The organism is Microbacterium deminutum (assembly GCF_039530205.1).
Lineage (GTDB): Bacteria > Actinomycetota > Actinomycetes > Actinomycetales > Microbacteriaceae > Microbacterium > Microbacterium deminutum.
The window spans coordinates 1-57671 of record NZ_BAAAOG010000012.1 but is presented as its reverse complement, the minus strand read 5'-3'; the positions used below and the strand labels follow the sequence as shown (position 1 = coordinate 57671).

Annotated in this window: 46 protein-coding genes and 1 pseudogene (1 of these 47 running past the window's edge); 32 read left to right on the top strand and 15 right to left on the bottom strand. The window is 69.5% G+C overall.

Annotation, left to right across the window (positions count from 1 at the left end):
- Positions 1 to 296: the 5' portion of a class Ib ribonucleoside-diphosphate reductase assembly flavoprotein NrdI gene (nrdI, locus tag ABD212_RS18150; protein ID WP_344097418.1), read on the bottom strand. Its footprint begins 157 nt before the window's first position; the window shows 296 of its 453 coding nt (coding positions 1–296); its start codon is at positions 294 to 296; the stop codon falls past the left edge of the window.
- 1 nt (position 297) lies between these two features.
- Positions 298 to 531, bottom strand: a complete 234-nt coding sequence (nrdH, locus tag ABD212_RS18145; RefSeq protein WP_179438714.1) for a glutaredoxin-like protein NrdH — start codon at positions 529 to 531, stop codon at positions 298 to 300.
- Positions 532 to 917: 386 nt separating this feature from the next.
- Between nrdH and ABD212_RS18140 the strand changes: the two genes are divergently transcribed.
- Positions 918 to 2123, top strand: a complete 1206-nt coding sequence (locus tag ABD212_RS18140) for an MFS transporter (protein WP_344097414.1) — start codon at positions 918 to 920, stop codon at positions 2121 to 2123.
- A 55-nt stretch (positions 2124 to 2178) separates the two neighbouring features.
- The gene (locus ABD212_RS18135) at positions 2179 to 3066 is read left to right on the top strand and encodes an intradiol ring-cleavage dioxygenase (RefSeq protein ID WP_344097412.1); all 888 of its coding nucleotides are present in this window, start codon (positions 2179 to 2181) and stop codon (positions 3064 to 3066) included.
- Positions 3067 to 3069: 3 nt separating this feature from the next.
- Here the strand turns inward: ABD212_RS18135 and ABD212_RS18130 are convergent, their stop codons facing one another.
- Complete coding sequence (locus ABD212_RS18130; RefSeq protein ID WP_344097410.1) at positions 3070 to 3492, bottom strand: pilus assembly protein CpaE; 423 nt, start codon at positions 3490 to 3492, stop codon at positions 3070 to 3072.
- A gap of 56 nt (positions 3493 to 3548) precedes the next feature.
- On the opposite strand from ABD212_RS18130, the gene ABD212_RS18125 reads away from it, so the two are divergent.
- Positions 3549 to 4310 (top strand): alpha/beta fold hydrolase, encoded by a 762-nt coding sequence (locus tag ABD212_RS18125; protein WP_344097408.1) that lies wholly within the window; start codon positions 3549 to 3551, stop codon positions 4308 to 4310.
- A 28-nt stretch (positions 4311 to 4338) separates the two neighbouring features.
- Here ABD212_RS18125 and ABD212_RS18120 read toward each other — a convergent pair whose 3' ends face one another.
- Positions 4339 to 5337, bottom strand: coding sequence for a TIGR00341 family protein (locus tag ABD212_RS18120; protein WP_344097405.1), 999 nt, complete (start codon positions 5335 to 5337; stop codon positions 4339 to 4341).
- Positions 5338 to 5418: 81 nt separating this feature from the next.
- Between ABD212_RS18120 and ABD212_RS18115 the strand changes: the two genes are divergently transcribed.
- From ABD212_RS18115 to ABD212_RS18095, 5 genes are all read left to right on the top strand, one after another.
- The gene (locus tag ABD212_RS18115) at positions 5419 to 6579 is read left to right on the top strand and encodes an acyl-CoA dehydrogenase family protein (RefSeq protein WP_344097403.1); all 1161 of its coding nucleotides are present in this window, start codon (positions 5419 to 5421) and stop codon (positions 6577 to 6579) included.
- A gap of 185 nt (positions 6580 to 6764) precedes the next feature.
- A complete protein-coding gene (locus ABD212_RS18110; protein ID WP_344097400.1) occupies positions 6765 to 8036 on the top strand; it encodes a DUF445 domain-containing protein in 1272 nt (423 codons plus the stop codon).
- Positions 8037 to 8089: 53 nt separating this feature from the next.
- Complete coding sequence (locus ABD212_RS18105) at positions 8090 to 8431, top strand: gamma-glutamylcyclotransferase family protein (RefSeq protein WP_344097398.1); 342 nt, start codon at positions 8090 to 8092, stop codon at positions 8429 to 8431.
- The gene (locus tag ABD212_RS18100) at positions 8431 to 9336 is read left to right on the top strand and encodes an arginase family protein (RefSeq protein WP_344097395.1); all 906 of its coding nucleotides are present in this window, start codon (positions 8431 to 8433) and stop codon (positions 9334 to 9336) included. The genes ABD212_RS18105 and ABD212_RS18100 overlap by 1 nt, the downstream gene beginning before the upstream one ends.
- The gene (locus ABD212_RS18095; RefSeq protein WP_344097392.1) at positions 9333 to 9803 is read left to right on the top strand and encodes a SixA phosphatase family protein; all 471 of its coding nucleotides are present in this window, start codon (positions 9333 to 9335) and stop codon (positions 9801 to 9803) included. Before ABD212_RS18100 ends, ABD212_RS18095 begins: the two co-directional genes overlap by 4 nt.
- A 39-nt stretch (positions 9804 to 9842) precedes the next feature.
- Here the strand turns inward: ABD212_RS18095 and hutI are convergent, their stop codons facing one another.
- From hutI to hutH, 3 genes are read right to left on the bottom strand one after another with little or no spacing between them, the layout of a single operon-like run.
- Positions 9843 to 11114, bottom strand: a complete 1272-nt coding sequence (gene hutI, locus ABD212_RS18090; protein ID WP_344097389.1) for an imidazolonepropionase — start codon at positions 11112 to 11114, stop codon at positions 9843 to 9845.
- Positions 11111 to 12790, bottom strand: coding sequence for a urocanate hydratase (gene hutU, locus ABD212_RS18085; protein ID WP_344097386.1), 1680 nt, complete (start codon positions 12788 to 12790; stop codon positions 11111 to 11113). Before hutU ends, hutI begins: the two co-directional genes overlap by 4 nt.
- Positions 12787 to 14352, bottom strand: a complete 1566-nt coding sequence (hutH, locus tag ABD212_RS18080; protein ID WP_344097456.1) for a histidine ammonia-lyase — start codon at positions 14350 to 14352, stop codon at positions 12787 to 12789. The genes hutU and hutH overlap by 4 nt, the downstream gene beginning before the upstream one ends.
- A 61-nt stretch (positions 14353 to 14413) precedes the next feature.
- On the opposite strand from hutH, the gene ABD212_RS18075 reads away from it, so the two are divergent.
- A complete protein-coding gene (locus tag ABD212_RS18075; protein WP_344097383.1) occupies positions 14414 to 15220 on the top strand; it encodes an IclR family transcriptional regulator in 807 nt (268 codons plus the stop codon).
- Positions 15221 to 15287: 67 nt separating this feature from the next.
- Here the strand turns inward: ABD212_RS18075 and ABD212_RS18070 are convergent, their stop codons facing one another.
- The gene (locus tag ABD212_RS18070; RefSeq protein ID WP_344097381.1) at positions 15288 to 16289 is read right to left on the bottom strand and encodes a LacI family DNA-binding transcriptional regulator; all 1002 of its coding nucleotides are present in this window, start codon (positions 16287 to 16289) and stop codon (positions 15288 to 15290) included.
- A gap of 198 nt (positions 16290 to 16487) precedes the next feature.
- On the opposite strand from ABD212_RS18070, the gene ABD212_RS18065 reads away from it, so the two are divergent.
- The 4 genes from ABD212_RS18065 to ABD212_RS18050 are packed head-to-tail and all read left to right on the top strand — an operon-like array spanning position 16488 to position 21715.
- Positions 16488 to 17753, top strand: a complete 1266-nt coding sequence (locus ABD212_RS18065) for a sugar ABC transporter substrate-binding protein (protein ID WP_344097379.1) — start codon at positions 16488 to 16490, stop codon at positions 17751 to 17753.
- A gap of 1 nt (position 17754) precedes the next feature.
- Positions 17755 to 18894 (top strand): carbohydrate ABC transporter permease, encoded by a 1140-nt coding sequence (locus tag ABD212_RS18060; protein WP_344097377.1) that lies wholly within the window; start codon positions 17755 to 17757, stop codon positions 18892 to 18894.
- Positions 18891 to 19799 carry a carbohydrate ABC transporter permease gene (locus ABD212_RS18055; protein WP_344097375.1) on the top strand — a complete coding sequence of 303 codons (909 nt, stop codon included), beginning with the start codon at positions 18891 to 18893 and terminating at the stop codon, positions 19797 to 19799. Before ABD212_RS18060 ends, ABD212_RS18055 begins: the two co-directional genes overlap by 4 nt.
- Positions 19796 to 21715: a glycogen debranching N-terminal domain-containing protein gene (locus ABD212_RS18050; protein WP_344097372.1), complete on the top strand. Its 1920-nt coding sequence runs from the start codon at positions 19796 to 19798 to the stop codon at positions 21713 to 21715. The genes ABD212_RS18055 and ABD212_RS18050 overlap by 4 nt, the downstream gene beginning before the upstream one ends.
- 35 nt (positions 21716 to 21750) lie before the next feature.
- Here the strand turns inward: ABD212_RS18050 and ABD212_RS18045 are convergent, their stop codons facing one another.
- Complete coding sequence (locus ABD212_RS18045; RefSeq protein WP_344097369.1) at positions 21751 to 22233, bottom strand: YbaK/EbsC family protein; 483 nt, start codon at positions 22231 to 22233, stop codon at positions 21751 to 21753.
- A 10-nt stretch (positions 22234 to 22243) separates the two neighbouring features.
- Entirely contained in the window at positions 22244 to 23044 is an 801-nt protein-coding gene (locus ABD212_RS18040) for a methyltransferase domain-containing protein (RefSeq protein WP_344097367.1), read from the bottom strand.
- A gap of 153 nt (positions 23045 to 23197) precedes the next feature.
- Between ABD212_RS18040 and ABD212_RS18035 the strand changes: the two genes are divergently transcribed.
- From ABD212_RS18035 to ABD212_RS18025, 3 genes are all read left to right on the top strand, one after another.
- Positions 23198 to 24271: a Glu/Leu/Phe/Val dehydrogenase family protein gene (locus ABD212_RS18035; RefSeq protein ID WP_344097365.1), complete on the top strand. Its 1074-nt coding sequence runs from the start codon at positions 23198 to 23200 to the stop codon at positions 24269 to 24271.
- 165 nt (positions 24272 to 24436) lie between these two features.
- Positions 24437 to 26029, top strand: a complete 1593-nt coding sequence (locus tag ABD212_RS18030) for an AMP-binding protein (protein ID WP_344097363.1) — start codon at positions 24437 to 24439, stop codon at positions 26027 to 26029.
- A 33-nt stretch (positions 26030 to 26062) separates the two neighbouring features.
- Positions 26063 to 27190, top strand: a complete 1128-nt coding sequence (locus tag ABD212_RS18025) for an epoxide hydrolase family protein (RefSeq protein WP_344097362.1) — start codon at positions 26063 to 26065, stop codon at positions 27188 to 27190.
- Between the two features lie 230 nt (positions 27191 to 27420).
- Here the strand turns inward: ABD212_RS18025 and ABD212_RS18020 are convergent, their stop codons facing one another.
- From ABD212_RS18020 to ABD212_RS18010, 3 genes are all read right to left on the bottom strand, one after another.
- Entirely contained in the window at positions 27421 to 29442 is a 2022-nt protein-coding gene (locus ABD212_RS18020) for a glycosyl hydrolase family 28-related protein (RefSeq protein WP_344097360.1), read from the bottom strand.
- Positions 29443 to 29715: 273 nt separating this feature from the next.
- Positions 29716 to 30549, bottom strand: a complete 834-nt coding sequence (locus tag ABD212_RS18015) for a MerR family transcriptional regulator (protein WP_344097357.1) — start codon at positions 30547 to 30549, stop codon at positions 29716 to 29718.
- A 25-nt stretch (positions 30550 to 30574) separates the two neighbouring features.
- Positions 30575 to 31843: a glutamyl-tRNA reductase gene (locus ABD212_RS18010; RefSeq protein WP_344097354.1), complete on the bottom strand. Its 1269-nt coding sequence runs from the start codon at positions 31841 to 31843 to the stop codon at positions 30575 to 30577.
- An 18-nt stretch (positions 31844 to 31861) separates the two neighbouring features.
- Between ABD212_RS18010 and hemE the strand changes: the two genes are divergently transcribed.
- From hemE to hemL, 5 genes are read left to right on the top strand one after another with little or no spacing between them, the layout of a single operon-like run.
- A complete protein-coding gene (gene hemE, locus ABD212_RS18005; protein WP_344097352.1) occupies positions 31862 to 32914 on the top strand; it encodes a uroporphyrinogen decarboxylase in 1053 nt (350 codons plus the stop codon).
- Positions 32915 to 32961: 47 nt separating this feature from the next.
- Complete coding sequence (hemQ, locus tag ABD212_RS18000; protein ID WP_344097350.1) at positions 32962 to 33645, top strand: hydrogen peroxide-dependent heme synthase; 684 nt, start codon at positions 32962 to 32964, stop codon at positions 33643 to 33645.
- Positions 33642 to 34553, top strand: coding sequence for a hydroxymethylbilane synthase (gene hemC, locus ABD212_RS17995; RefSeq protein WP_344097347.1), 912 nt, complete (start codon positions 33642 to 33644; stop codon positions 34551 to 34553). Before hemQ ends, hemC begins: the two co-directional genes overlap by 4 nt.
- Complete coding sequence (gene hemB / locus ABD212_RS17990; RefSeq protein ID WP_344097344.1) at positions 34550 to 35515, top strand: porphobilinogen synthase; 966 nt, start codon at positions 34550 to 34552, stop codon at positions 35513 to 35515. Before hemC ends, hemB begins: the two co-directional genes overlap by 4 nt.
- Positions 35503 to 36837 (top strand): glutamate-1-semialdehyde 2,1-aminomutase, encoded by a 1335-nt coding sequence (hemL, locus tag ABD212_RS17985; RefSeq protein ID WP_344097342.1) that lies wholly within the window; start codon positions 35503 to 35505, stop codon positions 36835 to 36837. Before hemB ends, hemL begins: the two co-directional genes overlap by 13 nt.
- Before the next feature lie 248 nt (positions 36838 to 37085).
- Here hemL and ABD212_RS17980 read toward each other — a convergent pair whose 3' ends face one another.
- The gene (locus ABD212_RS17980) at positions 37086 to 39509 is read right to left on the bottom strand and encodes a glycoside hydrolase family 2 TIM barrel-domain containing protein (protein WP_344097339.1); all 2424 of its coding nucleotides are present in this window, start codon (positions 39507 to 39509) and stop codon (positions 37086 to 37088) included.
- Positions 39510 to 39536: 27 nt separating this feature from the next.
- Entirely contained in the window at positions 39537 to 40160 is a 624-nt protein-coding gene (locus ABD212_RS17975; protein WP_344097336.1) for a TetR/AcrR family transcriptional regulator, read from the bottom strand.
- 280 nt (positions 40161 to 40440) lie between these two features.
- Here ABD212_RS17975 and ABD212_RS17970 point away from each other — a divergent pair, with 280 nt between their 5' ends.
- The 11 genes and pseudogenes from ABD212_RS17970 to ABD212_RS17920 form a co-directional block, all read left to right on the top strand.
- The gene (locus ABD212_RS17970; RefSeq protein WP_344097333.1) at positions 40441 to 41976 is read left to right on the top strand and encodes an ABC transporter substrate-binding protein; all 1536 of its coding nucleotides are present in this window, start codon (positions 40441 to 40443) and stop codon (positions 41974 to 41976) included.
- 75 nt (positions 41977 to 42051) lie between these two features.
- Positions 42052 to 42993, top strand: coding sequence for an ABC transporter permease (locus ABD212_RS17965; RefSeq protein WP_344097331.1), 942 nt, complete (start codon positions 42052 to 42054; stop codon positions 42991 to 42993).
- Positions 42990 to 44882: an ATP-binding cassette domain-containing protein gene (locus tag ABD212_RS17960; RefSeq protein ID WP_344097329.1), complete on the top strand. Its 1893-nt coding sequence runs from the start codon at positions 42990 to 42992 to the stop codon at positions 44880 to 44882. Before ABD212_RS17965 ends, ABD212_RS17960 begins: the two co-directional genes overlap by 4 nt.
- Positions 44879 to 45727 (top strand): ATP-binding cassette domain-containing protein, encoded by an 849-nt coding sequence (locus ABD212_RS17955; RefSeq protein ID WP_344097326.1) that lies wholly within the window; start codon positions 44879 to 44881, stop codon positions 45725 to 45727. Before ABD212_RS17960 ends, ABD212_RS17955 begins: the two co-directional genes overlap by 4 nt.
- Positions 45724 to 48156: a beta-glucosidase family protein gene (locus ABD212_RS17950; RefSeq protein WP_344097324.1), complete on the top strand. Its 2433-nt coding sequence runs from the start codon at positions 45724 to 45726 to the stop codon at positions 48154 to 48156. The genes ABD212_RS17955 and ABD212_RS17950 overlap by 4 nt, the downstream gene beginning before the upstream one ends.
- Positions 48153 to 49286, top strand: a complete 1134-nt coding sequence (locus ABD212_RS17945; protein WP_344097322.1) for a serine hydrolase domain-containing protein — start codon at positions 48153 to 48155, stop codon at positions 49284 to 49286. Before ABD212_RS17950 ends, ABD212_RS17945 begins: the two co-directional genes overlap by 4 nt.
- A gap of 16 nt (positions 49287 to 49302) precedes the next feature.
- A complete protein-coding gene (locus ABD212_RS17940; protein WP_344097320.1) occupies positions 49303 to 50820 on the top strand; it encodes a glycoside hydrolase family 43 protein in 1518 nt (505 codons plus the stop codon).
- Complete coding sequence (locus tag ABD212_RS17935; RefSeq protein ID WP_344097318.1) at positions 50817 to 53627, top strand: alpha-L-rhamnosidase; 2811 nt, start codon at positions 50817 to 50819, stop codon at positions 53625 to 53627. Before ABD212_RS17940 ends, ABD212_RS17935 begins: the two co-directional genes overlap by 4 nt.
- A gap of 17 nt (positions 53628 to 53644) precedes the next feature.
- A complete protein-coding gene (locus ABD212_RS17930; RefSeq protein ID WP_344097316.1) occupies positions 53645 to 55429 on the top strand; it encodes a DUF5605 domain-containing protein in 1785 nt (594 codons plus the stop codon).
- Between the two features lie 65 nt (positions 55430 to 55494).
- A complete protein-coding gene (locus tag ABD212_RS17925; RefSeq protein WP_344097314.1) occupies positions 55495 to 56868 on the top strand; it encodes an HNH endonuclease signature motif containing protein in 1374 nt (457 codons plus the stop codon).
- A gap of 31 nt (positions 56869 to 56899) precedes the next feature.
- Positions 56900 to 57388 (top strand): annotated as a pseudogene (locus ABD212_RS17920) (dihydrofolate reductase family protein); the annotation flags it as partial.
- Positions 57389 to 57671 lie beyond the last annotated feature (283 nt).

Genomic DNA, 57671 nt, shown 5'->3' with positions numbered 1-57671 from the left:
GCGGAGATCACTCCGCGGATCAGGCGCCGGTTTCGCTCATCGTTGAGGAATCGGATCACCTGCTTGGGAACGGCACCCTTCTCTTCGCCACGGCCTTGGCCTCCGCCGTACGTCGGGGTGACGAGCACGAACGGCTCATCGACGACGAGCGGGCCATCCGTCGAGCGGAGCGGGATCCGCGCCGCCCGCATTCCGAGCTTCTCGATGAAACGGGCGGTGTTGCCCGAGATGCTCGAGAAGTAGACGAGCAGTGGCGCGTCCGTCGCGACGCGCTGCGCCGTGACGACCGCGGACATGTCAGGCCAGACGAGAGGCGAGCTCGTCGATCTTGTCGGGACGGAACCCCGACCAGTGGTCCTCATCCGTGATGACGACCGGCGCCTGGAGGTACCCGAGCGCCTTGACCTGCTCGAGGGCCGCCGGGTCCTCGGAGAGGTCGTGCACCTCGTATTCGATGCCCTTCGAGTCCAGCGCGCGGTACGTCGCCGTGCACTGAACGCACGCGGGCTTTGTGTAGACAGTGATCGCCATGTGGATCCGTCTCTCCCCTCACATCCGAAGTTCTTGCCGGTAGACCCCCCACCGGGAGTCCAATACTACATATGGGTGCCGACATTGAATAGCACCACAAGGGATAGTAGTTACATCCGTGTAGTTTTCCACCGGTCTCCTCAGATACAACACAGGTTGTCCACCGTTTCATCCACAGGAGAGCGGCTTCTTCGGACCCTCGAAAAGGCCTGAAACACGCTCGAATCGGATGCCGCGGCCGCATCCATCCACAGGCGCAACGCTATGGCGGGGCTCCGACATCCGATCGCCCTGTGGATTGCGCGGCGGGCGTGTCGCGATGCGTCGCGCATGGCCACGGCGCACCCGCCGCGTGACGGTTCGGCGGCTCACGGTAGCGTGGAGGGGTGGCCGGTTACAGGGATGTTCTTCGCACTCCCGGCGTCGCACGGATCATCGCCGCACAGCTCACGGCCCGGTTCCCCAACGGCATGACCAGCCTTGCGATCCTGCTGCACATCCACCACGTCACCGGCTCCTACGGCTCGGCCGGACTCGTGCTGGCGGCGACCTCGATCGGCCAGGCGATCGCGGGTCCGGTCACCAGCCGCTGGATGGGCGTCTGGGGAATGCGGCGTGTGATCGCCACCACCCTCACGGTGTGTGCAGCGGCCATCACCACCCTTGCGCTGATCACGGTGCCGCTTCCGGTCTACATGGGGCTCGGCGTCCTGATCGGGCTCTCCACGCCGCCGATCCAGTCCGCCGCGCGGACGATCTACCCCAAGCTGGTGAGCGCGCGCCAGCTGACGCCGCTCTTCTCCCTCGACGCGTCGCTGCAGGAGATCATCTGGATCGTCGCCCCCGTCCTCATCACCTTCGTCGCGACGCAGGTCGGAACGGTGCCCGCGCTGCTGCTCATCGTCGTCATCCTGGTGGGCGGCGGCACCTGGTTCATCCTCTCCCCCGAGGTGGGTCGTGTGCGCATCCCGCGCAGCCGCCGAAGCTTCGGCAAGGTGCTGACCAAGCTGCCCGTCCTGCTGGCGACAGTGATCGGATTCCTGCTCATCGGCGCGTGCGCCGCCGTCGAGGCAGGGGTCGTCGCGACCTTCGGCCAGGGCGGACTCGAGGCCGGAATCGTCCTCGCGCTGTTCTCGGTCGGCAGCCTCGCAGGCGGCCTGTCGTTCGGCAAGATCCCGATCGGCCCGTGGGCGATGGCACGGCGGCTCGCCATCGTGACGGTCGGACTCGCCCTCACGATGTTCTCGCTCGAAGTCTGGTGGCTCGGCGGCACGCTCGTGCTGGCGGGCATCGGCATCGCGCCGGCGCTCGCCGTCCTGTTCGCGATGACCTCGGCGAGCGTCAAGTTCAGCGACACCGCCGAGGCGTTCGGCTGGGTGGGGACGGGACAGCTGATCGGTGCGGCGGCGGGGTCGGCGATCGCGGGCTTCCTCATCGACGGGATCGGCCCGCAGGGTGCGTACATCGCCGCGACGGGGTTCGCCGCGGCGGGCCTTCTCGTCGCCGTCGCCCTGGTGCGCGGATTCCCCGACCTTCGGACGCGGGGCGTGAGCCCGATTCCCGACACCGAGCCGCTGCAGACGGTGACCTGAGTGAGGCATATCAGTCCCATAGCGGACGCATAGCGGACGGCGCTTACCTGGACCGATGAGACACACCGACCCGCGCTGGCTCGATCGCAACGGCGAACCCATCGACGAGGACCACCGCGGCCTCGTCTACGACGTCCAGACACTGATCGACCGCCGCCGCGCGCTCGGCATCTTCGGCGGAGTCGCGCTGACGAGCCTGCTCGCGGCCTGCAGCGCACAGTCGACCGATGCCGCCACGACAGGCGGCGCGACCTCGAGCCCGACGGCGAGCGCCACGCCGACGGCGTCGCCGAGCACCTCGGCCGACGCGTCGGGACCCCTCGCCGAGGTGCCGGACGAGACCGGCGGACCGTATCCGGGCGACGGGTCGAACGGCGTCGACGTGCTGGACGACTCCGGAATCGTGCGGAGCGACATCCGATCCAGCTTCGGATCCTCCACGACGGTGGCGCAGGGCGTTCCGCTCACGATCGCATTGACCGTGCGCGATGCCTCGACCGGCTCCGCGCTCGCGGGCCGCGGCGTGTACGTCTGGCACTGCGACCGCGACGGGAAGTACTCGCTCTACGGCAGCGGGGTCGAGAACGAGAACTATCTGCGCGGCGTGCAGCAGACCGACGCCAACGGCACCGTTCGATTCACCTCGATCTATCCGGCGTGCTACTCGGGGCGCTGGCCGCACATCCACTTCGAGGTCTACCAGGACGTCGCCACCGCCGTGGCGTCGGGACCTATCGTCAAGACCTCCCAGATCGCACTGCCGGCCGAGGCGGACAGCGCGGTGTACGCGACCACCGGCTACGAGCAGAGCGTGCCGAATCTGGCCCAGGTGTCGCTGCAGACCGACAACGTGTTCCGCGACGATGGCGGCATCCACCAGATCGCGACGATGTCGGGATCCGCGACCGGCGGGTACATCGCCTCGCTCACGATCGGCCTCTGAGGCTCATCCGATCCGGCGCAGCAGTTCGAGCACCGCGAGGGCATACGCGTCGGCAGGCTCGGGATGCTCGAACCGCATCAGTTCGGGTGCGGCATCCGGCGCCTGCTTCAGCGAGATCTCGACCTCGTGCGTGTCCTCGAGTCGCCGCAGCGACCGGAACGATCCGCGCAGGAGCTCCCGCAGCTGGTGCTCGTGCGGGAGCCAGAGCGCGTCCTCCTGCGCCACCGAGTCCAGCGCCCACTCCGTCGTGCCGTTGAAGGCGAGGATCCGCCCCGTCGGATACTCGCGCGGCTCGATCGTCATCTCGCTCACGGTGAAGACATCCGCCTCGAACTCGGGCTCGTCGAGCTGGAACCGGTCGCCGGACCGCGGGTGCCACACCAGTCCCGCCTCCTTGAGTGCGACTGCCAGTTCCGTCGAGATCATGCCAACCATCTTGGCCCCCGATGGCGCGGCACAGGGTCGCTCATAGGCTGGGGCACATGCCTGCACCCGTCACCCTCCCCCGTCTCTCCTGGGGAGATCCCGCGTCAGCCCGCCGCGCTCTTCTCATCCACGGCCTCGGCTCGACCGGCGCACTGATGTGGCGGTTCGGTGTCGCCCTCGCCGACGCCGCATGGCGAGCAGATGCCGTCGACCTGCGCGGCCACGGCACGGCTCCTCGGGCGCTCGACTACCGCCTGTCGGCGTACGCGGCCGACGTCGAGGCGACCCGGCCCGAGCATGGCGGCCCCTGGGATCTCGTGGTCGGGCACTCGCTCGGTGGCGCGGCAGCCATCGCCGCGGCGGCGGAGCACCACGGCTGGACGAGAAGACTCGTGCTCGTCGATCCGGCGATCCGGCCGACCGCGAAGGACCTCGAGATCGTCCGCGCGAGTCAGGAGGGGTCGTTCGCCGACCCCAGCGAGGCCGCGGTGCGCACCGCGCATCCGCACTGGCACGAGCACGACATCGAGCTCAAGTCCCTCTCGGCCCGCCAAGCCAGTCGGTGGGCCGTCGAGCAGACCAGCGAGCAGAACACGCCGTGGGACGTGACGGATGCCGCGGCCCGCCTCGCGGTTCCGACCCACATCCTCGGCTCCGACCCGGACGTGTACAGCATCTTCTGGGGCGATCGCCTCGACCGGCTGCGCTCGGCGAACCCGGCGATCGGGTACTCCTTCGTCTCGGGTGCCGGGCACTCGCCGCACCGCGACGCGCCGGAGGCGACCATGACGGAGTTCCTGCGCATCCTCGCCGCGTGAGCGTGCCGCCGGCGCGACGACCGCGAGATCACTGCACGACGTGCTCCACACCCTGGCCGACATCCACGGTGACTCCCACGAAGCTCGGGATCGCGGTCGAGAGCGCCTCGCGGAGACCGTCGATGGGGGGCACGGATCCGTCATCCGTCGTGACGGCGAGCGTCGCCGAGAGCCCGCTCCAGTCGACGTTGTAGATCCGGGCCCCCGCGTCGCCGTGGAGCCAGTCGGCCGCCACCTGCTGGATCGTGACCGACCAGCGGGCGATCGCGACCGAGGCGACCGAGTTGGCGGCGAGCGGCACTGCGATGATGACGGCGAGCACGGTGACGACGGTGTAGGCACGGCGACGATTCGCGACCGGGGACGAGCTGGGGTCGCGGGCGTAGCCGCCCATCGTGAACACGATGGTTCCGGCGATCACGAGTGCGACGACGTTCGAGAGGAAGAGGATGAGGGCCCCGAATGCGTCGCCCCACAGCCCCTGACCCGCGCACACGCCGACGACGCCGAGGGGAGGGACGAGCGAGATCGCGATCGCGACACCGGGCAGCACCGCGCTCAGGTCCTTGCGGCACATCGCGAAACCGCCGGCGAACCCGGTCGCCAGGGCGGCGACCAGATCCATGAGGCTCGGTGACGTGCGCCCGACGACCTGCGAGTTGGTGGCAAGGCTCTCGGGAGTGGCCACGAAGACGGTGAAAACGAGGCCGAGCACGACCACGATGACCAGTCCGCTCAGCACCCAGAGGATCGAGCGGATCACGAGGCTCAGATGCCCCGTCACGATGCCGAGGGCGATGCCGAGGATCGGTGTGCCCAGCGGCGCGATGATCATGGCGCCGATGACCGTGGCCGTGGAATCGCTGAGCACACCGGCGATCGCGATCGTGCCGGCCAGGGTCAGCATGATGAGGAAGCCGGTGCGCTTGCTCACCCTGTCGCCGTAGCTGAGGTCGAGCGCGTCATCGAGCGCTTCGACCGGCTGACGCTGGGCGGGCGGGATGAGCGTCTGGGTGAGACGGGACATGACTCCTCCTCGCGGCTGGATGCGATCATCGTGGCACGCCGCGCCCGCTCCGGTCCGCCGAACCCGCGCCAGAATGGGTGCGTGACCGACTTCGACCCTGCCTCATACCTGCCTGATGACCTGCTCGAACGGTTCCGCACGCGGGCAGCGACGCACGATCGCGAGAACACCTTCCCCGATGCGGACCTCGCCGAACTGAAAGCCGCGGGCTATCTGGCCATCCTCGCGCCCGCCGATATGGGCGGCGGCGGGCTCGGCCTCGCCGAGGCATCCGTCCTGCAGCAGCGCCTCGCGGGAGCGGCGCCCGCGACGGCGCTCGCGGTGAACATGCACCTGGTCTGGACCGGAGTCGCGAAGGTCCTCGCCGACCGCGGGATCGACGCGCTGCGCTTCGTGCACGAGGGCGCGGTCGCCGGCGAAGTCTTCGCGTTCGGCATAAGCGAGGCCGGGAACGACCTCGTCCTGTTCGGCAGTGACACGGATGCCGCACCCCGGCCCGATGGCTCGTACGCGTTCACGGGAACGAAGATCTTCACGTCGCTTGCTCCGGTGTGGACCCAGCTCGGCATGCACGGCCTGGACACGACATCCGCGGACGCACCGAAGCTGGTCTACGGATTCGTCCCGCGCGGCGACGCGGTCGTGACCCGCGACGACTGGGACACGCTGGGGATGCGCGGCACGCAGTCCCGCACGACCGAGCTGCGCGGAGCGGTCGCCCCCGCGGACAGGGTCGTGCGGCGCGTCGATCCGGGCCCGAATCCCGATCCGATCGTCTTCGGGATCTTCAGTGTGTTCGAGCTGCTGCTCGCGTCGGTGTACACCGGCATCGCGCGACGCGCGCTGGACCTCGGGGTCGAGACGGCGGGCCGGCGGCGGTCGAAGAAGACCGGCAAGGCGTACAGCCAGGACCCCGACATCCGCTGGCGCATCGCGGAGATGGCGCTCGCCTACGACGCGCTGCCGCCCGAGCTCGCGGCGCTGAGCCGAGACGTCGACGGTCTCGTCAACCATGGCCCTCGCTGGTTCTCGCTGCTGGCGGGTGTCAAGCACCGGGCCGTGACGACGGCCAAGCGCGTGGTCGACGAGGCGATGCTCGTCGCGGGCGGGTCGTCCTACTTCTCGGCGAACGAGCTCTCCCGGCTGTATCGCGACGTGCTGGCGGGTCTGTTCCACCCGTCCGACCCCGAGTCGGCGCACTCGACGGTCGCCACCGCGTGGCTCGGGCCAGTCGAAGACTGACGGGCCCAGGCGGCGGCAGCATCCGCCGTGCGTCGGTGACGTCGAGATCAGGCGAAGTCGCCGCATCGGGACGGGTTTCGCGCCGAATCGTCCCGAAGACGGCGAATCGCCTGAACCGGCGCGCCACGCCGCGCCCCGCGGTCGCACCGGCCCGCCGCGCCACCGGGGCGTGCGAGGATGACGACATGGCGCGCACCCCCACGGCTCTGCTGAGCTCCGCCGATCAGGAGCGCCGCAGCGGTCTCCAGGTCATGAAGGGCATCGCGCTCGGCGCGCTGCTGCTCTCGGCCGCTGTGTTCGCGTTCGCGTTCGCGTTCCAGGACCAGATCTCCTGGCTCGTTTACGTGCGGGCCGCCGCGGAAGGCGCCATGGTGGGGGCGCTCGCGGACTGGTTCGCGGTCACGGCGCTGTTCCGGCATCCGCTCGGGATCCCGATCCCCCATACCGCGATCATCCCGAGACGCAAGGACGAGATCGGGCGCACGCTGGGCGAGTTCGTCGAGACCGAGTTCCTGCGGGGCGATGTCGTGCGGACGAAGCTCGAGGCCACGGCGATCGCCTCGAAGCTCGGCGACTGGCTGCGCGTGCCCGCCCACGCCCAGCGGGTCACGGCCGAGGGAGCCGTCATGGCGTCCGGAGTGCTCGAGGCGCTGAGCGACGATGACGTCCGAGACGTCATCGAGGACCTGGCCCGCGAGCATCTGATCGCCCCCGACTGGGGTCCGCCGCTCGGGGCCTGGCTCTCCCGGATCGTCGAGTCCGGCGCGCACCACGGCGCCGTCGACATGGGGATCGACAGCATCGCGTCGTGGCTCGAGGCCAACCACGGCGCCTTCCAGGGGCTCGTCTCGCGGCGGCTGCCGCCGTGGGTGCCGTCGATCGCCCACCGGTTCGTCGATGACACCGTGTACAACGAGGCGGTCAAGTTCATCGCCGCGGTGCAGGCCGAGCCGCGGCATCCGGCCCGCATCGCCGTCGACGGGTACCTCGACCGGCTCGCCGACAACCTGCAGCACGACCCCGCGACGATCGGCCGGCTCGAGGACGCCAAGGTCAAACTGTTCGACAGTCCCCGCGTGCGCGAACTCGCCGCCGAGGCGTGGAACACCGCCAAGACTGGGCTGCTGAGTTCGCTCGCCGACCCGCAGAGCGGCCTGCGGGTGCGCGCTGCGACGGCGATCGCCGAGATCGGCGAACGGATGACGACGGATGCGGCGCTGCAGCATCGCGTGGACACCTGGGTGACGGATGCCGCGGTCTTCCTCGTCGAGCGCTATCGCAGCGACATCGCGTCGATCATCACCGACACCGTGGAGCGCTGGGACCCGGCCGAGACGACCGAGAAGATCGAATTGCAGGTCGGGCGCGATCTGCAGTACATCCGCCTGAACGGCACGATCGTCGGCGCACTGGCGGGGCTTGCGATCTTCGCGATCGCCCACGCTCTGCTGGGATGACCCCGGGCGACATCCACCTCCAGGAGGCGACCGCCGAGAGGTAGCCTGAAGCCGTGGCCGCCGACCAGCTCCTCTTCAGCTACGGGACCCTTCAGAATCCCGAGATGCAGCTCGACACGTTCGGGCGCCTGGTCGAGACCGAGGACGACGTGCTGCCGGGGTACACCGTCGACTACGCCGAGATCGAGGATGCCCGCCTAAACGGTCTGTCGGGTCCAACGGTGCTTCCGATCGTGCGGCCCACGGGCAACCCGCTCGACAAGGTCGTCGGCAAGGTGCTCCGGGTGACCGAGGACGAGCTCGATGCGTCCGACGAGTACGAGGTGGGGCTGTACCGACGCGCGTCGGTCGTGCTCGCCACCGGGCGCACGGCCTGGGTCTACGTGGCGAACTGATGGCTCTCGCGCACGATCCGCTGTGGCCCCGCGCGGGCGGATGGCCGGCATTCGACGACGTCGACGGCCGTATGGATGCCGTCATCCTCGGCGTTCCGACATGGCGCACGTCGCTCTCGCCGACGGGTGCGCATGCGACGCCGGGCGCCGTGCGCGAGGCGCTCGCCCGCTACAGTGCGACGCTGATCGGGCGGCCGTCGATCGACCTCGGCGAGGCACTGCGGATCGCCGACGCCGGAGACGTCGCCGAGCCCGATGGCCCGGAGGGTGAGGCATCCGTCCGCGAACGTGTGCGCGTCCTCGCCGCGCGCGCCGACCTCCTGGTCGCGCTCGGCGGAGACAACTCGGCGACGTACCCCGTCGCCCAGGGGGCCGGGGCGGGCGCCCTCATCACGATCGATGCCCACTACGATCTGCGCGACGGCGTGTCCAACGGGTCGCCGGTGCGACGGCTGGTCGAAGACGGACTGGAACCCCGCAGGATCGTGCAGCTCGGCATCGCCGACTTCGCGAATTCGGCCGCCTACGCGCGACGCGCGGCGGAATGGGGCATCACGGTCGTGACCATCGACGAGCTCCGCCGGCGCGGCGCGGCGGATGTCGCAGCGCAAGCGCTCGAAGTCGCCGGCGCCGGCGCGGGCGCCGGCGGCCGCGCAATACACCTCGACATCGATGTCGACGTGTGCGACCGATCGGTCGCGCCTGGCTGCCCCGCATCCGTGCCCGGAGGTCTCGCGGCGTGGGAGCTGCGCGCTCTCGTGCGAGCACTCGCCCGCGACGTGCGTCTGGCGAGCGCGGACATCGTCGAGGTCGACGCCACCGCCGATGCCCCTGATGCCCGGACGGTGCGCCTGGCGGCGCTGTGCGTCCTCGAGCTGCTCGCAGGAAAGGCCCTCCGTCCATGATCCGTCTCGCACTCATCCGTCACGCCAAGTCCGCCTGGGGTGACGAGACGCTCGACGACCACGACCGTCCGCTCGGCGATCGCGGCATGCGCGACGCCCCGCGCATGGCGAGGCGGCTCGCCGAGTCGGGCTTCCGCCCCGACGTCATCATCTCGAGCACCGCGGTGCGCGCACGCACGACGGCCGAGGCGTTCGCCGCCGAGCTGAAGATGGCCGTGACACTCGACCCCGAACTGTACGGGGCGTCCGCGAACACCCTTATCGCGACGGCTGCCGAGAGTGGGGCGCCCTCGGTCGCGCTTGTCGCCCACGATCCCGGAATGAGCGTCCTCGCCGCCCGGCTGTCAGGCGACCGTATCGAGCACATGCCGACCTGCGCGGTCGCGACGTTCGCCTGGAACGAGGACGACTGGGACGTCGTCGACGCGGTCGAGCCCACGGAGTGGACCTTCGACACGCCGCACTGACTCGGCGCAGGCAGCTCAGGTCGGGAGTCCTCCCGGCGCTCAGCCGGGCAAGCCGTCCTTCCACACCCGGGCGATGAGCGGAACGCCCGGCCGGTAGGCGAGGTGCGTGCGGGTCGGGGCATCCAGCAGCACGAGATCGGCACGATTTCCAGGGGCGATCACGCCGACGTCGCGGCGTCGCAGCGCCTGCGCACCCCCGGCGGTCGCCGCCCACACCGCCTCGGGGGTCGTCATCCCCATCTCGCGCACCGCGAGTGCGATCATGAGCGGCATCGAGCTGGTGAAGCTCGAGCCCGGGTTGCAGTCGCTCGCGAGCGCGACGGTGACGCCGGCGTCGATGAGCCGGCGGGCGTCGGGATACGGCTGCCGCGTCGAGAACTCGACGCCAGGCAGCAGGGTCGCGACCGTGCCGGATCCGGCGAGGGCCGCGACATCCGCTTCCTCGAGGTACGTGCAGTGGTCGACGGATGCCGCGCCCAGCGCGACTGCCAGGCGCACGCCTTCTCCTGGGCCGAGCTGGTTGCCGTGGACGCGGGCCTCCAGTCCGTGCGCGATCCCGGCCGCGAGCACGCGCTCGCTTTCATCGCGGTCGAAGGCGCCCCGCTCGCAGAACACGTCGATCCATCGCGCGTGCGGCGCGCAGGCGTGGAGCATCTCGCCGCAGACGAGGTCGATGTACTCCTCCCGACGTTCCGCGTAGTCCGCCGGCACGACGTGTGCACCGAGGAAGGTGACTTCGGGTGTGACCTCCGCGGCGAGACGCGCGAGACGGGCCTCGTCGTGAACGGTCAGCCCGTAGCCGGTCTTGATCTCGAACGTCGTGGTTCCCTGAGCCCGCAGCTCGGCCACGAAGCCGGCCAGCCGCGTCCGGAGCTCGTCGTCGGTCGCCGCGCGGGTCGCGAGGACCGTCCGCCGTATTCCGCCGGCGGCATACGGCGTGCCCGCCATACGAGCCTCGAACTCGTCGGCGCGGTCTCCGCCGAACACGAGGTGGGTGTGGCTGTCGACGAACCCCGGGATGACGGCACGACCTCCGGCATCCACGACGCTCACGTCGGTTCGGCGCGTCTCGTCTCGGCGCTGCGCGCCTCGCGCAACGACCGAAGGCGCTCCCTCACCGGGCGAGGACTGGTCGGTGGTCGAGCGGGCGAAGCGAGACGACACGTGCTTCGCATCGGCGGCGGCTCCGACCCACGCGATCCGGTCTCCCTCGATCAGGACCGCGGCGTCGATGCGAGTGCCGCATGCGTCACCGTCGAGCGCGACGTTCGTCGTCAGCTCGCCGATGTTCGTGATGAGCGTCCCGCTCACAGCATCGGCACCTTCAGGCCGCGCTCGCGCGCGACCTCCTTCGCGCGGTCGTAGCCCGCATCGACGTGCCGCATGACCCCGGTTCCCGGGTCGTTGGTGAGCACGCGCTCCAGCTTCTCGGCCGCGAGCGCGGTGCCGTCGGCGACCGTGACCTGTCCGGCATGTATGCTGCGCCCGATGCCGACGCCGCCGCCATGATGGATCGAGACCCACGAGGCGCCGCTCGAGGTGTTGAGGAGTGCGTTCAGCAGCGGCCAGTCGGCGATGGCGTCCGACCCATCGGCCATGGCCTCGGTCTCACGGTAGGGCGAGGCCACCGAGCCGGAGTCGAGGTGATCGCGACCGATCACGATCGGGGCGGACAGCTCGCCCGACGCGACCATCTCGTTGAACTTCAGTCCAGCGAGGTGGCGCTCCTTGTAGCCCAGCCAGCAGATCCGTGCGGGCAGCCCCTCGAAATGCACGGCCTCGCCGGCCTTGTCGAGCCAGCGGACCAGCCCCGCGTCGTCGGGGAAGAGCGCCTTCACGGCCTCGTCGGTCTTGCGGATGTCCTCCGGGTCTCCCGACAGGGCCACCCAGCGGAAGGGCCCACGGCCTTCGGCGAACTGCGGGCGGATGTACGCCGGGACGAACCCGGGGAACTCGAACGCCCGCTCGAAGCCGCCGAGCTGCGCCTCGCGGCGGATCGAGTTGCCGTAGTCGAAGACCTCGGCTCCGCCGTCCTGGAACCCGACCATCGCGGCGACGTGCTTCGCCATGCTGCCGCGTGCTCGGGCCGTGAAGCCCTCGGGGTCGGCCTCGGCCTCGCGCTTCCAGTCCTCGAACGCGATGCCTACCGGCAGGTAGGCGAGCGGATCGTGGGCGCTGGTCTGGTCCGTCACGATGTCGATCGGGATGCCGCGCAGCAGCAGATCGCCGAAGACCTCGGCGGCGTTGCCGACCACGCCCACGGACAGCGCCTCCCCGGCGTTCTTCGCAGCGACGACGCGCTCGATGGCGGCGTCGAGGTCGGTCGTGTACTCATCGAGGTAGCCGTGCTCGACGCGACGCGCAAGACGCGACTCGTCGACGTCGACGATGAGCACAGCGCCGCCGTTCAGGGTCACGGCGAGCGGCTGCGCGCCGCCCATGCCGCCGCATCCGGCCGTCAAGGTCAGTGTGCCGGCCAGCGACTCGCGGCCGAGCGACCGAGCGACCGCGGCGAACGTCTCGTAGGTGCCCTGCAGGATGCCCTGCGTGCCGATGTAGATCCACGATCCGGCGGTCATCTGGCCGTACATCGTGAGCCCGAGCTCCTCGAGCCGGCGGAATTCGGGCCACGTCGCCCAGTCACCCACGAGGTTCGAGTTGGCGATCAGCACGCGCGGCGCCCATTCGTGAGTGCGGAAGACGCCGACCGGCTTGCCCGATTGGACGAGCAGCGTCTCATCGGGCTCGAGCTCGTCGAGCGTGCGGACGATGGCGTCATAGGCCTCCCACGTGCGCGCCGCCTTGCCGGTGCCGCCGTAGACGACCAGGTCCTCGGGGTGCTCCGCCACCTCGGGGTCGAGGTTGTTCATGAGCATGCGCTTGGCGGCCTCGGCGCCCCAGCTCTTCGCGGTGCGCTCTGCACCGCGCGCGGCGCGGACGACGCGGCCGCCGGTCGAAACGGTGGCCGATCCTGTCGAAACGGTCATGACTGTGCTCCTTCGTGTGCGGCCCGGGCGACCTGGCCGGAGAGGACCAGCTCGGTCACCGCCTCCATGTCGGGTGAGAGATGCCGGTCGGCTCCGGGCCCTTCGGCCACGGTGCGGACCAGGTCGCGAACAGCCCCCGTTGCCGGACCGGATTCGAGGGGTGCCCGCAGGTCGAGAGCCCGGGCGCTGGTGAGCACCTCGATCGCGAGGACGCGGGCGAGTCCGTCGATGCCGCGCCGCAGCTTGCGGGCGGCGGCCCAGCCCATCGAGACGTGGTCCTCCTGCATCGCCGAGGACGGGATCGAGTCGACGGATGCCGGCACTGCGAGCCGCTTCAGCTCGGACACGATCCCGGCCGCGGCGTACTGCGCGATCATGAGCCCGGAGTCGACGCCGACCTCGTGCGCGAGGAACGGCGGCAGCCCGTGGCTGCGCGCCGGGTCGAGGGCGCGGTCGGTGCGGCGCTCCGAGATCGAGGCGACATCCGCGACGGCGATCGCGAGGAAGTCGAGGACGTACGCGACGGGGGCACCGTGGAAGTTGCCATTGGACTCCACCCGGCCGTCGTCGGTGATGACCGGGTTGTCGACGGCCGACGCCAGCTCGCGGGACCCGACCGTGCGTGCGTACTCCACGGTGTCGCGGGCGGCGCCGTGCACCTGCGGCGAGCAGCGCAGCGAGTACGCGTCCTGCACACGGGTGCAGACCGCAGGGTCCCGGTGCGAGGCCATGATCGGCGAGTCCGCGAGGAAGGCTCGCAGATTCGCAGCGGATGCCCCCTGCCCGATCTGCGGCCGCAGTGCCATGAGGTCGGCCGCGAACACGGCATCCGTCCCCAGCTGACTCTCGATCGACATCGCGGCGGCCGCATCGGCGGTGTCGAGCAGCACCGAGAGATCGTGCAGGGCCAGCAGCAGCATCCCGAGCATGCCGTCCGTGCCGTTGATGAGGGCCAGTCCCTCCTTCTCGCGCAGTTCGAGCGGGGTGATGGATGCCGCAGCCAGCGCCTCGCCCGCATCCATGAGCCGGCCCTCGGCGTCGCGGACCTGCCCCTCGCCCATGGCGGCGAGCGCGACGTGCGACAGCGGGGCGAGATCGCCCGAGCAGCCGAGCGATCCGTACTCGCGGACGATCGGCGTGATGCCCGAGTTCAGCATCGCGGCGTACGTCTCGACGACGACGGGGCGCACGCCGGTGTGGGCGGTCGCCAGCGTCTGCAGCCGCAGCAGCTGCAGCGCCCGCACGACCTCCCGCTCCACCTCGGGTCCGGTGCCGGCGGCGTGCGAGCGGATGAGACTCGCCTGCAGCTGCAGCCGGCGCTCGGGGGCGATGAACGTCGTCGCGAGCGCTCCGAACCCGGTGGAGATGCCGTAGTGCGGCTCGGGGTCGTCCGCGAGCCCCTCGACGAGCGCGCGGGATGCCGCGACCCGCGCCATCGCGCCGGCGTCGAGCTCGACGCGCGCATCGTGGCGAGCGACGGCGACGACGTCTTCGCCGCGCAGCGGGGCCGCGCCGACGACGATGGTGTCCAGGGCGCCCATGGTTTCGGTGACGGTGGTCATGCGTCGATTCCACACCGTCCCCGTCGCGCTGGACAGGCCGGCGTGACATCCTGTGTCTGTCATGCCAGACATCCTTCCGAATCCCCTCGCACCCGCGAGACCGCAGGTTCCCGCCGCCGAGCAGACGCTGCGGATCCTCGCGTTCCTCGCGCGCCAGCGCGGTCCGGTGGCGGCGGCGACCCTCGCGACGCAGCTCGGAATCCCGCGCTCGAGCGTCTACCACCTGCTTGCGACTCTGGAGCAGCACGGGTTCGTGGTCCACGTCGCCTCGGAGCGCCGCTGGGGCCTCGGCACCGCCGCGTTCGAACTCGCCGGCGGCTACGCGCGTCAGCAGCCGCTCGCCCGGCTCGGCCGGCCGCTCGTCGCGGGGCTCGCGGATCGCACCGGGGAGAGCGCGCATCTGGCCGTCATGACCGGCAGCGACGTCCTCTACATCGTCGAGGAACGCGCCCCGCGCCGCCCGGCGCTCGTCACCGACGTCGGGGTTCGCCTGCCCGCGCACCTCACCGCGACCGGGCGGGCGATGCTCGCCGCCCTGCCTCGCGAGCAGGTGCGGGCGCTGTATCCGGATGCCGCGTCCTTCGCCGACCGCACCGGCCGCGGTCCGCGCGGGCCGGGCGAGCTGCGCGAAGTGCTGCGCCAGGTTCGCGCAGCCGGTCATGCGACCGAGGACGGGGAAGTCACGCTGGGCCTGCGCTCCGTCGCCGCCTCCGTGCACGATCACACCGGGTGGCCCGTCGCCGCGATGGCGGTCACCTGGCCGGACGACGGCGTCCATGACGCCGAGCGATTCGCCGCACTCGTGACGGATGCCGCGGCCGAACTCGGCCGGCGGCTCTACGGATCCGGCGTCGGGGGCGGGCGGTAGATTCCGACCAGGAGGACCCGATGTCCAGCGTCTACAGCGCGGCCCGCCTCCGCGTGACCGGGGCCGTTCAGCGCACGACGAGCCTGGGAGTGACGAGCACGTGCGCGAGGCCCGAGGGGTGCGGCGCGACGACGTTGCCGGTAGGCCCCATCAGCAGCTCGAGGGTTCCCGCTGCGACCCGCTCAGGCAGCTGCTCGACACTGCTGATGCCCAGCGCCTCGACGGCGGGCGTGTTGTCGAAGCCGACGACGGGAAGCCGCGGGATGCCGGCGTCGACCGCCGCGAGATGAACGCCGATCGCGAGCGAGTCGCTCGCGCAGACGACCGCGTCGGCCTGCCGGCCCCCGAGCGCCTCGGTGACGGCATCGCGGGCGACAGCGACATCGTCCACTGCGGTCCAGCGAGGCCCGGAGGTGCGCGCCGCGGCCATCGCCTCGCTCCAGCCGCGCTCCCGGTCATCGCCGGTGCCTGACCCGGACGGCCAGCCGAGGAACGCCACGCGGGGCCCGGCGATCGACAGCGCGTGCTCGGTCGCGGCGCGTGTGCCGGCCGCACCGTCGACGTCCACCCACGGGTGGGACGGCTGCCCGACGTCGTCGTCGCCCCACGGCCGGCCGAACGAGACGAACGGCAGGCCGCGCCGGTGCAGCCAGCCTGTCCGCGGATCGCCGTAGAACGTGCCGGTGATCACGACGGCGTCGACCTCGGCACGGTCGGCGAGCTCGGCGAGCCGCGCGAGCTCCTCTTCGGGCGTCCGTGCCGCGTACACCAGCATTCGCATGCCGCGATCGCCGGCGTGCTCGGTGAGCGCGTGGACGAACCGGTCCAGCACCACCCCCGACACTCCCCCGGCGTAGGGATCGAGATGGATGCCGATGGTCGAGCTACGTCGGGTGCGCAGCATCCGCGCCGCGGCGTGCGGACGGTAGCCGAGGTCGGCGATCGCGGATTCGACGCGCTGCCGGGTGGAGTCCTTCACGATCGACGGCGTGTTGAGGACGTTCGAAACCGTCTGGCGGCTCACGCCTGCGACGCGCGCCACGTCGTCGACGGTGGGCGACTTCGCCATCCGGACCTCCTCGTCCCCAGCGATTCATGAACGTTCAAATCGTTATCCTATGGCGCAGTCAATCGGGTTGACAGCCCCTGAACCGCGGTCGTAGCGTGATCGATGGCGGCGGACTTTGATCGTTCCAATTCTTGCTTGGAAGGATCCAGAGGCAGCTCAGGGTCGGTCGTCGAGCCTGACTCATCAAAGGAGAGAGACATGACACGGCACACGATGCGCGCCGCCCTCGGAGCCGGCGCGCTCCTCATCACGGGAGCACTCGCGCTTTCGGGCTGCGGCGGCTCCGGCTTCAACAAACCGGCCGACACCGGAACCAGCGGGGCGAGCGCGCTGACATCGTCGAACGACCCGCTCACGCTCTTGATCGGCTCGAGCGGCGAGGCCGAGACCACAGCAGTCGAGAACGCGGTCGCGGCGTGGTCGAAGGATTCGGGCGTCAAGGCGACTGTCCAGGTGGCGAACGACCTGAACCAGCAGCTCGCACAGGGCTTCGCGGCGGGCTCCCCGCCGGACCTGTTCTATCTGTCGCCCGACTTCATCGCCGGCTACGTGAAAAACGGCTCGCTCAAGGCGTACGGCGACCTGCTGAAGAACAAGGACGACTTCTATCCTTCGCTTGTCAAGAACTTCACCGTGAACGGCGACTTCTACTGCGCCCCGAAAGACTTCTCGACGCTCGCACTGATCATCAACAACGACCTGTGGTCGAAGGCGGGGCTGACGGCTGCCGACATCCCGAAAACGTGGGATGACCTCACGACGGTCAGCAAGAAGCTCACGGCAAATGGCGTCGTCGGACTCGCCTTCGGTGGTGAGTATGCGCGCATCGGCACGTTCATGGCCCAAGCGAGCGGCGGCGGACTCGTGGTCGACGGCAAGGCCGTGGCCAACAGCCAGCAGAACGTCGATGCTCTGAACTACGTGAAAGAAGGCCTCAACGCCGGCAACTTCGCCTACGCCAAGGACGTCGGCGCAGGCTGGGGCGGCGAGGCCTTCGGCAAGCAGTCGGCCGCGATGGTGATCGAGGGCAACTGGATCGGCGGTGCGATGACAGCCGACTACCCGAACATCAAATATACGGTCGCCGAGCTCCCTGCCGGTGCGGCCGGGCAGGGCACCCTGCAGTTCACCAACTGCTGGGGCATGGCAGCCGACAGCCCGAACCAGAAGGCCGCGCTCAACCTCGTCGAGTACCTGACGTCGAAGGATCAGCAGCTGGCGTTCTCGAAGGCCTTCGGTCCGATGCCGTCGATCCAATCGGCAGCTGAGCAGTGGAGCAGCGAGAACCCCGACCTGACGGCGTTCCTCAAGGGCGCGGACTACGCGCAGTATCTGCCGAACGAGGCCGGTGCGAACGAGGTCATCGCCGACTTCAACGCGCAGCTTGAAGGCCTGAAGACCGGTGACCCGAAGGCGATACTCGACTCGGTGCAGACGAACCTCGAGGCCGTGGTCGGCGGCTGACATGACCGACCGGGTCAAGACCCCTCGCCGCGCCGGATCCTCCGGGATCCGGCGTGGCGAGGGCCTCGCCGGGTGGATCTTCACGGCCCCAGTGATCATCATCCTCGGCCTCTTCCTCTTCATCCCGGTGCTCATGGCGCTGTGGGTGAGCTTCTCGGACTGGAATGGCCGTGGCAGCCCCCTGTCTCCCGGTGTCAGCTTCGTCGGACTGGCGAACTACGCCGATGTCACGACCGGCGGCGGCCTCACCGAGCGCAACTTCGGCCTGTCGCTGCGCAACAATGCTTGGTACGTGGCGCTCGTCGTGCCGCTGCAGACGGCTTTGTCTCTCTTCCTAGCGGTCCTCGTCAGTCGCGCGGTCCTCCGCGGGCGCGGCTTCTTCCGAACTTCCTTCTTCTTCCCGTCCGTGACGAGTTCCGTCGCGATCACGATCCTGTGGCTCTTCCTCTTCGCGAAGTTCGGCGTCGTGAACGCCGTCCTGGCGCGGATCGGAATCAACGGACCGAACTGGTTCCACGAACCACGCGGAATCATCCACCTCGCTTTGGGAAGGGGGCCGCTCGACGGCCCCCAATGGCTGCTGACGAACAAGTTCCTCGGCGTCACGTGGTGGGAGTGGCTCGCGGGGCCGTCAGTCGCGATGACCGCCTTCATCCTGATGGGCATCTTCACGACGAGCGGCACATTCATGCTCCTTTTCGTCGCGGCACTTCAGAACGTCGGAGTCGAGCTCGGCGAAGCCGCGATGATGGATGGCGCGAACGGGTGGCAGCGATTCTGGCGCATCACGCTTCCCCAGCTTCGACCCACGATCTTCACAGTGCTGACCCTGGGTCTGATCGGCTGCTGGCAGGTGTTCGATCAGATCTACACCGGCACCCAGGGCGGACCGGCGAAGACCACTCTGACTCCGGCTTACCTCTCCTACCAAGCGGCGTTCGAGAATCAGAAATGGGGACAGGGTTCCGCCATCGCGTTCATCCTGTTCCTCATCATCATCGTGTTCACCCTCTTCCAGCGCTGGGTGCTCCGTGAGCGTCCCGTGTCGAAGCGTCGGGCGCGCAAGTATCAGGTGAAGGGTCAGCCGCCGGTCCCGCCGTCTCGCACCCCGGAACTCGTGAAGGGATCGACGCCATCATGACCATCACACCCGTTGCCGTCGCCGACACGGCCGTCGTCACGTCGCCGCGCCCGCGCGCTCGGCGCCCGCGGCTGACCGTGAGGTCGGTCGGCGGTCAGGTGCTGCTCTATGCGACCCTGATCGTTCTCGCGATCATCTACATCTATCCGTTCCTCGTGCAGGTGGCGACGTCCTTCAAGACGGATGCGGAGGCCACGGCGGACCCGATCTCGCTGATTCCGTCGGTCTGGTCGTTCGCGGCGTACGAGCTGCTGTTCTCACGGAGCGACTTCCCCCTGTGGTTCGCCAACTCCGCGATCGTCACCATCTTCGTCACGCTGGGACGCGTCTTCTTCGTGTCACTGGCGGGTTACGCGTTGGCGCGGCTTCATTTCCGTGGCCGGGCCGTGATCTTCGCCGCGGTCGTCGGGGTCATGGCCGTTCCCGGCGTCGTTCTGCTCATCCCGAAGTTCCTGGTCCTGAACCAGATCGGAATCTACGACTCCTACGCGGGCATGATCCTGCCGCTGCTGGTGGACGCGGCGGGCATCTTCATCATGAAGAACTTCTTCGAATCGATCCCGGTGTCGGTCGAGGAGCAGGCCCGGATCGACGGCGCGGGGGCCTTCCGGGTCTTCTGGTCGGTCGTCCTGCCGATGGCACGGCCCGCACTCATAGCGATCATCATCCTCTCGTTCCAAGGGTCGTGGAACGAGCTGAACCACTTCATCGTGTCGACGCAGTCCCCGGCGCTCACCACCCTGACGAAAGGCGTCGCGTCCCTCGCCTCCGGTCAGCTCAGCCAGGGCAACCAGTTCCCCATCAAGCTGGCAGCTGCCGCGATCATGACCATCCCCGTGGCTGTGATGTTCTTCATCTTCCAGAAGCGGATCATGAACACGAGCGAGGGGGCTGAGAAGGGATGACGGACCCGCCCCTTCACGGTTCGCCGCTGCAGCCGCTCCTGAGCGACGCGGTCATCACGCTGCGAGCACCGACTCAGGTGTGGTCGGCGGCTTCCGGCGATCTCGGCTCGGCGGCGATCCACGGCGTCTACCACGGTGACGTCCGGCACGTGCGCGCGGCGGTGCTCACCTGCGACGGAGACCCGCCGGAGTGGATCTCGGTGTCGCCGGACGGCCCATCGCGCGTCGTCTTCGGCGGTCTCCTGCGCGCTCTCGACGACCCGTCTGCGGACCCGAAGGTGCGGCTGCTGCGGGAGCGTGTCGTCGCGGACGGCGCCGTCGGCGAGACGGTTACCATCGTGTCGCGGCTCACGCGCGCGCTCGAGACGACGCTCCGGCTGCGGGTGGTGCCCGACTTCGCCCCCATGCAGGAGATCAAGGCGGGCATCGCGACGGCACGACCCTGGGACGCGACGGGCGCGATCGGCGTGGACGCTCCCTTCAGGGTGACCTCCGGCATCCAGTCGTTCACGATCGCCGCGCCCGGCGCTGACCTGCAGACCGACGAGGGAGCACTGGTCCTCACGTGGGATCTGCGCGTGGGTCCCGCCGCGACTGCGGCGGTCTCGTGGTCTTTGACGCTCGAAGACCCCTCCCTCGTCGTGCAGGGGGCGGGCGGCGCGACCGATGTCGCCGCGCTGCGGGACGACAGTCCGCGGGACTCCCGCATCACGCGATGGCAGGATGCCGCCCTCGGCGACCTCGACGCGCTGCGGCTGGCGCTGCCCGACCATCCGGAGGACGAGTTCTACGCCGCAGGGGCGCCATGGTTCTTCACTCTCTTCGGGCGCGACTCGCTCTGGGCGGCACGCCTCGCGCTGCCGGTCGACGCCGGGATCGCGGCATCCACCCTGCGCGTGCTCGCCCGCCTGCAGGGCGAGCGCGTCGACACTTCGACGGCGGAGCAGCCCGGAAAGATCCCGCACGAGCTGCGCAGCGCCCCGCTGGCGCTGCCGAGCGAAGAGGTGCTGCTGCCGCCGCTGTACTACGGAACGGTCGATGCGACCCTGCTCTGGGTGTGCCTGCTCGCTGAGGCCTTCGATGCCGGGATGCCGCGCGACGAGGTCATCGCGCTGCTGCCCGCGCTGCGCGCCGCCCTCGCCTGGATGACCGACTACGGCGACGGGTCGGGCCACGGCTTCATCGACTACATCGACCAGACGGGGCACGGTCTCGCCAACCAGGGCTGGAAGGACTCGGGCGACTCGATCCAGTGGCGCGACGGATCGCTCGCCCAGGGACCGATCGCGCTGTGCGAAGTGCAGGGCTACGCGTATGAAGCGGCGCGGCGCGGCGCGGACGCCCTCGATGCGCTCGCCGAGCCGGGCGGCGACGCCCTGCGCGACTGGGCCGCCGCCCTGCGCGAGCGCTTCCGCCGGGTGTTCTGGGTCGAGACGCCCGAGGGCCGTTATCCCGGCATCGCGCTCGACGCCGATCAGCGACCGGTCGACACGCTCACCAGCAACATCGGCCACCTGATCGGAACGGGAATCCTCGATCCCGACGAGGAATCGCACATCGCCTCGCTCCTGCTCGGCCCATCGATGTCGTCGGGGTTCGGCATCCGCACGATGTCGACCGCTGCGGCCGGCTACTGGCCGCTGAGCTACCACGGCGGCAGCGTCTGGGCGCACGACACCGCCATAGCGGTGCACGGGATGTCGCGCGCCGGGCTTCGCGACGAGGCTCTGCAGGTCGTCGACGGACTGCTCGCGGCGGCGGAGGGTTTCGGCTTCCGCGTGCCGGAACTGTATTCCGGCGACCCCGCGTCCGAGACCCGTGCCCCCACGCCCTATCCCGCCGCGTGTCGGCCGCAGGCGTGGTCGGCGGCGGCCGCCATCGCGTGCGCGGCGGCTGTCCGCGTCGTGCGCATCTAACCCGCGCCGCCCGGGCCAGCCGGCGTCGCGCGCGGTTAGCCCGCGTCGACCTTCGACACGGTGCCGCCGGTCAGCCGCAGGAGTTCATCGAAGGTGAGCGGGAAAACCGTGTGCGGCGTCCCCGCCGCCGCCCAGATCTGCGGGTACGCGGCGAGGTGCTCGTCCACGATCGTCGTGAGCGGCCGCGGATGCCCCGTCGGGGCCACGCCGCCGATCGCCTGACCGGTCGCCTCCCGCACCTGCTCGGGCGTGGCCCGCTGGATCCTCGTGCGGCCGATCCGCTCCGCCAGTGCGGTCGTGTCCACGCGGTGCGCGCCGCTCGTCATGACCAGCAGCGGCTCGTCGTCGGACCAGAACACCAGGCTGTTGGCGATCGCGCCGACGTCGATCCCGAGCGCCGCCGCGGCCAGGGGCGCGGTGGACGCGGCATCCGGCAGCACGACGATCCGCCCTTCGATGCCTGCAGCGCGGAGCGAGTCGTGGACGAGGCGGCTTCGGGCGGGGAGGTGCTCGGTCACGCGAGCCAGCCTAGCCGCGGGCGAGCGCCTCGCCGTGCGGCAGCAGCAGCCAGCCGTCCTCGGCGGCGGCCCACTCGCGCCAGCCCGCCGAGATCCGCTCGAGTCCGGCGCGATCGGTGATGCCGTGGCTCTGCGCATGGTCGGCGAACGAGGACTGCACGGCCCGGTCGGCCCACATCCCGCCCCACCAGGCGCGGTCCGCAGGCGCCTCGAACAGCCACACCGATGCGGAGGCGGCGACCTCGGCGAATCCGGCTTCGCGCGTCCAGGACTTGAGCAGGCGCCCGGCCGCCGGCTCGCCCGTGACCGCGCGGTGTGTCCGCAGGTATACATCCAGCCACTCGTCGAGTCCGGGCAGCCGCGGATGCCAGATCACACCCTCATAATCGACATCCCTCACCGCGACCACCCCGTCGGGCGAGAGCACCCGGCGGAACTCGCGCAGCGCATCGACCGGGCGCGCCAGATGCTGCAGCACCTGGTGAGCGTGGACCACGTCGTAGCCGCCCTCGGGACGCTCCAGCGCGTAGGCGTCCCCGACGATGAACTCGACGCTGCGGACACCCTCGGCCACCGCGAGCGCCGCTGCCTGTGCGACCACGTCGGCCGCGGCATCCACCCCCGTCACCGCGCCGGGCGACACCAGCCGCGCGATATCCAGCGTGATGGTGCCCGGCCCGGCGCCGACGTCGAGCACCGTGAGCCCCCGTCGAAGGTGCGGCAGCAGGTAGGCGGCGGAGTTCTCCGCCGTGCGCCAGGCGTGCGACCGCAGCACGCTCTCGTGGTGTCCGTGGGTGTACTGCTCCGCCATGCACCGAGATTAGCCTCCCTGACTGCGCATTATGCGCAATCCACGGCGAGGTGGTTGAACACTCCGTCAGCCAGTGGTGCAATAGACGGTGGATGCCGCAAAGCCGCGGCACCGCGACACGGCGCCCACAAGGCCAGCCGGAAGGAACATGCGATGACGCACACCCTGCCTCTTCCCGACTTCACCCACGAACGTGTGGAGGTGATCACCGGACGACGCAGCGGCCTGTTCATCACCGTCGCCCTGCACTCGTCCGTGCTCGGCTCGGCGCTCGGCGGCGCGCGGCTGTGGACGTACCCGCACTGGAGCGACGCTCTCGGCGACGCCCTGCGACTCTCGGCGGCCATGACCCTGAAGAACGCCGCGGCGGGCCTGGATGCCGGTGGCGGCAAGTCCGTCATCGCCCTCGGTCCGGGCGAGACCCTCGACCACGAGCGCCGCCGCGCCGCCTTCCTCGACCTCGGCGACGCCGTCGAGTCGCTGCACGGGCTATACCGGACCGCCGAAGACGTCGGATCGACGACGGAGGACATGCTGGTGGTCAGCGAGCGCACCGAGCACGTCGTGGGACTCCCCGACGCGGTCGGCGGCTCGGGCGAGCCCGCCGGGCCCACGAGCCTCGGCGTCTACGAGTCGCTGCGTGCCACCCTCGAGCGCGTCGCCGGCAGCGGGGGTGTCGCCGGCCGTCGCATCACGATCTCGGGACTCGGCCAGGTCGGCGGCCGGCTGGCGGTCCGGCTCGCCGCGGAGGGCGCGGCGCTCACCATCACCGACGTCAACCCGGCCAAGCGCGATCTCGCCCTCGATCTCGGCGCCGCGTGGGCTGTGCCGGGCGAGGAGCACCTTGTTCCCGCCGACGTCTTCGTACCGGCCGGGATCGGCGGTCTGCTCACCGACGACGTGATCGACGCGCTGGACGCGAAGGCCGTGTGCGGCCCGGCGAACAACCCTCTCGCCGATCGCAGCGGCGCCGCGCGGCTCGCCGGTCGCGGCATCCTGTATGCGCCCGACTTCGTGGTCAACGCGGGCGGTGTCATCTACCTCGACCTCGAGGCGAAGCACCTCGGCAGCCGCGGCGAGATCATGGAGCGTGTCGCGGCGATCGGCGACACCGTCCGCCGCATCTTCGACGAAGCGGAAGCCCGAGGTGTGACCCCGCTCGAAGCCGCCGAGGGACTCGCGGCGGAGCGGCTCGGCCGCGGAGCGCGCGAGCACTCGCTGGCCTGATCGATCGGGGATCTCGACGAAGGACTCGAACAGGGCATCCGATGTAGCAACCGGCCGTACTGAGTGCCTCGACCGCTGGTACCGGGTCGCACGAGTGGCATGATGTAGGGGTCCCGGCACGGGATGCCGCAACGACGCGGCGCACGATCGTCAAAGGAGAGTTTCGTGTTCACCAGTTCGTTTCCCGATGTCGAGATCCCCGAAGTCTCGGTCTACGACTTCCTCTTCGCATCGCTCAGCGACGAGGAGGCCGCGACGATCGCGCTGATCGATGCCGCGTCGGGCGCCGAGACGACGTACGGAGCGCTACGCGCCCAGGTGAACGCCTTCGCCGGAGCACTGGCCGCGCGCGGTGTCGACACCGAGACAGTGCTCGGACTCCTGTGCCCGAACGTGCCGGCGTTCGCGACGGTGTTCCACGGCATCCTCCGCGCCGGCGCCACCGTCACCACGATCAACTCCCTCTACACCGCGGGCGAGATCCAGAAGCAGCTGACGGATGCCGGTGCCACCTGGCTCATCACGGTTTCGCCGCTGCTCCCCCAGGCGAGCGCAGCCGCCGAAGCCGCCGGCATCCCGCACGAGCGTGTCATCGTGCTGGACGGCGCGGCCGGTCACCCGAACCTGCGGGAGCTCCTGATGGAGCAGCAGGCGGCCCCCGACGTGAGCTTCGATCCCTCGACGCACATCGCCGTGCTGCCGTATTCGTCGGGCACGACCGGCGTCCCCAAGGGTGTCATGCTCACGCACCGCAACCTCGTCGCGAACGTGCAGCAGTGCCGGTCCAACATCGACCTGCGCGAGACCGATCGGGTGCTCGCGGTCCTGCCTTTCTTCCACATCTACGGCATGACCGTGCTGCTGAACCTCGCTCTCCGGCAGCGGGCGAGCCTCGTGACGATGCCGAAGTTCGATCTCGTCGAGTTCCTGACCAACATCCAGAAGTACGGATGCACCTACCTCTACATCGCGCCCCCGATCGCGGTCGCCCTCGCCAAGCACCCCATCGTCGACCAGTTCGACATCTCGACGGTTCACACCGTGTTCTCCGGGGCCGCGCCTCTGGACGGCGAGACCGCTGAGGTCGCAGGCCGCCGCATCGGCGCGCGGATGATGCAGGGCTACGGCATGAGCGAGCTCAGCCCGGTCTCGCACGCGATGCCCGCGAGCCGCCACGACATCCCGGTGAGCTCGGTCGGCACGATGCTGCCTAACCAGGTCTGCAAGCTCATCGACACCGAGACCGGTGAGGAGATCACCGAGCTCGGGGCAGACGGCGTCACCAAGCCGGGCGAGCTGTGGGTCAAGGGTCCGAACGTCATGTCCGGCTACCTCAATCAGCCCGAGGCGACCGCGGAGACACTCGACGCCGACGGGTTCCTCCACACCGGCGACATCGCGGTGTACCACGAGGGCGACTACTTCTCGATCGTCGATCGCGTCAAGGAGCTCATCAAGTACAAGGGCTACCAGATCGCCCCGGCAGAGCTCGAGGCTCTACTGCTTTCCCACCCGAAGATCATGGATGCCGCGGTCATCGGCGTGCTCGATGACGAGAGGCAGGAGATCCCCAAGGCGTTCGTCGTGGCGGCTCCCGACTCCGGCCTCAGCGAAGAGGAGGTCATGTCGTTCGTGGCGGAGCACGTCGCGCCGCACAAGAAGGTCCGCCGGGTCGAGTTCATCGACGCGATCCCGAAGTCGACCGCGGGCAAGATCCTCCGCAAAGACCTCCGGGCACGCGAGGCCGCGCGGGTCTGACGACCGCGCGCGCCGGCGGCGGATAATCGGCGTATGACGACGACGCCGCTGAGACCGGCTCCGATCCACGTCGACGACGATGTGCTCGACGAGCTTCGCGCTCGGCTGCGCGCGACACGGTGGCCGCCGCCGCTGCCACGAACTCGATGGCGCGCAGGTGTCGACCTTCACGCTGCCCAGGAATTCTGCCGCGTGTGGGCCGATGAGTATGACTGGCGCCGACACGAGGCATGGCTGAACGCGTTCGAGCCTCACTTCGCGCGCGTCGACGGACTCGACCTGCACGTCTGGCGCGTCGGCTCGCCGACCGGCCCTGGACTCCCCCTGCTTCTGCTGCACGGCTGGCCGGGCAGCGTCGTGGAATTCCGGCATGTGATCGAGCCGCTCACCACCGGGTCCCCGTCGTTCGAGCTCGTCATCCCCTCGCTTCCGGGTTTCGGGTTCGGCGGCCAACCCGCCGAGCCCGGGTGGGGGGTCACGAGGTCGGCCGAGGCGTTCCACTCGCTCATGACGGACGTGCTCGGCCATGAGCGCTATGGCGTGCAGGGGGGTGATTGGGGTGCGATCATCGGATCCCGGCTCGCACAGCTGCATCCCGAGGCCGTCATCGGACTGCACACGAACTACCCGCTGAGCATCGGTGATATCGACCCGACCTGGTCGAGCGATGCCACCCCGGATGAGCGGCGGCACCTCGACGATCTCGCTATCTACTCAGCGACCGAGCGCGGTTACAGCGCGATCCAGGGCACGAAGCCCCAGACCCTGGCCGTCGCGCAGACCGACTCCCCCGCCGGGCTCGCCGCGTGGATTCTCGAGAAGTTCCAGACCTGGAGCGACCGCGGCCTCTCGGGGTTCTCGGTCGACGACATCCTGACGAACCTCATGTTCTACTGGGCGCCGAATTCCGTCGCCTCGTCGGCGGCGATCTACTTCGAGTCACGCCTCGACCCCGAAGGTCGGAACCACCCGATGCCCGAGGTGCCGGTCGGAGTCGCGAACTTCCCCCATGAGATCACCGGAACGTCGCGCCGATGGGCAGAGACGAAGTACCCGATAGCGCGCTGGACCGACATGCCGCGCGGCGGCCACTTCGCGGCGCTCGAAGAGCCGCTGCTGCTCAGCGACGATGTGCGGGCGTTCTTCGCATCACTCGGATGAGCGGATAGGGCTGTAGCGTGCCACTGAGCGGCATCCGGCCAGCCGCAAGCTCCGGTTGAGAAACCACATTCCGTTCCGGAAACCACTTTTCGACTGGGACCTCACCAGCCGCGTGATGTCTCGGCAGACACCTGGTTTCTCGCGATGTCGCTGCGGCCCGCGCCCGCGGCACGACGGGTGCCCCGACCACCCTGGCCGGGGCATCCGTCGTTCACCTCACGCGATGCGCATCACCACGCCGAGGGTGCGGGGGGCACCACGACCGGCGGGCGGTCGTCGCAGGTGATGGTGTTCGGCAGCTCCCACGACGCCATCCATGGGCCCGTCGTGCCGCCGCCGTCGTTGCCGCCGAGGTCGGTCACCGCGAACTCCGAACCCGACGGGGTGAAGTGGAACGACCCGCAGTTGTTGATGCCCACCGCGCCGACGTTGCGCGCATCGACGTTCTGGAATGAGGCGCCTCCCGCGACGCGGCCACTCAGCACCGACGTGCCGGTGCCGTCGACCTGCACGTCCTTGAACGCAACGTCCGAGATCGTGTAGAGATCCTTTACCGGGAAGTCCGCGACCATGAGGATCGCGTTGTAGGTCGAGTCCAGATAGCGGTCACCGGTGACGCGGATGCCGGAGATCGAGCCCTCGAGAGCGTAGATCCAGAGCGACCCGAGGCCGATCCGCCAGTTCAGCTCGAAGGTTCCGGCACGGACGGTCGTGTTGTCCTGAAAGGTCAGCGTCCCGCCGAACGGATGCGCTCCGAACCGCGACCCGGCGTGCAGCGCGCTGCCCTCCCGGATCGTGTCGGCCACGAGGTTGTTCGAGACCGTGTTGTCGGTGCCGCCGTAGATCGCGATGCCGTTCGCGAGGGTGGGCGTCTGGACGGTGTTGTGGTCGAACACGTTGCGCGCATTCGTCGGCGTCGTGCCGCCGCGGGACTCCGCCCACATCGCCAATCCGTCATCCCCGCTGTTGCGGACGAAATTGTTCCGCGCGACCGAGTCCGTCACCCCGATGTGGAAGTTCAGGCCGTCGGCGATCTGGTCCACGATGATGTTGTCGGCGACGGTGACGTTCGACATCGGTCCGTCGAACCACATCCCGACCTTGGTGTGCTGGATGTAGAGGCCGGTGAAGGACGAGTCGTGGAACGCCCCGCCGATGCCGTTCACCTGGTCGGTGTCGATCCGCTCGCGCACATCGCCCTGGATCGCGAACCCGGACAGATGCACGTTCGAGCTGCCACCGGCCGCGGCATCCTTTCCGTAGAAGCCGACGCCGGTGTGCACCGAGCCGTCCGCCGCCGGCGTGGCGAGCGCGACCTGCGCGCCCTTGATCGTCGTGTACCAGCTGCCGGCACCCTGGATCGTGACGCCGTCGACGACGATGTGCCTGTCGACCCGATAGGTCCCCGGCGGGATGTAGACGGTGAGCCGGTTCTTCTTCGCGAACGCGATCGCCTTCTCGATCGCCGGCGCGGAGTCCATGCGACCCGTGGGGTCAGCGCCGAAGAGCAGCACGTTCGACGCCACGAGCTTCACATACGGGAGCCCGACCTTCTCGGTGTCGATGAGATCGATGACCGTCCAGGCCACGCCGGCCGGCGCGGTAAGGCGGATCTTCTCCCCCGCCTGGTGGGTCCTGCCGAGCGGCAAACGCTCCTCGTCGTAGAACTTCATCGGCCGGAACGGCTTCGCGATCTCGGGAACGGGCGTCGTGAACTGCGGAACGCACTGACATTCCGTGATCCACCAGTCGGTGTGCAGCAGGTCCGCCTGCGGATCGTTCGAGAACGGGTACTGGTTGTACAGGTACGCGTACTGCGACGTCATCGTCAGAGTCGCCTTCTGCGATCCGGCCCTGACCGCGAGCGGAGCGGTGAGGCCGCCGCCGGTCGGCGAGTCCGGGATGCTGTAGCGCACCGTGATCGCGTTGGCGGCCGCGGGCAGCGTGAACTCGACATACTGGCCCGGCAGCAGCTTCACGGCCTTGCGGCCCGATGCCTCCGCCTCGATCGTGTACGCGTCGCGGCCACCGCCGATCACGGTGCCGTCCGTGACCGCGTTCTCGGCCTCCTGCTCGAGGAACGCGACGTCTGCGCCACGACCTGCGACGAGCGCCGGCGCGAGCGCGGCACGGGTGACGACGGACGACGCAGCCGGGGGCGGCGCCGCGACCGCCGCCGATCCGGTGGCGAGGACGCCGATGGTGAGGGATGCCGCGGCAGCAGCCGCGACAAGGGTTCTGGGTCGTGTCATCGTCGACTCGATTCATCCGGGGGCGCGGGCGACGGTGCCCGTTCGGCGCCAATCTAGGGCCGGATGGAAGCGAGATCAAGAGATAGTCGTGAATTGCCGTTCATCTGTTTGATTCTTGCGTGAATCTGCGGCGGTGACGCAAGACTTGCAGGTCTTGCAGGGAGCGGAGCGTGGACGCGTTTCGTCTCGGTCGCTGCGCTCCCTCGCTCAACGACCGGGGCGCGACGACAACCCCGGTCGTTGAGCGAGCGAAGCGAGACGAAGCGTCGCTGGTCAGACCTTCTCGACGGGCGCGACGAGGTCGGTCACCCACGTCGACTGATCCTCGGAGCCCGCCTCGACGTAGATCTCGCGCGTCGGTCCGCTGATGCGGTAGCCGTCGGCGACGATCTGCTCCATGAGCGCCATCCAGGATCGGCCGATGCTCGGCATGTCGCCGTAGTGCGTCAGCACAGCGGCCGTCCCGATCGGCGGAAGCTCGACGACCTCGTAGCCGTCGGCCTCCCGGGGGTCGGCATCCGCGGTGAATGAGACGTGCACCGCGAGTTCCTCGGAATCCGGCACGGCTTCGTACCAGAAGACTCCGGGCTCGTTCAGGGCGCCGCCCGAGGCCTCGATCGCGCGGATGAGGCCCGGCAGGATCTGATCGACGACGGGGGTGACGTTCTCCGGGCCCATGCCCGGCGCCCTCCCCTCGACGGCGTAGACCGTGACGGCATCCATCGGGCGGTAATCGACGGAGATTGACATGGTTCCTGCTCCTTCCATTGCGCGGAGTCGTTCGTCGATGCGATCGAGCCGTTCGGTGTCGGCCGCGAGGCCCGCCTCGAGCTCGACGCGGCGACGCACCAGTGCATCCCGCAGCGCGGTCTGCTGATCGGATGCCGCGAGCACGGCTCCGATCTCATCCAGCCCGCACCCGAGGTCGCGCAGCTCGACGATGCGCAGCAGCGCGCCGAGCTGGCGATCCGCGTAGTAGCGGTAGCCGGTGCGTTCGTCCACGTGCTCGGGCGGCAGGATGCCGATCGCGTCGTAGTGACGCAGCATCCGCACACTCACGCGCCCGATCGCGGCGAACTCTCCGATGGTGTACATGATGCTGACCACGCTCGACCCTGACACAGTGCGAGGGTCAAGCGGAACGTTCGGGCATCATTTCCTGCGCGGTCTCGGACCAGGGCGACGCGGTCGGCGGCTCGTCGACCTCGAGGCCGTGCAGGGTCTCGAGCGCCGTGTGCACCTCGTCGATGCGGCCTTCGACCGCGAGTTCGCGGATGCGCAACGACGGGCGGTGCAGCAGCACTCCGGCGAGGTGCCGCAGCGCCGCCTCGACGTCGTCGCCGGCGCCTCGGGCACGCGCCCGGGAGATCTCGTCCTCGACCGTCTTCAGCACCTCCTGCCGCAGCGCGGTGATCGCCGGTCCGGCGGTGCGGTCTGCCGCGAACTCGGCCGCCGCGTCTCCGACCAGCGCGCGCGCGTCGGCGTGGGCGCCGAACCCCTCGAGCGGGGCGTGCAGGCGGATGGTCTCGAGGTCGAGCAGCTCGACGCCGGCGACGCTCCCGACGGCGGGATCGACGTTTCGCGGAAGTCCGAGGTCGATGACCAGCACCCGGCGACCCGGGGCGAAGGCGTCGGCGTGGACGACGGCATCCGCGGTGCAGGTGATGACGACGTCGGCGGTGCCTGCGGCATCCGCGAAAGAGGAATCGGCGATCAAGCCGTGCTTCGCGGCGAATGCGGCCGCCCGGCCCGACGGCGAGAAGACGTGCAGGTCGAGCGCGCCGCGTGCCCGGAGAGCGTCCGCGGTGGTCGCGGCGTAGCGGCCGGTGCCGACGATCAGCACGCGCATGGCCGACCAGTCGGCGACCCGGCTCGACGCGAGTTCGAGCGCGAGTCTGACCAGCGACCGGTGGGTTCCTCGCAGGCTGGTGCGGCTGCGGACCCCGCGGCTCGTCTGCGCCGCCTTCTGGAACAGTCGCTCGAGTTCGCTGCTCGTCGTCCCTTCAACGCGCGCGGCGTCGAGCGCGCGACGAACCTGACCCGAGATCTCGTCTTCGCCGACGACGACGGATTCGAGACCGCTCGTCACGGCGAACAGGTGGGCTGCGGCATCCGACCCTTCATGCACCGACACCGAGCCGCGCAGCACATCGGGCGGGATGTCGCTCGCGGAGGCCATCGCCTCGACGGCCGACTCCACGGCGACCGCACGGCCTCCGGTCAGCGGCTCGTCGATGTCGAGGTAGGCCTCGAAGCGGTTGCATGTGGCGAGTACGACCGCGCCCGAGACGAACAGTTCATCGTCGACGAGGGCGCGGGTGGCGGCTGGTGCGCCCACCGACAGACGCTCCAGGATGTCCAGGCTCGCGTTCCGATGGTTCGCGGTGAGACACAGAAGCACGAGCCTAATGTTAACGGTGTGTCCCTGAATCCTCCGCATCCCCCCGTCGTTCACGGAAACACCTCGCTGATCCGCGCGTACCGGGGGGAGCGTCCGCCGACGACGCCGGTGTGGTTCATGCGGCAGGCCGGGCGTTCGCTGCCGGAGTACCGGGAGCTGCGCGTGGGCACCGACATGCTCGAGACGTGCCTGACCCCCGAGCTCGCGAGCGAGATCACGCTGCAGCCGGTGCGTCGGCACGGCGTCGATGCCGCGATCTTCTTCAGCGACATCGTGATCCCCGTGAAGCTCGCCGGCGTGGACGTCCGCATCGTGGCCGGCCGCGGTCCGGTGCTGGAGAAGCCGGTGCGGACCGCGGCGGATGTCGCGGCCCTTCCACCGCTCGACCCCGAGGCGCTCGAGCCCATCCGCGAGGCGGTCGCCGCGACGGTGGCCCGGCTGGGTGAGACCCCGCTCATCGGGTTCGCGGGCGCCCCTTACACCCTCGCGTCGTACCTTGTCGAGGGCGGCCCGTCGAAGGAGCAGCTGCGCACGCGCGCCATGATGCACTCCGATCCCGCGACCTGGTCGGCGCTGCTGTCGTGGTGCGCAGCCGTGACGGGAGCCTTCCTCGCCGCGCAGATCGAGGCCGGCGCCTCGGCCGGGCAGCTCTTCGACTCGTGGGCGGGCTCGCTGAGCCGCGCCGACTACACCGGCTCGGTCGCGCGGCACTCCGCGGCCGCGCTGGAGCCGGTGCGCGCCCTGGACGTGCCGATCGTGCACTTCGGCGTGGGCACCGGCGAACTCCTCGCCGCGATGCGGGATGTCGGAGCCGACGTCATCGGAGTCGACTGGCGGATCCCGCTCGACGAGGCGTCGCGCCGACTGGGCGGTGCGACGCCGCTGCAGGGGAACATCGATCCCGCTCTCCTCGCGGCGCCGTGGCCCGTGCTCGAGGCTCATGTCCGGGACGTGCTCGAGCGGGGCCGCGCCGCGCCGTCGCACGTCCTCAATCTGGGCCACGGCGTGCCGCCGGACACCGACCCCGGCGTGCTGACCCGGATCGTGGAGTTCGTGCACGACCAGTCCTGACGCGGACGGGATTCGCGTCTGCCCGGGAGACGGGCGAGGATGGAACCATGAGCGATCCCTCGGCCGAAGCCCTTCCCGAGAGCGACGCGCTCGGCTGCACGCTGTGGGCCGTGTTCCGTCGCGATCCCGCACACCCCGCCCAGGGAGGCGACCTCACCCCGGTCGTCCGGGCCATCGAGGGCGGTGGGGTCAAGGTGCGCGGGTTCTACGACGTCTCGGGGCTCCGCGCCGACGCCGACCTCATGGTGTGGCTGCACGGAGCGGCCCCCGAGACGCTGCAGTCGGCGCTGCGCGAACTGCGACGCGCGGAGCCGCTCGCATCGCTGCTGCCGGTGTGGAACGCCATGGGCGTCCACCGGCCGGCCGAGTTCACAGCCAGCCACATGCCGGCCTTCATGCGCGGCAAGGAGCCCGAGGCATGGCTCACCGTCTACCCGTTCGTGCGCTCGTACGAGTGGTACCTGCTGCCCGACGACGAGCGCCGCCAGATGCTCGCCGATCACGGGCGGAAGGGCTCGGAGTTCCGACAGGTGCTCAGCAACACGGTCGCGTCGTTCGCTCTCGGCGACTACGAGTGGATCCTCGCCCTCGAGGCGCCCGAGCTCGTCGACCTCGTCGACCTCATGCGCCACCTCCGCCAGACCGATGCGCGGCGACACGTGCGCGAGGAGATCCCCTTCTACACCGGGCGCCGGATCCGCCTGGACGAGATCGCCGAGGTGCTGGCGTGACCGCGCTGCGGATCGGCACCCGCGGGAGCGCGCTCGCGCTGACCCAGACGGGATCGGTCGCCGACGATCTCGCGACCGAGACCGGGGTCGCCACCGAGCTCGTCACGATCACCACGGCGGGCGACCGCTCGACCGAGCCGCTCTCGCAGGCGGGCGGCACCGGACTGTTCACGAGCGCACTGCGTGACGCGCTGGTCGCGGGCGAATGCGATGTGATCGTGCACTCGCTCAAGGACCTTCCCACCGCGCCGCATCCCGACCTGACGATCGCGGCCATCCCGGTGCGCGAAGACGCGCGCGACGCGCTGTGCGCGCGCGACGGACTCACGCTCCTGAAGCTCCCCACAGGCGCGCGCGTCGGCACCGGCTCGCCTCGCCGTGCCGCGCAGCTGCGCCGGCAACGGCAGGATCTGCAGATCGTCGACATCCGCGGCAACGTCGACACCCGGCTCGGTCGCGTGGCCGACGGCGACCTGGATGGCGTGCTGCTGGCCGCAGCAGGACTGCGGCGGCTGCGCCGCACCGACGCGATCACCGAGCTGCTCGACCTCGACCACTGGCCGACGGCACCCGGGCAGGGAGCACTCGCCGTCGAGGTGCGGCGCGGCGACGAGCACCTCGTCGAGTCGCTCGATCATGCCGAATCCCGGGCCGCCGCGGAAGCCGAGCGACATGTGCTGGCCATCCTCGAGGCCGGCTGCTCGGCGCCCCTCGGCGCGCACGCCGTCGTCGATGCCGGTCTCCTCCTGCTCTCGGCGAGCGTGTACAGCCTCGACGGCACGATCGCGCTGACGGCATCCCATGCCGCCGTCTGGCCCGACGACGCCGCACCACTGGATGTCGCGGCATCCGCCGCCCGCGAGCTGCTGGACGCCGGAGCCGCCGATCTGACAGGATCCGCCCGATGATCGAGCGTCCACGCCGCCTGCGGGCGACCCCCGCCATGCGACGCCTCGTCGCCGAGAACCGGGTGCATGCCGCCGAGCTGATCCTGCCGGTCTTCGTCCGCGAAGGCGCGTCCGAGCCGGTCCCGATCTCGTCGATGCCCGGAGTCGTGCAGCACACCCTCGACTCGCTCCGCCGCGCCGTCGCCGAAGCCGCGGATGCCGGCATCGGCGGCATCATGCTGTTCGGCGTCCCCGAGCACAAGGATGCGATCGGCTCGGGCGCGACGGATCCGGACGGCATCCTCAATGTCGCGACCCGCATCGCCGTGGCCGAGGCGCGCGACGCGCTCGTGGTCCAGACCGACCTGTGCCTGGACGAGTTCACCGACCACGGACACTGCGGGGTGCTCGATGAGCGGGGTCGCGTCGACAACGACGCGTCGCTCGAGCGCTACCGCGAGATGGCCGTCGTCCAGGCCGAGGCGGGGTCGCAGCTGGTGGGTCTGTCCGGAATGATGGACGGCCAGGTCGCCGCGGTGCGGGACGCGCTCGACGACGCCGGTCACATCGACATCCCGATCCTCGGCTACGCGGCCAAGTACGCGTCGGCGTTCTACGGCCCGTTCCGTGAAGCCGTGCAGTCCTCGCTCGAAGGCGACCGTCGCACGTATCAGCTCGATCCCGCGAACCGCCGGGAGGGCTCCCGCGAGATCGACCTCGACGTCGCCGAGGGCGCCGACATCGTCATGGTGAAGCCCGCGATGTCGTACCTGGATGTGCTGGCGGATGCCGCCGCATCCAGTCCGGTGCCCGTGTGGGCGTACCAGGTGTCGGGCGAGTACGCCATGATCGAGGCCGCCGGCGCGAACGGCTGGATCGACCGTCGCCGCGCGATCGAGGAGTCGGTGCTCGGCATCCGTCGTGCCGGTGCGGATGCCGTGCTGACGTACTGGGCCGTCGAACTGGCCGCGTGGCTGCGGTGACCACCACCAACGACGCCGAGTTCGCGCGCGCCCGAGCGGCGATGCCGGGCGGCGTCAACTCGCCGGTGCGCGCCTTCGGGTCGGTCGGAGCGACGCCGCGCTTCCTCGTGTCGGCGTCGGGCGCACGCGTGACCGACGTCGAGGGCCGCGAGTACGTCGACCTCGTGGGCTCGTGGGGTCCCGCCATCCTGGGCCACGCCCACCCCGCGGTCGTGAAGGCGGTACAGGATGCCGCCTCCCGCGGGCTGGGGTTCGGGGCGTCCACCCCCGGCGAGACCGAGCTGGCCGAACTCGTCGAGGCCCGCATCGCGAGACCCGCGTCGGAGCCCGCACGGCCCATCGAGAGGCTGCGGCTCGTCTCGACCGGCACCGAGGCGACCATGACCGCGATCCGGCTCGCGCGCGGCGCGACCAGGCGCGACCTCATCGTGAAGTTCGCCGGGCACTACCACGGCCACTCCGACGGACTGCTCGCCGAAGCCGGTTCGGGGGTTGCGACCCTCGCGCTGCCCGGCTCGGCGGGGGTGCCCGCAGCGATCGCGGCGCAGACCCTCGTCATCCCATACAACGACGTGGATGTCGTGCGCGAGGTCTTCGCGACCCGTGGCGCGGACATCGCCGCGATCATCGTCGAAGCCGCGCCCGCCAACATGGGCATCGTGCCGCCGCAGCGCGGCTTCAACGCCGCGATCGCCAGGATCGCCCATGCGCACGGCGCGCTGCTGATCCTCGACGAGGTGCTCACCGGCTTCCGCGCCGGCCCCGCGGGCTGGTGGGGCATCGACCCCGTCCCGTTCGCGCCCGACCTCTTCACGTTCGGCAAGGTCATCGGCGGTGGGCTGCCCTTGGCGGCGCTGGGGGGCTCGGCGCAGCTGATGGACCAGCTCGCTCCGCTCGGGCCGGTGTATCAGGCGGGCACCCTCAGCGGCAATCCGCTCGCTGTCGCCGCAGGGCTCGCGACCCTCCGCGCCCTCGATACCGCCGCCTACGCCCGGATCGACGCCGCGTCCGCGGCGATCGCGGATGCCGCGGCCGACGCGCTCACCGCCCAAGGCGTCGCACACCGCGTGCAGCGGGCGGGCAGCCTCTTCTCGATCGCGTTCGCCGACACGCCGCCGCACGACTACGAGACCGTGAAGGCGCAGGATGCCTTCCGTTATCCGCCGTTCTTCCGGGCGATGCTCGACGCCGGCGTCTCGCTTCCGCCGTCCGTCTTCGAGGCCTGGTTCGTCTCGGCGGCTCACGACGACCGAGCAGTCGGGCAGATCACCGATGCGCTCCCGGCCGCTGCGCGTGCCGCGGCGGCCGCCACGCGCGACTGACACGCCCGCGACGCCCACGAGAACGCGCGGCGGTCCCTCCGGCGGGCGGAGGGGTGGGGGCGGGCGGAGGAGCGTTTCCAGCGGCATCCGCCTCCACAGGGCCGCACCCCTCCGGTGAGCGGAGGGCGCGCGTGACGCGGCCGGGAGCGTGGGACGCGGCCGGGAGCGTGGGGCGCGGCCGGGAGCGTGGGGCGCGCGTGACGTGGCGGGAGCGTGATGCGGCAAAGGCGGGGCGGGTGAACGCTCCGTCAGTCCGCGACGCTGACCACGACCTGCACCGGCGCGTACCCTTCCGCTTGGACGGTCACCGTGATCTGCCCGGCATCCGTCGGTCGCACGATCGCGAGCGCCCGGCCGTCGTACGTCGTGACGCCCGGGCCGGCGAACGGCTCCTCGGTGCGGGCACGGCCGGTTCCGACGCCCGCGAGCATCCCCGGGCCCTCGATGCCCACCGTGACGACGACGTCGCGGTCGCACAGGACGACACCCGACCCGTCCTCGATGGTGATCGCGACGAAGCCGAGGCCGTCGGCGTCGAGCCGCGTCGCTTCGGCGCGGGCGACCAGACGCGGCGACCCGGTCGCGCTGCGCAGCGCGTGCCTGCCGGTCTCCGCTCCCCCGCGGCGAGCGACGGCCACGAGTTCGCCGGGCCGGTACTCGGTCTCGAACCGCGCACGGAAAGCCTTCTCCGCACCGACGGCCGCCACCCCGAGGGAGTCGCCGTCGAGCAGCAGCTCGACCTCGTCGGCATCCGCGTACACATCGACCGTCACCGCCGAACCAGCGGGAACATCCCACGCCCATGACGAGACCGTGTCGTCCCACGACCACGGCGTGGTCGCCGTCGGGCGACCGTGATGCTGCGGCCGATGCACGGCGAGGTACGGATCGGCCCGAAGCCCGAAGACGATCTCGCGGTAGTACGAGATCGTGCGGCGGTACCCGGTGATGTCGAGGTCGCCGCACTCGGCGAGCAGATACGGGTAAGGGCCCGACGTGCCGGTCGGCGCGTAGCCGTCGGCATCCGTGTAGTCGACCCGGCCGATCCCCGCCTCGCCGAGGTAATCCCAGCCGGTCCAGGTGAAGTCCCCGATCACGTGGGGCAGTCGCTCGACGAGCCCCCACATCACATCGATCTTCGCCGGGAACGTCTCCGACCCCACGATGACGCGGTGCGGGAACAGCTCCGCGTCGAGTTCGTAGCGGGAGTCGGCGTAGTTGAAGCCGACGACATCCAGCACCGCGGCCGACTCCTCGGTCGTCTCGGTGACGAGCGACGAGGCGTTCATGAGCGCCATCTGCTCGCCCATGTCGGCCATCATCGTGTTGGGATCGGATACCGTGGCATCCGCGCTCGCCGCAGCCATCCGATCCATGTTCGCGATGATGCCGTTGATGCCGTTCGTCACGAACCTGGTGTCATCGAGTGCCCGGAAGCCGTCCGCGAGCCGCCTGCTCCAGGTCGCGCCGACCGGCGTCGCGAGTTCGAGGATCTCGTTGCCGATCGAGTACAGCACCACGCTCGGGTGGTTGAAGTCCTGGGAGACCAGCGCTGCTATGTCGCGCTGCCACCGGTCGGCGAAGGTGGCCGAGCCGTCGAACGCGGTCTTCGATCGGGTCCACACGTCGGTGAGTTCATCCATCACCAGCACTCCGTGGCGGTCGCACGCCGCCAGCATGGCGCGACCCATCGGGTTGTGCGCGCTTCGGAGCGCGTTGAACCCGGCGTCTTTCAGGAGGCGAACCCGGCGGTCCTCGGCGGCCGCGATGGAGACCGCGCCGAGTGGGCCGTTGTCGTGGTGCACGCACGCGCCCCGCAGCTTGACGACCTCGCCGTTGATGCGCAGGCCCCGCTGCGGATCCAGCTGCAGGCGACGGATGCCGAAGGCCGCGGCATCCGTGTCGATCTGCTCGCCCTCCTCGTCGTGGAGGCCGACACGCACCTCGTAGAGGTCGGGATGGTCGGGGTGCCACAGCCGGGGACCGGGCACGGCCAACCGCGCTCGCGCCGTTGCGGAGGCGCCCGGCAGGACCGTGAGGGGCGCGGAGTCTGCCGCGACATCCTCACCGTCCGGACCGGTGACCGACCACGAGATGCGGGTCGTCCGCGTGTGGCGGGTTTCGTTGTCCACCGTCGCGGCGACCGTGACCACGGCACGCTCATCGTCGATGTCGGAGGTCGTGACCCGCAGCCCGTTCAGCGCGAAGTGCACCGGATCCGCGACGAGCAGGTGCACGGGGCGATAGATGCCTGCGCCGGAATACCATCGGCTGTCCTTATGAGCCTTGGCGTCGACGGTGATCCGGTTCGGCTCGCCGTACCGGAGGTATGGGTCCAGAACCGCCGCGAACGCGTTGTACCCGTTGGGCTCGTGGACGACGAAGTCGCCGTTCACGAAAAGCGCGGCATCCCGGTACACCCCTTCGAATTCGATGACGACGGTCTTGTCACGCCACTCCCGCGGCACGTCGAGGATCTTCGCATACTCGAAGACCCCACCCGAGTGATAACCCGAATGCACTCCCTGCTCGCTGTCCGCCGACCGCGGCAGGTCTCGGATCGCGTCGTGCGGCAGCGTCACCGCCTGCGCGGAAGCGGCGCCGGCGAGCGCTTCGAAGGCGCCGAGCTTCGGCCCGACGGTCCAGTCATCAAGGAGTGGCACACGGATCATCGGGCGGGGTTCCTCTGTTCTGCGGCGCTACGCACTCACGGCGGACACGGACGGCACCGGATCCTCCACTCCGCGGGTTTCGGGATCATCCGGTGCGGCACCGTCGAAGCCGGCGACGAAGCTGCGGAAGAACTCGTCCAGCGCCTGCGACATGTCCACGACTTCCCGGTCCAGCAGCCACTGCACCTGCAGCCCGTCCATCATGGCGATCGTGGCGACCGCCGCGCGCTGCGGAGTGACGCCCTCCATCAGGCGTCCCTGGCGTTCCAGAGACTCGAACGCCTCGCGAATGCTCGTGCGTGTCAGCTCGTAGCGGCCCGTGAAGTATTCGTGCGCCGGATGGTCTGGCGCGGTCGCTTCGGCCGAGAGAACGCAGTACAGCTCGACGACACCGGGAATGGATGCGTTGTAGGCCGCAAGGTCGACCAGGCCCCGCAACGAGTCCTCGCCGTCGTCGGTCCCGAAGGGGACGCGCTCGAACGAGTGCTGGTCGCGCCGATCGAGCACCGCCGCGAGCAGCGAGCTCTTGTTGGGGAAGTGGTGCAGCAGGCCGGCTTCGCTCATGCCGACCTTGCCGGCTACGTCACGAAGCGAGCCGGATCTATAGCCCGATTCGGCGAAAACCTCCAGGGCCGCATCCAGGATCGCCATGCGCTTCGCACTCGTTTTCGCATACTCGCCGCGCGGTTTGCGCGTGCGAGATGGTGACGGGGTCTGGGTCATCATCTCCACCGTATCCTCCGGACCTTCCTCGGTCTTTCCCACAGGCCATCATCGGCCTCGTCCCGCCATTGTGGGCGCATTTCGGACAAAAACCTAGTTCTCGATAGAAATTTATCCCAAAAACCTAGCGATCACTCGGATTTGATGCTACGTTCTCGAACCAGAGGCGATCCACAGTGGCATCGCCCCCTACCAAGAGGACTCGAAGATGATCCGATGGAAGAAGGTCGCGGCAGCCGCGGCCATCGCCGTCACCACCGCGCTTGCGGTCACAGCATGCGCCGGCGGCTCGGGCGGAGGAGGCGCAAGCGGTTCCGGCGGCACCCTCACCCTGGGCGCCATCGCCGCACCCACCACGTTCGACCCGGCGGGGGCGGAGTGGGGCAACCGCGCCCCCTACTACCAGGCCGTGTTCGACACGCTCCTGCTCGCAACGCCGGACGGCACCATCGAGCCGTGGCTCGCGACCAAGTGGGCGTACAACACAGACAACACCGTTCTGACCCTCACGATCCGCGACGGTGTCACGTTCTCGGACAAGTCCAAGCTGACCGCGGGCGTCGTCGTCAAGAACCTCCAGCGCTTCAAGGACGGCACATCGCCGGATGCCGGCTACTTCGCCGGCGTGAAGAGCTTCGCAGCACCCGATGACACAACCGTCGTAATCACCCTCAACGCTCCGGATCCTGCAATGCTCAACTACCTCACCCGTGATCCGGGCCTGGTCGGCAGCGAGGCATCCCTCACCAGCAAAGACGTCGCGACCAACCCCGTCGGCTCAGGCCCCTACATCCTGGACACGTCGGCGACCGTCACCGGAACCAGCTACATCTACAAGAAGAACCCGAACTACTGGAAGCCCGATGTCCAGCACTACGACAACCTGACCATCAACGTCCTGTCCGACCCGACGGCGGCGCTCAACGCCATCAAGGCGGGCGAGGCCAACGGCGTCAAGCTCGTGAGCAACGACAACCTCAAAGAGGTCGAGGGTGCCGGCTGGACGGTCAACGCCAATGAGCTCGACTTCCAGGGTCTGCTGCTGCTCGATCGCGCGGGCAAGATGCAGCCCGAGCTCGCGAACGTCAAGGTGCGCCAGGCGATCAACTACGCGTTCGACCGCGCGGCGCTGCTGAAGGCCCTCCAGTCCGACAACGGCACGGTCACGACGCAGGTGTTCCCCAAGACCTCACCGGCGTACGACTCGGCCCTCGACGACTACTACACCTACGACCCCGCGAAGGCCAAGCAGCTCCTCGCCGAGGCGGGCTACCCCAACGGCTTCACCTTGAACCAGCCGTCCGTGTCGCTGCTCGGCGCGAGCACCTACACGCTCGTCGGACAGCAGCTCGCCGACATCGGGATCAAGGCGAAGTTCACGGAAGTCGCTCCGGAGAACTTCATCGCCGACCTGCTGGCGCCGAAGTACGGATCATCGTTCATGGCGCTCGAGCAGAACCCGGACTGGCAGCTGATCCAGTTCATGATCGCCCCGACCGCCGTCTTCAACCCGTTCCACTACCAGGATCCGAAGGTGGACGCGTACATCAAGCAGATCCAGTACGGCGACAAGGCGACCCAGGGCAAGGTCGCAGGCGAGCTGAACAAGTATCTCGTCGAGCAGGCCTGGTTCGCGCCGTTCTACCGGGTGCAGGGCAGTTTCGCGACGGACGCCAACACGACCGTCAAGATGCTCCCGACGAACGCCTACCCCGCCATCTACGACTTCCAGCCGAAGTCCTAGCCGGCACACGCGATCTCCCGGTCCGCCCGCCCCAGGGCGGGCGGACCGGGACCACCCCTTCCCACAGGAGCCAGCATGCTCACGTTCATCATCCGCCGCGTCATATCCGGCGTCATCATGCTCTTCGTCATCTCGATCCTCGCGTTCGGGCTGCTGTACCTCAACAGCGCGAACATCGCCCGACGGATCCTCGGACAGAGCGCCACCGCAGAACTGGTCGCTCAGAAGTCGAAAGAGCTCGGCCTCGACAAGCCCATCGTCGTCCAGTACTGGAACTGGCTCACCAACGCCCTCCACGGCGACCTCGGTCGTTCGTGGTTCAACGGTCAGCTGGTCACCGTCAGCCTTTCGGGCCGTCTCGCCGTCACCCTCTCGATCGTGATCGGCACGACACTCGTCACGGCGATCATCTCGGTCGTCCTGGGAGTGCTCGCCGCACGTCGCGGTGGGGCCGTCGACGGCACCGTCCAGTTCTTCTCGGTCCTCGGCTTCGCGATCCCCGGCTTCCTCATCGCCCTGTATCTCGTGCTGATCTTCGCGGTCAACCTGCACTGGTTCAAGGCGACCGGGTACGTTCCGCTGACGACGTCCGTCTCGGGCTGGCTGTCCTCCATCACCCTGCCGATCGTGGCGCTGGCAATCGGCGCGATCGCCGCAGTCACCCAGCAGGTGCGCGGCTCGGTCCTCGACGCCCAGTCACGTGATTACGTCCGCACCCTTCGCAGCCGAGGGCTCTCGACGAACTCGGTCGTCTACAAGCACATCCTCCGCAACGCCGGGGGCCCGGCGCTCGCGATCCTCGCGGTGCAGTTCGTCGGGCTGCTGAGCGGGGCGGTCATCGTGGAACAGGTCTTCGCTCTCCCGGGCATGGGCCAGCTCACCGTCGCGGCGGCGTCCTCCGACGACGTCCCCGTGATGATGGGCGTCGTCGTGGCGTTCGCGGTCATCGTCATCATCGTCAACCTCCTCATCGACCTCGCGCAAGCAGCGCTCAACCCGAAGGTGCGCCTCTCATGACCGTCACCGCCATCGACGTCCCCCCTGCGATCCCTACGCCGCTGGTACGGACGAGCCTCTTCCGCCGCCTCGTCCGTCGGCCGATCGGCTTGATCTCGCTGATCTTCCTCGCGTTCGTGGTCCTCATCGGGATCATCGGGCCGTGGATCGCCCCGTACGATCCGAACAAGGCCTCGCTGCAGCTCGTACTGGCGCCGCCGAGCCCGGAGCACTGGCTCGGCTGTGACAGCGCCGGTCGCGATGTGCTGTCAAGGCTCCTCGTGGCGACCTCGGTCACCATTGCCGCGGCGGCCCTCGCAGTCGTGACGGCCCTCGTCATCGGCATGATCTCGGGCCTCATCGCCGGGTACTACCGCGGAGGGTTCGACTCGGTCTCATCGTGGATCACCTCACTGGTCATGTCCCTCCCCGGTATCGTCGTCCTGGTGGCGGCCCGCACCGTGCTCGGCCCGTCCGTATGGTGGTCGATGCTGATCTTCGGCATCATCCTCGCGCCCGCTTATTTCCGGCTCGTATACGCGGCAGTCACCGCTGTGCGCAGCGAGCTGTTCGTGGACGCGGCCAAGGTGTCGGGCCTGACGGACACGCGGATCATCGGCCGCCACATCCTGTCGGTGGTCCGCGCGCCGATCATCATCCAGACCGCGATCCTCGCCGGCATCGCGATCGGCATCCAGTCCGGTCTGGAATTCCTGGGTCTCGGCGACATGAGCGTCCCCACCTGGGGCTCGATGCTGAACGACGGCTTCGCCAACCTCTACAAGGACCCGCTGCTGATGCTGTGGCCGTCGCTCGCCATCGCCACGACGTGTATCGCGCTCACGCTCCTCGCCAACGCGATGCGGGACGTGCTGGAGCGCACCGTGAGCGTCCGTCGCCGTCGGCGCCGGGTCGTCACGACAGCGACGGGCTCGATCGCCTCGGTCACCACGTCGATCGCCACCGGTGGCGGCGACTCCGCGCCCCTGGAGGACTCAATGGAGCTTCCCGTCATCGGCGGGACGATCGTGCACGGCGACGACTCGTTCACCGCCGACCGGCCGCACGAGGTCGTGCTCTCGATCAGGGACCTGCGGGTCGCGTACCAGCAGCAAGAGGGCTCCGACGTGGAGGTCGTCCACGGCGTCTCCCTCGATGTCCGCAAGGGCGAGATCCACGGCCTCATCGGCGAATCGGGCTCGGGCAAGACCCAGACCGCCTTCGCAGTGCTGGGCCTCCTCCCCCGCGGCGGCCACGTGTCGGGCGGATCGATCGACTACGAGGGCACCGAGCTCGCCGAGGCCTCCGAGAGGGTGTACGGCGACATCCGCGGCAAGCGGATCGGCTACATCCCGCAGGAGCCGATGTCGAACCTCGACCCGTCGTTCACGATCGGCCACCAGCTCGTCGAGCCGCTGCGCAAGACGCTCGGGCTCAGCAAGAAGGACGCCACCGAGCGGTCGCTCGCACTGCTCGAGCGGGTCGGCATCCCGAACCCGAAGCGGACGTTCGCGGCCTACCCGTTCGAGGTCTCGGGCGGAATGGCCCAGCGTGTGCTGATCGCGGGCGCGGTGTCGACCGACCCCGACCTGATCATCGCCGACGAGCCGACCACTGCGCTCGATGTGACGGTGCAGGCGGAAGTCCTCGACCTGCTGCGCGATCTGCAGAGCGAGCGCCACATGGCGATGCTGCTCGTGACGCACAACTTCGGCGTCGTCTCCGACCTGTGCGACCGCGTGAGCGTCATGCAGCAGGGGCTGTTCGTCGAGCAGGGCCCGGTGCGCACGATCCTCGGGGCTCCGTCCCACCCGTACACGCAGTCCCTGCTGGACGCGATCCTCGACGAGGGTCCCGCCCGACCGCCGCTGGCTTCGGCCGGCGCCGTTCCCGAAGGAGCACGTTCATGAGCACATTGCTCGAAGTCACCGACCTCGAGGTCGCCTACCCCGGCAAGGGATTCCGGGCGAAGCCGTTCCAGGCGCTCAAGGGCGTCTCGATCGACATCAAGCCCGGAGAGACCGTCGGACTCGTCGGCGAGTCGGGCTCGGGAAAGACCACACTGGGTCGCGCCGTGCTCGGGCTGGCACCGGTGACGGGCGGATCGATCGTCTACGACGGCCACGACATCAGCCACCTCCACAGGAAGCAGCGCCGGCAGCTCGCCAGCGAGATCCAGGTGGTCTTCCAGGACCCCTACTCGTCGCTGAATCCGTCGCTGACGATCGAGCAGATCCTCTCCGAGCCGCTGACGGCTCGCGGCGTCGCCGGCAAGACGGCGCGCGGCAGAGTGCGCGATCTGCTCGACGGCGTGGGGCTTCCCGCGGATGCCGCGCATCGCCTCCCCCGGGAATTCTCCGGCGGCCAGCGACAGCGTGTCGCGATCGCACGGGCCCTGGCTCTCGACCCGAAGCTCATCGTCTGCGACGAGCCTGTGTCGGCGCTCGACCTGTCGACCCAGGCGCGCGTGCTGGACCTGTTCATCGAGATCCAGGAGCGCACCGGCGTGGCGTACCTGTTCATCTCGCACGACCTCGCCGTGGTCCGGCACATCAGCCACCGCGTCGCGGTGATGTACCGCGGCGAGCTGGTCGAGACCGGCGACGGCGACCAGGTCACGGCGCGGCCCGAGCACCCGTACACCCAGCGGCTCTTCCTCGCCGCGCCCGTTCCCAACCCGGACCATCAGAGGGATCGCCGTGCGGCGCGCCGTGCCCTGCTCGACGCCCAGATCGCCGAAGGAGCAGCAGCATGACGACTCCCGCCACATCCACGCAGCCCGAGACTGTGCACCACCTCATCCCGCTGCTCGACAAGCTCACCCTCGAGCAGAAGGCGGCCCTCGTCCAGGGCGCCGACTTCTGGACCACGATCCCGCTCCCCGAGATCGGACTGCGCGCCATGACACTGTCCGACGGGCCCTCCGGGGTTCGCGGACCGCGCTGGGACGAGCGCGAACCGTCGCTCAACATGCCCTCGGGGTCGAGCCTCGCGGCCTCGTGGGACGTGGACCTGTCATATCGGTACGGCGCGGCCGCGGCATCCGAAGCCCGTCGCAAGGGAGTGGATGTCGTCCTCGGGCCGACCATCAACCTGCATCGCTCCCCGCTCGGCGGCCGGCACTTCGAGTGCTTCAGCGAAGACCCCGAGCTGTCGGCGGAACTCGGCGCGGCGTATGTGCGCGGGCTGCAGGACAACGGCGTCGCCGCGACGCCGAAGCACTACGTCGCGAACGACTCCGAGACCGATCGCTTCACGGTCGACGTGCAGGTGGATGAGCGCTCGCTGCGCGAGCTCTACCTCGCGCCGTTCGAGCGCGCGGTCGAGGCGGGAGCGTGGAGCGTCATGAGCGCCTACAACTCCGTCGACGGCGTGACCATGACCGAGAACGACCTGCTCGAGACCCCCCTCAACTCGGAGTGGGGCTTCGACGGCGTGGTGATCAGCGACTGGACCGCGGTGCGATCGCTCGATGCGATACCGGCCGCTCAGGACCTCGCGATGCCCGGTCCTGCACCGGCATGGGCCGACCTGGTCGACGCGATCCGCGACGGGCGACTCGACGAGGCGGACCTCGACCGCAAGGTGCTGCGTCTTCTGCTGCTCGCCGAGCGCGTAGGCGCGCTGGAGGGCTCGTCCCCGGTCGAGCCGGCGCCCGTCGACGGCATCGCGTTCGTGCGCGATGCCGCTGCCGCAGGTTCAGTGCTCCTCGCCAACGACGGCATCCTCCCGCTCGACCCCGGGAGCGTGACGCGTGTCGCGGTCATCGGCCACAACGCCCTCGACGCCCGGACCCAGGGCGGCGGCAGCGCGACAGTGCTGCCCGAGCACATCGTATCGCCGCTCGAGGGCCTTCGCTCGGCCTTCCCGGGCGTCGAGGTGACCTACGAGCTGGGCGCCGTCGTGCAGGAGGGTGTCGCCGAGCTCCCGCTCGAGACCATCGTCAATCCCGTCACGGGCGGCCCTGGAGTGCGAGTGGCCTTCCTCGACGCGGACGGCACCGAGCTGTTCGCCGAAGACCGTCGCGCCACGGCGCTGGTGTGGTTCGGCGGCGACGCCCCCGTCGAGGCGGCATCCACCCTCTCGCTGCACACCACCTACACCCCCGATTCGACCGGAGAGGTGCTGCTCGGATTCGCGGGCGCCAATCCCGGCCGGGTATACGTCGATGGCGAGCTGATCCTCGACGACGCGCCGGTCATCACCGGCACGGATCTCGGCGCGGCCTTCCTCAACCCGCCGTCGCTGACTGCGCGTGTCGCGGTGACCGCCGGACAGCCACTCGATCTGCGCGCCGAGTTCACGATCGCAGGGGGCGGCGCGCTCGCCGGCGCTCTCAGTGCGACGTTCGGCATCGCTCCCGACGACTCCGATCCCGAGGCGCTCATCGCGCGGGCCGCGGCGTCGGCGCTGGAGGCGGATGTCGCGATCGTCGTGGTCGGAACCAACTCGAAGGTCGAGTCCGAAGGCTACGATCGCGAATCGCTGGACCTGCCGGGACGCCAGGACGACCTGGTCCGCGCAGTCGTCGAGGCGAACTGGCGCACGATCGTCGTCGTCAACGCCGGCTCGCCCGTCACGCTGCCGTGGGCGGACGAGGTCGCCGCGATCCTGCAGGGCTATTTCGGCGGCCAGCAGTTCGGCGCTGCCCTGGCAGACGTGATCACCGGCGCCGTCGAGCCCGGCGGGCGCCTGCCCACCACCTGGCCGGCGGCGCTCTCGGATGTGCCGGTCACCGACGTCACACCGACCGATGGGGTGCTCCGCTACACCGAGGGCATCCACATCGGGTATCGCGCTTGGCTGAAGGCGGATGCCGAACCTGCGTTCCCGTTCGGCCACGGCCTCGGGTATACGACGTGGTCGTGGGGTGTGGCGCACCGTGACGGCGACGCGGTCGAGGTCATCCTCGCCAACACCGGCGACCGCAGTGGAAAGCAGGTCGTGCAGGTGTACGCGGAGCGTCCCGAATCCAGCGTGGAGCGTCCCGAGCGCTGGCTTGTGGGGTTCACCGTCGTCCATGCCGCAGCCGGCGAGACCGTGATCGCCCGGATCCCGATTCCCGCACGCCGACTCGCCCACTGGGCCGGGGAATGGGTCGTCGAGCCGGGTGCCTATACCCTGCGCGCCGGGGCATCGGTGGCCGATCTGCCGCTCTCGGTGGCGTGGACGGTCGACCCTTGACGGACCCTGCACTCACGCGGCGGCTGCACGGGAGCGCCGACGACCGGCTCGGCGAGATCGTCGACCGTCTCGATGGCTTCCTCGCGCAGGACCCCGACCTGTCGTTCCAGGTCGCCGCCTTCCACGATGGGATGCCGGTGCTCGACGCATGGGGCGGCCCCCATCTGTCCCGCGACTCCGTGATGGTGCCGTACTCGGTCACCAAGAACACCATCGGAGTGTCGATCGGCCTCCTCGTCGAGCGCGGTGAACTCGACCTCGACGCACGGGTCGCGCAGTACTGGCCCGAGTTCGCACAGCAGGGCAAGGCGCACGTGACGGTCCGCCAGCTGCTGTCGCACCAGGCCGGTCTGCCGCAGGCGACCCCGGCGCTGACCTGGGCCGAGCTGCTGGACGATCACGCCGCGGCGCAGCGGCTCGCGGCCACCGCGCCGTTCTGGTATCCGGGTACCTCGTTCGGCTACCACGGCCTCACGATCGGGAACCTCGCCGCGGAACTCGTGTTCCGTGTGACGGGGCGTACGCTCCACCAGTACTACGAGGCCGAGATCCGCGCACCGCACGGCATCGACTTCTACCTCGGGCTGCCGCCCGAGCACGACGATCGCAGGGCACCCACGCTGCCGATGATCCGGCCCGTCTCCGATTCGTCGACGATGTATTCGTCGACGCTGGGCCCGGTCGTGTGGAACACCCCGGGACCGGCCGTCGACCCTGCGAACGACGAGGTCAGCTGGCGGTTCGGTCATCCCGCGGCGTCGGGGACCGGCACAGCGCGCGGTCTCGCCCGTCTGTTCGCGTCCGCTGTCACCGGGGTCGATGGGGCCGAGCCGTTCCTGTCGGAAGACTCGGTGCTCGCGATCGGACAGCAGCAGGTGCGGGGCTACGACGAGGTCCTCGGCCAACCGAATCGGGCCCACGCGATCATCTTCCAGAAGCCGTCGCCGTCGCTCGGATTCGGCGGCCCCCGTGCCTTCGGGCACGACGGCGCCATGGGCGCGCTCGCCTGCGTCGACCCGGACACCGGTCTCGCCTTCGCATGGACGATCGCGCGCGGCCCCTGGCCGGGTGGCGCCGACCCCCGCGCCGTCTCACTCGCTGCCGATCTCGGCGAACTCCTCGCCGCCTGACCACGGAGAATCTCCCATGACCACGCTCTACAACCCGGTCCTCAACGGGTTCCACCCCGACCCGAGCGTCGTGAGGGTGGGTGACGAATGGTTTCTCGCGACATCCAGTTTCGAGTACCTGCCCGGCATCCCGATCCACCGCTCGCGCGACTTCGAGAACTGGGAGCTGATCGGGCATGTCGCCGCCGACCCCGACGCGTTCGGCATCGCGGACGTGCCGACGGCCGGCGGGGTGTGGGCGCCCACCATCCGACACCGCGACGGCGTCTTCCACCTCGTCATCACCGTCGCCATGGGGCGAGGGATGCTGCACTTCACGGCGTCCGATGCCGCAGGCCCCTGGAGCGAAGGCGACGTCATCCTGAGCGCCGACGGATCGGGCAGCGTCAACGGCATCGACCCCGACATCGCGTGGGGCGACGACGGCACGGCGTACATCACGTACTCGGGCCTCATCCTCAGCGGTCCCGAGCTCGGCACGCACCTGGGGATTCTGCAGGTGAAGGTCGACCTCGACGACCACATCGCGCTCGAAGAGCCCCGCTCGCTGTGGTCGGGAACCGGAGGGCAGTTCCCCGAGGCCCCTCACCTCTACCAGGTGGACGGCACGTGGTACCTGATGATCGCCGAGGGCGGCACCGAACGCGGTCACAGCATCAGCATCGCCCGAGGGGATTCCCCGGAGGGTCCGTTCGAGACCGCGCCGCAGAACCCGCTGGTGTCGGCGCGGTCGACGATCCGGCCGATCCAGAACACCGGCCATGGCGACCTCGTGACAGGACCGGGCGACGAGTGGTTCTGCATCATGCTCGGCGTGCGGCCTCGAAGCGGCACGCGCGCCTTCTCGGCCCTCGGCCGAGAGACCTTCGTGACACCCGTCCATTGGCAGGAGAACGGCTGGCCGACCATCGACCCCGTTCTGCTGAACCCGCGTCCCGGCACTCGCGTCGAAGTGGGATTCGCTGCCGACGATGAGCTCGACGGCGAGTGGCTCGTCGTCCGCCGAACCACCTCAGACGTCGTCGACCTCGCGTCGCGGCCAGGGTGGCTCACCCTCCACGGCGACGGATCGACGCTCGACGATGCGCATCCGAACTTCGTGGGCCGACGTCAGGAACACCTCACGAACGCCGTGACGGTGAGAATGGATGCCGCCGCCGGCGTGGGCGGACTCGCGGTTCGCTATGACGAGAACTTCCATGTCGAGATCGAGGCGCGCGAGGGCGCTGTGCTGGCGCGTGCGGTCATCGGCGGCCTTCGCCAGGAATGGACGGGTGCTCTCGAGGGCGGCCTGATCGATCTTCACCTCGATTCGGTCAACCCCGACGCTGAGGGCGGGTTCATGCGCACCAGCGACATCTTCCGCCTCGGCTTCACCCCGCAAGGCGGGACGCGTGTCGAACTCGCCGAGATCGACGGGCGATTCCTCTCCTCGGAGATGACCGAGTCCTTCACCGGACGGGTCATCGGACTATACGCCGTCAGCGGCGATGTATCGTTTCAATCCTGGATCGCCGAAGGAGACGATGAATGACCGAACCCCGCGTCGCAACGCTGCGCGCTGAACTCCGCGACGACACCGCCTTCGTCGCAGTCCCCGCCCCCCGCCTGACCTGGACGGTGGAAGCCGACGCGGTGGACTGGGTGCAGTCATCCGTCGAACTCACCGACGGCCCGCAGACGGTGACGGTCGACGGGCGGTCGAGCGTGCTCGTGGCCTGGCCGTTCGCGCCCCTCGCTGCGGGCGAGGCGCGGAATGTCGCGGTGCGGGTGCGCGCGGAATCGGGCGGCGAGACGGGATGGAGCGAACCGCTTCGTGTCGAAGCGGGCTTCCTCGCCGACGGCGAATGGATCGCCCAGCCGATCGGCCTGACGGACCCCGAACGCGACGCCCAGCCCGCACTCGTCCGCACGCGCTTCACGATCGCGCGGCCCGTCGAGCGCGCCATCCTGTTCTGGACGGCGCTCGGCGTCGCCGAGCCCGAGATCAACGGCGAGGCCGTCGCTGACGACATCCTCTCCCCCGGCTGGACGGCCTACCGAGACCGCATCGTCCACGAGACGGTGGACGTCACCGGACTCCTGCAAGAGGGCGAGAACGTCCTCGGGGCGACCATCGCAGGAGCCTGGTACACCGAGAAGTACGGCTTCTTCACTTTCACGAATCGGCTCTACGGCACGCAGCCCTCCTTCCTGGCCCAGCTGCGCGTGACCTTCGAGGACGGCACGACCGAGACCCTGGCGCCGACCGGTGACGGGTGGCTGGCCTCCGGCGATGGCCCGATCGTCGAGAGCGGGATCTACCCGGGCGAGCATCAGGACCTGCGGCGGGCGACCGAAGGCTGGTCGACGATGGGTCTCGACGATTCGCACTGGGCGGCTGCGCGCGTCGGCGCGGCGGCCCTCCCCGGCTATGAGCAGGTGCCCGTGCCCGAACCGCGGATCGCTCCCCCGGTGCGCCGCATCCAATCGCTCTCCGTCGTCGACGTGATCAAGACCCCCTCGGGCGGCCGGATCCTCGACTTCGGCCAGAACCTCGTCGGACGCCTGCGGGTGCGCGTGCGCGGCGATGAGGGCCGGCAGGTCGTGATCCGGCACGCCGAAGTCCTCGAAGACGGCGAGCTCGGCATCCGGCCCCTTCGAAACGCCAAGGCGACCGCGACGTTCGATCTGTCCGGCGGCGACGACGTGCTCGAGAGCCGCTTCTCGTTCTACGGCTTCCGGTACGCCGAGATCACCGGCGCCGACATCGATCCCGGGGCGATCGAGGCGATCGTGCTGCACACCGATATGACGCGCACCGGATGGTTCGAGTCCTCGGACCCGCTCATCGACCGCCTGCACGAGAACGTCGTGTGGGGCATGAAGGGCAACTTCCTCTCGATCCCGACGGACTGCCCGCAGCGCGACGAGCGGCTCGGCTGGACCGGCGACATCCAGGTCTTCTCGCCGACGGCGGGCTTCCTGTACGACTGCGACGGGTTCCTGACATCGTGGCTGCGCGATCTCGCGCACGAGCAGAAGCGCAATGACGGCGAGGTCCCGCTCGTCATCCCTGCGGCGCTTCCGTCGTTCGGCGCCCTCGGACCGACGGCGGCGTGGGGCGACGCCGCGACCGCAGTGCCCACGGTGCTGCACGCGCGTTTCGGCGACCTCGGAGTGCTCGAAGCGCAGTACGACAGCATGCGGGCGTGGGCCGATGCCGTGCTGAGGGATGCCGGGCACCACGGTCCCTGGGCCGGCCGCATGCAGCTCGGCGACTGGCTCGACCCCTCGGCCCCGCCCGACAAGCCGCAGCAGGCGAAGGTCGACAGCGACATCGTCGCGACCGCGTACCTCGCCCAGTCACTCCGACAGGTGGCCGACGCTGCCGCTCTGCTGGGCTTCGACGAGGACGCCTCGAACTACAGCGCGCTCGCCGAGCGAAGCCGTGCCGCGTTCGTGTCGCACTATGTGACGCCCGCCGGCCGCATGATGAGCGACGCTCCCACGGCGTATGCACTCGCCCTGCAGTTCGGCCTCGTCACCGATCCGCAGCTGCGCCAGTCGCTTGCGGACCGCCTGGCCGTGCTCGTCCGAGAAGGCGGGTACCGCATCGCGACCGGGTTCGTGGGCACCCCGCTCGTGACGGATGCGCTGACGGATGCCGGACACCTCGACGCCGCGGAACGGCTGCTCTTCCAGACCGAGTGCCCGTCGTGGCTCTATCCGGTGACGATGGGCGCCACCACGGTGTGGGAGCGGTGGGACAGCCTGCTGCCGGACGGCTCGGTCAACCCGGGCGAGATGACCTCTTTCAACCACTATGCGCTCGGAGCGGTGGCCGATTGGCTGCACCGCACCGTCGCGGGCCTCGCGCCCGATGCTCCGGGCTACGCCCGGCTCCGGATCGCCCCGCGGCCGCTCGCGGGGCTCGATCACGCCTCGGCGCGCCATCTCACGCCGTACGGCGAAGCCACGGTCGCGTGGCATCGCGACGGCTCCGACGTGATCGTGCGCGCCATCGTGCCGCCGAACACCTCGGCGGCCGTGGACCTGCCGGGCCACCCGTCCACCCTCGAGGTGGGTTCGGGCGCGCACGAATGGCGGTTCACCGAGGCCGCTCCCGCCGAGCGCGGACCGCTGCCCGGGCTGGCGGCATCCCTCGCCGACATCATCGACGACCCGCGCGCGTACCGCGCGGTCCTCGACACACTCGCAGCGATCGACCCCGCGCAGGCCGAGGCCGTTCGCGCGAACACGGTCTGGGGCGCCGGTCGCCCGCTGAGCGCGGCACTCATGTTCACCCCGCCGGATGTGCTCGCGAAGGTCGATGAGGCCGTGCGCGCCGCCACTTCCTGAAAACGACAAGGACCCACATGTTCGATCGCGCCTCGACCTTCGGCCAAGCTCTCGAGAATCCCGCCGCCCGAGCGATCCTCGAGCGCTACATGCCAGGGATCGCGGCATCCCCGATGGTTGCGCAGTTCCGCGACGGCCGGCTCGGATCGTTGGTGGCGTTCGTCCCCTCGCTCGAGGATCCGGCCGAGCGGGAACGGCTCTGGGCCGCGCTGGCGGAGGTCGGCGACGGCGTCGGCCGACCTCCCTACGCACCGGCCATCACGCCGGACCGGCACTACGAGGGCGATGACGTCGCACGGTCCTCGGCATCCGTCGACCTGCCCGGCACGGTCGCCCAATGGGACGTCCTCGAGGTGCGCATCGCGGGGCCCTCGCGCGGCAATCCCTTCGTCGACGTCGAACTGGAGGCCGTGTTCACTCGCGGCGGTGAGGAGTTGCAGGTCGGCGGGTTCTACGACGGCGACGGCGTCTACTTTATCCGCGCCCTGGCGGACGTCCCAGGCGACTGGAGCTTCGTCACCCGCTCGACCGCCCGATCGCTCGACGGCATCGCCGGCACAGCCACCGTGACGGCGGCGCGCGAGGGGGCGCACGGGCCCGTCCGAGTGGACGGCTTCCACTTCCGCCACGCCGACGGCACCCGCCACCGGCCGCTGGGAACGACGGCGTACGCCTGGACCCACCAGTCCGACGCATTGCAGGAGCAGACGCTCAAGACGCTCGCCGACGCGCCTTTCACGAAGATCCGGATGTGCCTGTTCCCGAAGTCGTACCTGTACAACGCCAACGAACCCGAGGATTTCGTCTTCCCCGGCTCGCTCGCGGACGGATTCGATCTCGAGCGATTCGACGTGACGCACTTCCACCGGCTCGAGCGACGCATCGCTCAGCTCGCCCAGCTCGGCATAGAAGCCGACCTCATCCTCTTCCACGCCTACGATCGCTGGGGATTCGCCGACCTCGGCCCTGCTGTAGACGAGCGCTACCTGCGGTACGTCGTGCGCCGTCTCGCAGCCTATGCCAACGTCTGGTGGTCGATGGCGAACGAGTACGACCTGCTGTGGTCGAAGGACGAGGCCGACTGGGAGCGTCTCGCGGCGATCGTCGGAGCGGAGGACCCCTTCGGGCACCTCAACTCGATCCACAACTGCCGGCCGTTCTACGACTACTCGAAGCCCTGGATCACCCACGTGAGCGTCCAGCGCGTCGACGTCTACCGCACAGCCGAGAACACCGACGAATGGCGCGAGCTGTGGGGCAAGCCGGTCGTCATCGACGAGTGCGCCTACGAAGGAGACATCGATCAGGGCTGGGGCAACATCACCGGCGAGGAGATGGTTCGCCGGTTCTGGGAGGGCGCCGTGCGCGGCGGGTACGTCGGCCACGGCGAGACCTATCTTCCGATCGCCGCGGGCGGGGCGACCGAGGCGGTCAGCCCTGCGAGCGACGATCCCGAAGTGCTCTGGTGGGCCAAGGGCGGCGAACTCCACGGCACCTCTCCCGCGCGGATCGGCTTCCTCGACATGCTGCTCGCCGAAGCTCCCGACGGGGTGTGGGATCCGCTGCCGTCGGACTGGGATGTGCCGTGGGGCGGCGTCGCGGGCCGGCATATCGTGGGCTACTTCGGGTTCAACCGGCCGCGCTTCCGCAACGTCGTCCTGCCCGAGGGCGAGTGGAAGGTCGAGGTGATCGACACCTGGAACCTGACGATCGAACCACTTCCCGGCACGTACTCCGCCGCGGTGCGGGTGGATCTGCCGGGGCGGCAGTACATGGCCGTGCGCGGCATCCGGATCGACTGAAGCGGGACCGCGTCACCACGTTCCCGCCTTCCTTGAATGTCGTAGGTATGTTCTACGTTTGGTGCATGCCCGGTTCTCCTCAGTTCTCGGATGATCCGCCGCCGGATGATGTCGGGGGTGCCGTCGACGACACGCTGATGGCGCCCGTCCCCGACGCCGTCGACCGGATCGTCGAGGCCGAGACCATGATGTCGGTGTTCGCGGCGCAGCGATTCGAGTGGATCGAGCAGATGCGCCGAGACGCGCTGCAGGACGCGCAGCAGCACGGCCCGCAGCTGACCGGGCTCATCGAACGCTCGATCCGACTCGAACTCGCGGCGGCTCTGGCGATCACCGAGTCCGCGGCCGGCCGGCTGATCGCTCACGCCGATGCCCTGGTGAATCGATACCCGGCTGCGCTGACTTCACTGAACGGCGCCCGGATGACCGAGCGTCACGCGGTCGAGCTCGCGACGGCGCTGGATGCTGTCGTGCCCGACTTCCGTGATCAGCTGATCGCGCCGGCACTCGCGCTCGCCGAGCATGAGCCGTTGGGAACATTCCGCCGAAAGCTGAGAGCGCTGATCGAGTCCGTCCGGTCGGCAACTCTTGCGGAGAGGCACGAATGGGCGGTGCAAGCACGACGTGTGGTCCTCGAGCCCAGTGAGGACGGTATGGCCTGGCTGCACGAGCTGCTTCCCGCAGTGGAGGCGCACGCCATCTACGGCCGTCTGACCGCCACAGCAAAGGTCCTGGCGGCGCGGCCTGACGAAACCCGCACCTTGGACCAACTCCGTGCCGACGTGCTGGGCGACATCCTCGTCGACGGTGTCACGGACGCCCTGCCGCCGGAAGCGCGGGGCATCCATGCCACGGCAGCCGTAACGGTTCCTGTTCTCGCTCTGCTCGGTGTCGACGGCGAGGGACGCCACTCGGCCTCCGTCGAGGGCGTCGGGCCGATCCCGCTGCAGCGAGCACGGGAACTGTGCGGCGCTGCAGACGGGTGGATGCGCGTGCTGACTCACCCTGAAACTGGCGTCGTGCTCTCCGTCGGACGAGACCGGTACCGACCACCCCCGGAGTTACGACGACTGGTCAGGTGGCGGGCCGAGACCTGCATGGCACCCGGCTGCAACATTCCGGCCTCCCGATGCGAGATCGACCACACTGTGGCGTGGGACCACGGCGGCACGACCGCGCTGTCGAATCTCCACCCGCTGTGCAAAGGGCATCACACCGTGAAGCATCACGGTCGGTGGAGCGTCGAGCAGGTCCCCGATGCCAGCGGCACCTTGCAATGGACATCACCGACCGGCCGTCGCTACCGCGTACAGCCCGAGCGGCGAGTGCCGGTCTTCGTCAGGCCGGACCCCGACGTCCCCGAGCCACTGCGGATCGTCGATCAGAACCCCCTGCCGTCGGCCAGGACGGCGTCGTTGCAGGTACTTGCGACTCGCTAATATGGGGCACCCCGAAGCAGAGGAGAGCCCCGTGGGCGAGGTGGTCATGTACAGCTCGGTGTCGGCGGACGGCTTCGTCGCGGACGACAACGACCAGCCCGGACCGCTGTTCGACTGGTTGCTCAGCGGTGACATCCCGTTGGACGAGAGCGGAGCGCTTAGGGTGTCAGAAGTCCTACGATTACATCCGGCCGTACTGGGACCAGATCGGGGCGACCATCGTCGGCCGCCACGTGTTCGACATGACGGACGGCTGGGACGGGAACCCTCCGGGCGGGGTCGACCACGTGGTAGTCGTGACGCACCGGCCGAAGCCTGAGGGCTGGGACCCCGAGGCGCCGTTCCAGTTCGTCGACGGCGTCGAGGCGGCCGTGGCCAAGGCTCAGGAGCTCGCGGGTGACCGGATCGTCGAGGTCGCCGCTGGCGACGTCGGTGGCCAGGTGCTGCCGCGGGCCTGGTCGACGAGGTGCGGATGGACGTCGTACCCGTCGTGTTCGGGTCCGGCAAGCGCTACTTCGGGTGCGCCGCCTGCCGATCTGAGCGGATACGCGAAGAATTCCACTGCGAACGGTGACGCAGGATCAGGCCGCTGGCTGCGTTTGCGCATCGACTACAAGAGCCCGGCCGATGGCCGGGCTCACATTCAGAAGTGTCGCCTTTGTCGCGACTCATCACACGGTGGACCTGAGGGTGTCTGGGTTCGCGACATAGGCGACAGGTGATAGGCGACACGTGAGTCGCGTCATAGGCGACAGTCTGGGTCGTGTCGAAGCATCGGGTCGTCGTGTTGAAGATCATCTCTG

Coding starts and splice junctions, on each gene's coding strand:
- hutU (WP_344097386.1), bottom strand. CDS start 12,790: ATGACCGTTTCGACAGGATCGGCCACCGTTTCGACCGGCGGCCGCGTC.
- ABD212_RS18135 (WP_344097412.1), top strand. CDS start 2,179: ATGAGACACACCGACCCGCGCTGGCTCGATCGCAACGGCGAACCCATC.
- ABD212_RS18065 (WP_344097379.1), top strand. CDS start 16,488: ATGACACGGCACACGATGCGCGCCGCCCTCGGAGCCGGCGCGCTCCTC.
- ABD212_RS18050 (WP_344097372.1), top strand. CDS start 19,796: ATGACGGACCCGCCCCTTCACGGTTCGCCGCTGCAGCCGCTCCTGAGC.
- ABD212_RS17980 (WP_344097339.1), bottom strand. CDS start 39,509: ATGATCCGTGTGCCACTCCTTGATGACTGGACCGTCGGGCCGAAGCTC.
- ABD212_RS18070 (WP_344097381.1), bottom strand. CDS start 16,289: ATGGCGAAGTCGCCCACCGTCGACGACGTGGCGCGCGTCGCAGGCGTG.
- hutH (WP_344097456.1), bottom strand. CDS start 14,352: ATGACCACCGTCACCGAAACCATGGGCGCCCTGGACACCATCGTCGTC.
- ABD212_RS17960 (WP_344097329.1), top strand. CDS start 42,990: ATGACCGTCACCGCCATCGACGTCCCCCCTGCGATCCCTACGCCGCTG.
- ABD212_RS18125 (WP_344097408.1), top strand. CDS start 3,549: ATGCCTGCACCCGTCACCCTCCCCCGTCTCTCCTGGGGAGATCCCGCG.
- ABD212_RS18025 (WP_344097362.1), top strand. CDS start 26,063: ATGACGACGACGCCGCTGAGACCGGCTCCGATCCACGTCGACGACGAT.
- ABD212_RS17950 (WP_344097324.1), top strand. CDS start 45,724: ATGACGACTCCCGCCACATCCACGCAGCCCGAGACTGTGCACCACCTC.
- ABD212_RS17965 (WP_344097331.1), top strand. CDS start 42,052: ATGCTCACGTTCATCATCCGCCGCGTCATATCCGGCGTCATCATGCTC.
- ABD212_RS17930 (WP_344097316.1), top strand. CDS start 53,645: ATGTTCGATCGCGCCTCGACCTTCGGCCAAGCTCTCGAGAATCCCGCC.
- ABD212_RS18120 (WP_344097405.1), bottom strand. CDS start 5,337: ATGTCCCGTCTCACCCAGACGCTCATCCCGCCCGCCCAGCGTCAGCCG.
- ABD212_RS18095 (WP_344097392.1), top strand. CDS start 9,333: ATGATCCGTCTCGCACTCATCCGTCACGCCAAGTCCGCCTGGGGTGAC.
- ABD212_RS17935 (WP_344097318.1), top strand. CDS start 50,817: ATGACCGAACCCCGCGTCGCAACGCTGCGCGCTGAACTCCGCGACGAC.
- nrdH (WP_179438714.1), bottom strand. CDS start 531: ATGGCGATCACTGTCTACACAAAGCCCGCGTGCGTTCAGTGCACGGCG.
- ABD212_RS18040 (WP_344097367.1), bottom strand. CDS start 23,044: ATGGCGGAGCAGTACACCCACGGACACCACGAGAGCGTGCTGCGGTCG.
- ABD212_RS17970 (WP_344097333.1), top strand. CDS start 40,441: ATGATCCGATGGAAGAAGGTCGCGGCAGCCGCGGCCATCGCCGTCACC.
- hemQ (WP_344097350.1), top strand. CDS start 32,962: ATGAGCGATCCCTCGGCCGAAGCCCTTCCCGAGAGCGACGCGCTCGGC.
- ABD212_RS18075 (WP_344097383.1), top strand. CDS start 14,414: ATGCCAGACATCCTTCCGAATCCCCTCGCACCCGCGAGACCGCAGGTT.
- ABD212_RS18110 (WP_344097400.1), top strand. CDS start 6,765: ATGGCGCGCACCCCCACGGCTCTGCTGAGCTCCGCCGATCAGGAGCGC.
- ABD212_RS17925 (WP_344097314.1), top strand. CDS start 55,495: ATGCCCGGTTCTCCTCAGTTCTCGGATGATCCGCCGCCGGATGATGTC.
- hemB (WP_344097344.1), top strand. CDS start 34,550: ATGATCGAGCGTCCACGCCGCCTGCGGGCGACCCCCGCCATGCGACGC.
- ABD212_RS17940 (WP_344097320.1), top strand. CDS start 49,303: ATGACCACGCTCTACAACCCGGTCCTCAACGGGTTCCACCCCGACCCG.
- ABD212_RS18020 (WP_344097360.1), bottom strand. CDS start 29,442: ATGACACGACCCAGAACCCTTGTCGCGGCTGCTGCCGCGGCATCCCTC.
- ABD212_RS17975 (WP_344097336.1), bottom strand. CDS start 40,160: ATGGCGATCCTGGATGCGGCCCTGGAGGTTTTCGCCGAATCGGGCTAT.
- ABD212_RS18100 (WP_344097395.1), top strand. CDS start 8,431: ATGGCTCTCGCGCACGATCCGCTGTGGCCCCGCGCGGGCGGATGGCCG.
- ABD212_RS18060 (WP_344097377.1), top strand. CDS start 17,755: ATGACCGACCGGGTCAAGACCCCTCGCCGCGCCGGATCCTCCGGGATC.
- ABD212_RS17955 (WP_344097326.1), top strand. CDS start 44,879: ATGAGCACATTGCTCGAAGTCACCGACCTCGAGGTCGCCTACCCCGGC.
- ABD212_RS18055 (WP_344097375.1), top strand. CDS start 18,891: ATGACCATCACACCCGTTGCCGTCGCCGACACGGCCGTCGTCACGTCG.
- ABD212_RS18130 (WP_344097410.1), bottom strand. CDS start 3,492: ATGATCTCGACGGAACTGGCAGTCGCACTCAAGGAGGCGGGACTGGTG.
- ABD212_RS18035 (WP_344097365.1), top strand. CDS start 23,198: ATGACGCACACCCTGCCTCTTCCCGACTTCACCCACGAACGTGTGGAG.